General features: G+C 68.5%; 56 protein-coding genes, 1 tRNA gene and 1 pseudogene (1 of these 58 running past the window's edge). 19 read left to right on the forward strand and 39 right to left on the reverse strand.

The genetic code is table 11. The features are described from left to right. The 4 genes and pseudogenes from U4Z64_RS25315 to waaA form a co-directional block, all read left to right on the forward strand. Positions 1 to 757, forward strand: a pseudogene (locus U4Z64_RS25315) (phosphomannomutase/phosphoglucomutase); the annotation flags it as partial. Between the two features lie 177 nt (positions 758 to 934). Beyond that, positions 935 to 1930: a lipopolysaccharide heptosyltransferase I gene (gene waaC / locus U4Z64_RS25320; RefSeq protein WP_415750595.1), complete on the forward strand. Its 996-nt coding sequence runs from the start codon at positions 935 to 937 to the stop codon at positions 1928 to 1930. Between the two features lie 43 nt (positions 1931 to 1973). Then, the gene (locus U4Z64_RS25325; protein WP_321821427.1) at positions 1974 to 2858 is read left to right on the forward strand and encodes a Kdo hydroxylase family protein; all 885 of its coding nucleotides are present in this window, start codon (positions 1974 to 1976) and stop codon (positions 2856 to 2858) included. 37 nt (positions 2859 to 2895) lie between these two features. Next, on the forward strand, positions 2896 to 4260 hold the full coding sequence (waaA, locus tag U4Z64_RS25330; RefSeq protein ID WP_321821428.1) for a lipid IV(A) 3-deoxy-D-manno-octulosonic acid transferase: 1365 nt from the start codon (positions 2896 to 2898) through the stop codon (positions 4258 to 4260). A 61-nt stretch (positions 4261 to 4321) separates the two neighbouring features. On the opposite strand, the gene ureG is transcribed toward waaA, so the two are convergent. The 16 genes from ureG to hemN form a co-directional block, all read right to left on the reverse strand. After that, positions 4322 to 4969: an urease accessory protein UreG gene (gene ureG, locus U4Z64_RS25335; protein ID WP_044846268.1), complete on the reverse strand. Its 648-nt coding sequence runs from the start codon at positions 4967 to 4969 to the stop codon at positions 4322 to 4324. Positions 4970 to 4983: 14 nt separating this feature from the next. Further along, positions 4984 to 5664: an urease accessory protein UreF gene (locus tag U4Z64_RS25340; RefSeq protein WP_321821429.1), complete on the reverse strand. Its 681-nt coding sequence runs from the start codon at positions 5662 to 5664 to the stop codon at positions 4984 to 4986. After that, complete coding sequence (gene ureE / locus U4Z64_RS25345; protein WP_321821430.1) at positions 5651 to 6283, reverse strand: urease accessory protein UreE; 633 nt, start codon at positions 6281 to 6283, stop codon at positions 5651 to 5653. The genes U4Z64_RS25340 and ureE overlap by 14 nt, the downstream gene beginning before the upstream one ends. A gap of 18 nt (positions 6284 to 6301) precedes the next feature. Then, entirely contained in the window at positions 6302 to 8008 is a 1707-nt protein-coding gene (gene ureC, locus U4Z64_RS25350) for an urease subunit alpha (RefSeq protein WP_321821431.1), read from the reverse strand. Between the two features lie 28 nt (positions 8009 to 8036). Next, entirely contained in the window at positions 8037 to 8342 is a 306-nt protein-coding gene (locus U4Z64_RS25355) for an urease subunit beta (RefSeq protein WP_044846264.1), read from the reverse strand. Positions 8343 to 8356: 14 nt separating this feature from the next. Next, on the reverse strand, positions 8357 to 8659 hold the full coding sequence (gene ureA / locus U4Z64_RS25360) for an urease subunit gamma (RefSeq protein WP_006406310.1): 303 nt from the start codon (positions 8657 to 8659) through the stop codon (positions 8357 to 8359). A gap of 236 nt (positions 8660 to 8895) precedes the next feature. Beyond that, the gene (locus tag U4Z64_RS25365; RefSeq protein ID WP_321821432.1) at positions 8896 to 9771 is read right to left on the reverse strand and encodes an urease accessory protein UreD; all 876 of its coding nucleotides are present in this window, start codon (positions 9769 to 9771) and stop codon (positions 8896 to 8898) included. A 173-nt stretch (positions 9772 to 9944) separates the two neighbouring features. Then, positions 9945 to 10637, reverse strand: a complete 693-nt coding sequence (gene urtE, locus U4Z64_RS25370) for an urea ABC transporter ATP-binding subunit UrtE (RefSeq protein ID WP_124521600.1) — start codon at positions 10635 to 10637, stop codon at positions 9945 to 9947. Positions 10638 to 10641: 4 nt separating this feature from the next. Further along, on the reverse strand, positions 10642 to 11499 hold the full coding sequence (gene urtD / locus U4Z64_RS25375; protein ID WP_321821433.1) for an urea ABC transporter ATP-binding protein UrtD: 858 nt from the start codon (positions 11497 to 11499) through the stop codon (positions 10642 to 10644). Then, positions 11496 to 12683: an urea ABC transporter permease subunit UrtC gene (urtC, locus tag U4Z64_RS25380; RefSeq protein WP_044846260.1), complete on the reverse strand. Its 1188-nt coding sequence runs from the start codon at positions 12681 to 12683 to the stop codon at positions 11496 to 11498. The genes urtD and urtC overlap by 4 nt, the downstream gene beginning before the upstream one ends. 1 nt (position 12684) lies before the next feature. Then, on the reverse strand, positions 12685 to 14304 hold the full coding sequence (gene urtB, locus U4Z64_RS25385) for an urea ABC transporter permease subunit UrtB (protein ID WP_321821434.1): 1620 nt from the start codon (positions 14302 to 14304) through the stop codon (positions 12685 to 12687). Positions 14305 to 14438: 134 nt separating this feature from the next. After that, a complete protein-coding gene (urtA, locus tag U4Z64_RS25390) occupies positions 14439 to 15746 on the reverse strand; it encodes an urea ABC transporter substrate-binding protein (protein ID WP_124571046.1) in 1308 nt (435 codons plus the stop codon). A gap of 551 nt (positions 15747 to 16297) precedes the next feature. Further along, positions 16298 to 16621 (reverse strand): rhodanese-like domain-containing protein, encoded by a 324-nt coding sequence (locus U4Z64_RS25395; RefSeq protein WP_006758748.1) that lies wholly within the window; start codon positions 16619 to 16621, stop codon positions 16298 to 16300. 11 nt (positions 16622 to 16632) lie between these two features. After that, a complete protein-coding gene (locus U4Z64_RS25400) occupies positions 16633 to 17289 on the reverse strand; it encodes a protein-L-isoaspartate O-methyltransferase family protein (protein ID WP_124487749.1) in 657 nt (218 codons plus the stop codon). Positions 17290 to 17393: 104 nt separating this feature from the next. Continuing rightward, positions 17394 to 17651, reverse strand: coding sequence for a hypothetical protein (locus tag U4Z64_RS25405; protein WP_057928465.1), 258 nt, complete (start codon positions 17649 to 17651; stop codon positions 17394 to 17396). A 72-nt stretch (positions 17652 to 17723) separates the two neighbouring features. Further along, a complete protein-coding gene (gene hemN / locus U4Z64_RS25410) occupies positions 17724 to 19115 on the reverse strand; it encodes an oxygen-independent coproporphyrinogen III oxidase (protein ID WP_321821435.1) in 1392 nt (463 codons plus the stop codon). A gap of 170 nt (positions 19116 to 19285) precedes the next feature. Here hemN and U4Z64_RS25415 point away from each other — a divergent pair, with 170 nt between their 5' ends. The 3 genes from U4Z64_RS25415 to U4Z64_RS25425 all read left to right on the forward strand — a co-directional run bounded on the left by U4Z64_RS25415 (position 19286) and on the right by U4Z64_RS25425 (position 21238). After that, positions 19286 to 19597, forward strand: a complete 312-nt coding sequence (locus U4Z64_RS25415) for a YkgJ family cysteine cluster protein (protein WP_321821436.1) — start codon at positions 19286 to 19288, stop codon at positions 19595 to 19597. Positions 19598 to 19747: 150 nt separating this feature from the next. After that, positions 19748 to 20329, forward strand: a complete 582-nt coding sequence (locus tag U4Z64_RS25420) for a DUF1439 domain-containing protein (RefSeq protein ID WP_044846254.1) — start codon at positions 19748 to 19750, stop codon at positions 20327 to 20329. A 78-nt stretch (positions 20330 to 20407) separates the two neighbouring features. Continuing rightward, entirely contained in the window at positions 20408 to 21238 is an 831-nt protein-coding gene (locus U4Z64_RS25425) for an undecaprenyl-diphosphate phosphatase (RefSeq protein ID WP_044846253.1), read from the forward strand. A 118-nt stretch (positions 21239 to 21356) separates the two neighbouring features. On the opposite strand, the gene trmB is transcribed toward U4Z64_RS25425, so the two are convergent. Then, positions 21357 to 22124: a tRNA (guanosine(46)-N7)-methyltransferase TrmB gene (trmB, locus tag U4Z64_RS25430; protein WP_059605632.1), complete on the reverse strand. Its 768-nt coding sequence runs from the start codon at positions 22122 to 22124 to the stop codon at positions 21357 to 21359. A gap of 142 nt (positions 22125 to 22266) precedes the next feature. Next, positions 22267 to 22341: transfer RNA gene (locus U4Z64_RS25435), tRNA-Gly, on the reverse strand. Positions 22342 to 22645: 304 nt separating this feature from the next. Here U4Z64_RS25435 and U4Z64_RS25440 point away from each other — a divergent pair. After that, complete coding sequence (locus U4Z64_RS25440; RefSeq protein ID WP_027783759.1) at positions 22646 to 22990, forward strand: cupin domain-containing protein; 345 nt, start codon at positions 22646 to 22648, stop codon at positions 22988 to 22990. Between the two features lie 299 nt (positions 22991 to 23289). Next, entirely contained in the window at positions 23290 to 24450 is a 1161-nt protein-coding gene (locus U4Z64_RS25445) for an enolase C-terminal domain-like protein (RefSeq protein WP_321821437.1), read from the forward strand. A gap of 83 nt (positions 24451 to 24533) precedes the next feature. On the opposite strand, the gene U4Z64_RS25450 is transcribed toward U4Z64_RS25445, so the two are convergent. The 3 genes from U4Z64_RS25450 to U4Z64_RS25460 form a co-directional block, all read right to left on the reverse strand. Continuing rightward, positions 24534 to 25070 carry a chromate transporter gene (locus U4Z64_RS25450; protein WP_321798186.1) on the reverse strand — a complete coding sequence of 179 codons (537 nt, stop codon included), beginning with the start codon at positions 25068 to 25070 and terminating at the stop codon, positions 24534 to 24536. Then, positions 25067 to 25678: a chromate transporter gene (locus tag U4Z64_RS25455; protein ID WP_321821438.1), complete on the reverse strand. Its 612-nt coding sequence runs from the start codon at positions 25676 to 25678 to the stop codon at positions 25067 to 25069. Before U4Z64_RS25455 ends, U4Z64_RS25450 begins: the two co-directional genes overlap by 4 nt. A gap of 129 nt (positions 25679 to 25807) precedes the next feature. Continuing rightward, the gene (locus U4Z64_RS25460; RefSeq protein ID WP_044846306.1) at positions 25808 to 26563 is read right to left on the reverse strand and encodes a DeoR/GlpR family DNA-binding transcription regulator; all 756 of its coding nucleotides are present in this window, start codon (positions 26561 to 26563) and stop codon (positions 25808 to 25810) included. Positions 26564 to 26644: 81 nt separating this feature from the next. On the opposite strand from U4Z64_RS25460, the gene U4Z64_RS25465 reads away from it, so the two are divergent. Next, a complete protein-coding gene (locus tag U4Z64_RS25465; protein WP_044846237.1) occupies positions 26645 to 27250 on the forward strand; it encodes an NUDIX domain-containing protein in 606 nt (201 codons plus the stop codon). 79 nt (positions 27251 to 27329) lie between these two features. Continuing rightward, on the forward strand, positions 27330 to 28214 hold the full coding sequence (locus U4Z64_RS25470; protein WP_321821439.1) for an SIR2 family NAD-dependent protein deacylase: 885 nt from the start codon (positions 27330 to 27332) through the stop codon (positions 28212 to 28214). Positions 28215 to 28342: 128 nt separating this feature from the next. On the opposite strand, the gene U4Z64_RS25475 is transcribed toward U4Z64_RS25470, so the two are convergent. Together U4Z64_RS25475 and U4Z64_RS25480 are read right to left on the reverse strand one after the other, a co-directional pair. Further along, on the reverse strand, positions 28343 to 29554 hold the full coding sequence (locus U4Z64_RS25475; RefSeq protein WP_321821440.1) for a S53 family peptidase: 1212 nt from the start codon (positions 29552 to 29554) through the stop codon (positions 28343 to 28345). A 137-nt stretch (positions 29555 to 29691) separates the two neighbouring features. Continuing rightward, on the reverse strand, positions 29692 to 29910 hold the full coding sequence (locus U4Z64_RS25480) for a hypothetical protein (protein WP_321821441.1): 219 nt from the start codon (positions 29908 to 29910) through the stop codon (positions 29692 to 29694). A gap of 54 nt (positions 29911 to 29964) precedes the next feature. On the opposite strand from U4Z64_RS25480, the gene crcB reads away from it, so the two are divergent. Both crcB and U4Z64_RS25490 read left to right on the forward strand, forming a co-directional pair. Continuing rightward, entirely contained in the window at positions 29965 to 30351 is a 387-nt protein-coding gene (crcB, locus tag U4Z64_RS25485; RefSeq protein ID WP_044846234.1) for a fluoride efflux transporter CrcB, read from the forward strand. 24 nt (positions 30352 to 30375) lie between these two features. Next, positions 30376 to 30726: a DUF190 domain-containing protein gene (locus U4Z64_RS25490; RefSeq protein ID WP_044846233.1), complete on the forward strand. Its 351-nt coding sequence runs from the start codon at positions 30376 to 30378 to the stop codon at positions 30724 to 30726. A gap of 14 nt (positions 30727 to 30740) precedes the next feature. Here the strand turns inward: U4Z64_RS25490 and U4Z64_RS25495 are convergent, their stop codons facing one another. Then, positions 30741 to 31304, reverse strand: coding sequence for a YggT family protein (locus tag U4Z64_RS25495; protein ID WP_044846232.1), 564 nt, complete (start codon positions 31302 to 31304; stop codon positions 30741 to 30743). Between the two features lie 76 nt (positions 31305 to 31380). Further along, positions 31381 to 32310: a Rossmann-like and DUF2520 domain-containing protein gene (locus U4Z64_RS25500; protein ID WP_321821442.1), complete on the reverse strand. Its 930-nt coding sequence runs from the start codon at positions 32308 to 32310 to the stop codon at positions 31381 to 31383. A 511-nt stretch (positions 32311 to 32821) separates the two neighbouring features. On the opposite strand from U4Z64_RS25500, the gene U4Z64_RS25505 reads away from it, so the two are divergent. Next, entirely contained in the window at positions 32822 to 33115 is a 294-nt protein-coding gene (locus U4Z64_RS25505; protein WP_044846230.1) for a hypothetical protein, read from the forward strand. Positions 33116 to 33218: 103 nt separating this feature from the next. Here the strand turns inward: U4Z64_RS25505 and U4Z64_RS25510 are convergent, their stop codons facing one another. Together U4Z64_RS25510 and U4Z64_RS25515 are read right to left on the reverse strand one after the other, a co-directional pair. Further along, positions 33219 to 33893 (reverse strand): LysE family translocator, encoded by a 675-nt coding sequence (locus U4Z64_RS25510; RefSeq protein WP_321821443.1) that lies wholly within the window; start codon positions 33891 to 33893, stop codon positions 33219 to 33221. A gap of 34 nt (positions 33894 to 33927) precedes the next feature. After that, entirely contained in the window at positions 33928 to 35484 is a 1557-nt protein-coding gene (locus U4Z64_RS25515; protein WP_124487762.1) for a UbiD family decarboxylase, read from the reverse strand. A gap of 597 nt (positions 35485 to 36081) precedes the next feature. Between U4Z64_RS25515 and U4Z64_RS25520 the strand changes: the two genes are divergently transcribed. Further along, complete coding sequence (locus tag U4Z64_RS25520) at positions 36082 to 37209, forward strand: lytic transglycosylase domain-containing protein (RefSeq protein ID WP_321821444.1); 1128 nt, start codon at positions 36082 to 36084, stop codon at positions 37207 to 37209. A gap of 120 nt (positions 37210 to 37329) precedes the next feature. Here U4Z64_RS25520 and U4Z64_RS25525 read toward each other — a convergent pair whose 3' ends face one another. The 9 genes from U4Z64_RS25525 to U4Z64_RS25565 all read right to left on the reverse strand — a co-directional run bounded on the left by U4Z64_RS25525 (position 37330) and on the right by U4Z64_RS25565 (position 45323). Further along, positions 37330 to 38526 (reverse strand): pyridoxal phosphate-dependent aminotransferase, encoded by a 1197-nt coding sequence (locus U4Z64_RS25525; protein ID WP_321821445.1) that lies wholly within the window; start codon positions 38524 to 38526, stop codon positions 37330 to 37332. Positions 38527 to 38596: 70 nt separating this feature from the next. Continuing rightward, a complete protein-coding gene (gene nusB / locus U4Z64_RS25530; protein WP_044846225.1) occupies positions 38597 to 39034 on the reverse strand; it encodes a transcription antitermination factor NusB in 438 nt (145 codons plus the stop codon). Next, positions 39031 to 39546, reverse strand: coding sequence for a 6,7-dimethyl-8-ribityllumazine synthase (gene ribH / locus U4Z64_RS25535; protein ID WP_040143614.1), 516 nt, complete (start codon positions 39544 to 39546; stop codon positions 39031 to 39033). The genes nusB and ribH overlap by 4 nt, the downstream gene beginning before the upstream one ends. A gap of 53 nt (positions 39547 to 39599) precedes the next feature. Continuing rightward, positions 39600 to 40742 carry a bifunctional 3,4-dihydroxy-2-butanone-4-phosphate synthase/GTP cyclohydrolase II gene (ribBA, locus tag U4Z64_RS25540; RefSeq protein WP_044846224.1) on the reverse strand — a complete coding sequence of 381 codons (1143 nt, stop codon included), beginning with the start codon at positions 40740 to 40742 and terminating at the stop codon, positions 39600 to 39602. Between the two features lie 187 nt (positions 40743 to 40929). Continuing rightward, positions 40930 to 41448: a DUF1993 domain-containing protein gene (locus tag U4Z64_RS25545; protein ID WP_321821446.1), complete on the reverse strand. Its 519-nt coding sequence runs from the start codon at positions 41446 to 41448 to the stop codon at positions 40930 to 40932. 183 nt (positions 41449 to 41631) lie between these two features. Beyond that, positions 41632 to 42261 carry a riboflavin synthase gene (locus U4Z64_RS25550; protein WP_044846222.1) on the reverse strand — a complete coding sequence of 210 codons (630 nt, stop codon included), beginning with the start codon at positions 42259 to 42261 and terminating at the stop codon, positions 41632 to 41634. Between the two features lie 14 nt (positions 42262 to 42275). Further along, a complete protein-coding gene (gene ribD, locus U4Z64_RS25555; protein ID WP_044846221.1) occupies positions 42276 to 43397 on the reverse strand; it encodes a bifunctional diaminohydroxyphosphoribosylaminopyrimidine deaminase/5-amino-6-(5-phosphoribosylamino)uracil reductase RibD in 1122 nt (373 codons plus the stop codon). Between the two features lie 15 nt (positions 43398 to 43412). Beyond that, positions 43413 to 44696, reverse strand: coding sequence for a glutamate-1-semialdehyde 2,1-aminomutase (gene hemL / locus U4Z64_RS25560; RefSeq protein WP_044846220.1), 1284 nt, complete (start codon positions 44694 to 44696; stop codon positions 43413 to 43415). Positions 44697 to 44870: 174 nt separating this feature from the next. Beyond that, entirely contained in the window at positions 44871 to 45323 is a 453-nt protein-coding gene (locus U4Z64_RS25565; protein WP_257768111.1) for a hypothetical protein, read from the reverse strand. A 246-nt stretch (positions 45324 to 45569) separates the two neighbouring features. On the opposite strand from U4Z64_RS25565, the gene U4Z64_RS25570 reads away from it, so the two are divergent. Further along, entirely contained in the window at positions 45570 to 46787 is a 1218-nt protein-coding gene (locus U4Z64_RS25570; RefSeq protein ID WP_321821447.1) for a Bcr/CflA family multidrug efflux MFS transporter, read from the forward strand. Positions 46788 to 46888: 101 nt separating this feature from the next. On the opposite strand, the gene U4Z64_RS25575 is transcribed toward U4Z64_RS25570, so the two are convergent. From U4Z64_RS25575 to zwf, 3 genes are all read right to left on the reverse strand, one after another. Continuing rightward, a complete protein-coding gene (locus tag U4Z64_RS25575) occupies positions 46889 to 48817 on the reverse strand; it encodes a bifunctional transcriptional regulator/glucokinase (RefSeq protein WP_321821448.1) in 1929 nt (642 codons plus the stop codon). Further along, on the reverse strand, positions 48795 to 49475 hold the full coding sequence (gene pgl, locus U4Z64_RS25580) for a 6-phosphogluconolactonase (protein ID WP_044846214.1): 681 nt from the start codon (positions 49473 to 49475) through the stop codon (positions 48795 to 48797). The genes U4Z64_RS25575 and pgl overlap by 23 nt, the downstream gene beginning before the upstream one ends. An 86-nt stretch (positions 49476 to 49561) precedes the next feature. Further along, positions 49562 to 51031, reverse strand: coding sequence for a glucose-6-phosphate dehydrogenase (gene zwf, locus U4Z64_RS25585; RefSeq protein WP_124487777.1), 1470 nt, complete (start codon positions 51029 to 51031; stop codon positions 49562 to 49564). A gap of 432 nt (positions 51032 to 51463) precedes the next feature. Here zwf and U4Z64_RS25590 point away from each other — a divergent pair, with 432 nt between their 5' ends. The 3 genes from U4Z64_RS25590 to U4Z64_RS25600 all read left to right on the forward strand — a co-directional run. Then, positions 51464 to 52711 carry an ABC transporter substrate-binding protein gene (locus U4Z64_RS25590; protein WP_321821449.1) on the forward strand — a complete coding sequence of 416 codons (1248 nt, stop codon included), beginning with the start codon at positions 51464 to 51466 and terminating at the stop codon, positions 52709 to 52711. Between the two features lie 138 nt (positions 52712 to 52849). Beyond that, a complete protein-coding gene (locus U4Z64_RS25595; protein WP_044846211.1) occupies positions 52850 to 53788 on the forward strand; it encodes a carbohydrate ABC transporter permease in 939 nt (312 codons plus the stop codon). After that, a protein-coding gene (locus tag U4Z64_RS25600; protein WP_044846210.1) for a carbohydrate ABC transporter permease crosses the window boundary here: on the forward strand, positions 53778 to 54563 show its 5' portion. Its footprint extends 72 nt past the window's final position; 786 of the gene's 858 nt are visible here — the first part of the coding sequence; the start codon lies at positions 53778 to 53780; its stop codon lies beyond the right edge, outside the window. Before U4Z64_RS25595 ends, U4Z64_RS25600 begins: the two co-directional genes overlap by 11 nt.

Below are 54563 nucleotides of genomic sequence, written 5' to 3' on the forward strand. Positions count from 1 at the left end.
CCATCACCCCGATCCTGCGCACCCGGAAAATCTGCAGGACGTGATCCAGGCGCTGAAGGACACCGACGCCGAGCTCGGTTTCGCGTTCGACGGCGACGGCGACCGCCTCGGTGTCGTCACGAAGGACGGCCAGATCATCTTCCCGGACCGCCAGCTGATGCTGTTCGCGGAGGAAGTGCTGTCGCGCAACCCGGGCGCGCAGATCATCTACGACGTGAAGTGCACGCGCCATCTCGCGCAGTGGGTGAAGGCGAAGGGCGGCGAGCCGCTGATGTGGAAGACGGGCCATTCGCTCGTGAAGGCGAAGCTGCGCGAGACGGGCGCGCCGCTCGCGGGCGAGATGAGCGGCCACGTGTTCTTCAAGGACCGCTGGTACGGCTTCGACGACGGTCTCTACACGGGCGCGCGCCTGCTCGAGATCCTCGCGAAGACGGCCGATCCGAGCGCGCTGCTCAATGCGCTGCCGGACGCGATGAGCACGCCGGAACTGCAACTCAAGCTCGAGGAGGGCGAGAACTTCCGCCTGATCGAGAAGCTGCAGCAGGAAGCGAAGTTCGACGGCGCCGACGAAGTCGTGACGATCGACGGGCTGCGCGTCGAGTACCCGGACGGCTTCGGCCTCGCGCGTTCGTCGAACACGACGCCGGTGGTCGTGCTGCGCTTCGAAGCGGAGACCAAGGAAGGGCTCGAGCGCATCCAGGCGGACTTCCGCCGCGTGCTGACGGCCGCGAAGCCGGACGTCGAGCTGCCGTTCTGAACCCCGGCGGCCTGCGGGCCGCCGCCGGTGCGACGACGGTAGAAGGATCGTCGCGCCATCCCCGAAAAGCGGCGCACGCTGACGGCGTGCGGCCGCTTTTTGCCTGTGTGCCTCCCCGGGCGCGATAAAATCGCGTCTTTATGCCTGTCGCCGGCTGTCCGCCGGCGTTTTTTCAGCGTGCAAAAGATCCTGATCGTGCGCGTGTCGTCGCTGGGCGACGTCGTGCACAACATGCCGGTGATCGCCGATATCCGGCGCCGCCACCCCGATGCGCAGATCGACTGGCTCGTCGAGGAGAGCTTCGTCGACCTCGTGCGGCTCGTCGACGGCGTGCGCGACGTGCTGCCGTTCTCGTTGCGCCGCTGGCGCAAGAAGCCGTTCTCGGGCGCGACGTGGCGCGAGATCCGCGCGTTCCGCAAGCGCCTCGCGGCCGAGCAGTACGACCTCGTGATCGACTGCCAGGGGCTCATCAAGACGGCCTGGGTCGCGAGCTGGGCGCGCGGCCCGCTCGCCGGCCTCGGCAATCGCACCGACGGCGCCGGCTACGAATGGCCGGTGCGCTTCTTCTATCGCAAGCGCGTGCCGATCGCGCCGCGCACGCACGTCGTCGAGCGCTCGCGGCAACTCGTCGCGGCCGCGCTGGGCGACCCGGCGCCGACGCCGGCCGATCCGGTCGACTTCGGCCTCGATACGCGCGCGGCGGCGCTCGCGGTGGCCGCGCTCGGCCTGAACCTGCCGGTGCCGTACGTGGTGTTCGTCCACGCGACGTCCCGTGCCGACAAGCAGTGGCCGGATGCCGCGTGGATCGAGCTCGGCCAGGCGCTCGTGCGGCGCGGCGCATCGCTCGTGCTGCCGTGGGGCAACGACGCGGAGCGCGCGACCAGCGAGCGGCTCGCGAAGGAATTCGGCGCGGCGGCGATCGTGCCGCCGAAGCTGTCGCTGCCGGCCGTGGTCGGCCTGATCGACGGCGCGGCCGCCACCGTCGGGGTTGACACAGGTCTGGTTCACATCGCGGCCGCGCTGAAGCGTCCGACGGTCGAACTGTACAATTTTGCGACGGCCTGGCGCACCGGCGGATACTGGTCGCCGAACGTCGTCAATCTCGGCACGGCGGGGCAGCCGCCGTCGATCGCGCAGGTGAAGGCGGCGCTCGCGGGCTTCGGCCTGCTGTGATGCCCGTCATGCCTGTCCTGCCTGTCACGCACGCGAACCGATCATGAGCGAATCCCAGATCATCGAAGTCCCGTCCGCCGACTGGAGCGGACACAACCTGTCGACGCCGCGCGAGCAGCTGCTCGCCGCGGTCGAGGAAGGCAAGGTGCTGTATTTCCCGCACCTGCGCTTCGCGATCGAAGGCGGCGAGGAAGCGTTGCTCGATCCGGCGCTCGCCGACCCGAAACGCAAGAACATCAGCCTCGCGCCGAACGGCGGCGCGCTCGTCGGCGTGCTCGGCGACAGCGTCACGCAATCGGCCGTGCGCGCGCTGGTCGCGCGCTTCCAGCAGCAGGCCGGCACGCTCGTCGACGGCCTGTTTCCCGAATACCGCGGCAAGCTGCGCGTCGCGCCGACGAGCCTGCGGCTGATGCAGGTCGAGACGCGCCAGACATCCTGGCGCAAGGACGACAGCCGGCTGCACGTCGATGCGTTCCCGTCGCGGCCGAACTACGGCGAGCGGATCCTGCGCGTGTTCACGAACGTGAACCCGGCCGGCCAGCCGCGCGTGTGGCGTGTCGGCGAGCCGTTCGAGGACGTCGCGAAGCGCTTCCTGCCGAAGATCCGGCCGCAGTTGCCGGGCTCGGCGTGGCTGTTGAACCTGCTGCACGTGACGAAGTCGCGGCGCAGCGCGTACGACCACCTGATGCTGAACCTGCACGACGGGATGAAAGCCGATCTCGACTACCAGAAGACTTGTCCACAGCAGACGATGCCGTTTCCGCCGGGCAGCGTGTGGATATGTTTCTCGGATCAGACTTCGCACGCTGTGATGTCCGGCCAGTTCATGCTCGAGCAGACCTTCTTCCTGCCGGTCGACGCGATGGTGCGTCGCGAATGCGCGCCGCTCGGGATTCTCGAGCGCCTGCAGGGCAGGGCGCTGGTTTGAGCGCGCCTTTTCACCGACGCAATACGAGGGCTGCTGCATGCTGAGGGCGATCTATCGCGCGCTGTGGTGGCTCGTCGCGCCGATCGCGGTGATCCGGCTCCTCGTGCGCTCGCGCAAGGAGCGCGGCTATCGCGAGCACATCGGCGAGCGCTTCGGCCACGTCGCCGGCCGTTCGCCGGACGATCGCGCGCCGCTGATCTGGGTGCATGCGGTGTCGGTCGGCGAGACGCGCGCCGCGCAGCCGCTGATCGACGCGCTGATGCGCGCGCGCCCCGACGCGCGCATCCTGCTCACGCACATGACGCCGAGCGGCCGCGCGACCGGCGAGCAGATCTTCGGCGAGCGCGTGCTGCGCTGCTACCTGCCGTACGACATGCCGGGCGCGGTGCGGCGCTTCCTGCGCGCCTGGCGGCCGACGCTCGGCCTCGTGATGGAAACCGAGGTGTGGCCGACGCTGATCGACGAGTGCCGCCGCGCGGACGTGCCGCTCGTGCTGACCAATGCGCGGATGTCCGCGCGCTCGCATCGGCGCGCGGCGAAGTTCGGCGCGGCGACGCGCGACGTGTTCGGCGGATTCTCGCGCGTGCTCGCGCAGAGCCCGGCCGACGCGGAGCGGCTGACGTCGCTCGGTGCACGCAACGTGGCGGTGCTCGGCAACCTGAAGTTCGACATGACGACACCGCCGGAGCTGGCGGCGCGCGGCCACGCATGGCGCGACGCGATCGGCACGCGGCCGGTGTGGGTCGCGGCCAGCACGCGCGAGAACGAGGAGGCGCTGGTGCTGCAGGCGTTCGCCGCGATGAAGACGGCCGGCGCGCTGCTGATTCTCGTGCCGCGTCATCCGCAGCGCTTCGCCGAAGTCGAAGCGCTGGTCGTGCGCAATGGGTTCAAGTGCGTGCGGCGTTCGGTGTGGGGCGCCGACGCCGCGGCGCTCGCGGCCGGCCGGCCGGCCGCCGAACCGTTGCCGGCCGACGTGACGGTGCTGCTCGGCGATTCGATGGGGGAACTCGGCGCGTACTATGCGGCCGCCGACGTCGCGTTCATCGGCGGCAGCCTGCTGCCGCTCGGCGGGCAGAACCTGATCGAGGCGTGTGCGGTCGGCGTGCCGGTGCTGATCGGCCCGCACGTGTTCAACTTCACGCAGGCGACCGCCGATGCGGTCGCGGCCGGCGCGGCGATGCAGGTCGCGGATCCGCTCGATCTCGCGCACGTGCTCGATGCGCTGTTCGCCGACCACGCGCGGCGCGTCGCGATGGGCGCGGCCGGCGCCGCGTTCGCGTCGCGTCATCGCGGCGCGACCGCGCGCTCGGTCGACGTGCTCGCGGCGCTGCTGCCGCCCGTCGAGCGCGGCGGGCGTGCGATGCACGGCGCGGCCGACGCATCCGACGCATCCGACGACTGAGCGGGCGGCGCAAGGCCGTCCCCCGGGCCGACGTGGCGGCGGCATGTCGCCGCCGCGTCGCTCACACCGTCAGCAATCCTTTCCTTTCGATGAACGCGACGACATCGGCGACGCCCTCGAGCGCCTTCAGGTTCGTCATCACGTAAGGCCGCTCGCCGCGCATCTTCTTCGTGTCGGACGCCATCACGTCGAGGTTCGCGCCGACGAGCGGCGCGAGATCCGTCTTGTTGATCACGAGCAGGTCGGACTTCGTGATGCCGGGCCCGCCCTTGCGCGGAATCTTCTCGCCGCCGGCCACGTCGATCACGTAGATCGTCAGGTCCGACAGCTCGGGGCTGAAGGTCGCCGCGAGATTGTCGCCGCCCGATTCGATGAACACGATGTCGGCGTCGGGGAAGCGCGACAGCATGCGGTCGACGGCCTCGAGGTTGATCGACGCATCCTCGCGGATCGCCGTGTGCGGGCAGCCGCCCGTCTCGACGCCCATGATGCGTTCCTCGGGCAGCGCGCCCGCGACCGTCAGCAGGCGCTGGTCTTCCTTCGTATAGATGTCGTTCGTGATCGCGACGAGGTCGTAGCGCTCGCGCATCGCCTTGCACAGCATTTCGAGCAGCGTGGTCTTGCCGGAGCCGACCGGGCCGCCGATGCCGACGCGCAGCGGCGGCAGTTTCTTGGTGCGGCGGGCGGAGGAGGTTGCGGGTGCGTTCATGGCGTGGATCGGGTTCAGGAGCGGAACAACCGCGAATACTGGGTTTCGTGCCGCGCGGACAGGATGCCGAGCTGCGGCGCGAACGTGTTGATGGCGTCGGGCGGCGTCGCGAGCGCGCGGCGCACGGCCGCGTCGATCGCGCCGCGCAGCGCGACAATGATGCGCTGGCCGGCGAGCTGGCCGAGCGGCACCGCTTTCAGCGCGGCCGACGTCTGGTTCTCGACCCAGCCGAATGCGTACGCGGCGAGCGTGGCGTCGGCGCCGGCACCGTGTGCGGCGGCCGCGTATGCGAATGCGGTCGGCAGCGCGATCGGCGTGAGCGATGCGAGCGTCGCGCGGCGTGCGGCATCGCCCCATTCGAGCGACGCGCACAGTTGCGCGAGCGACCAGCCCATCTGTTCGGTCTCGCGACGCAGTTCGGCCGATTCGCGGCTCGCGATGAACCATGCGTTCTCGCGCGCCAGCGCGTCGGCGTCGTGCGCGTGCCAGCGCGCGAGCTGGTGCGCGAGGAGCGGCAGCTCGCCGTGCGCGAGCACGTCGGTCAGCCCGCTCGCGATCCAGTCGCGCGCGGTGTCGGCGTCGCGGATCAGGTTCGCGTCGAGCGCGGCTTCGAGTCCCTGCGAATAGCTGAACGCGCCGATCGGCAATGCGGGCGACGCGAGATGCAGCAGCGCGACGAGCTCAGTGGTGGTCATGACCGTGGTGGCCGTGCGAGCAGCCGGGACCATGCTGATGATCGTGATCGTGATCGTGATCGTGATCGTGATCGTGATCGTGATCGTGCGAGTGCGAGTGGCCGTGGTGTTCGCCGAAGACCTGCTGCGCGAGCGCGTAGTCCTCGGCGAACGTCGCATCGTGCCCGTGCTTGTGGCCGCCGCCGTACGCGCCGGCTTCCGGCTGGAACGGTGCGCTCGTTTCTTCGACCTGCGTGCCGAGCCGGCGCAGCATGTCAGCGAGCACCGGATCGGCTTCGAGCTTCAGGTAACCGTCGCCGATCTCGACCGGCGTGTGACGGTTGCCGAGGTGATACGCGGCGCGCATCAGCGTGAGCCGGTCGGCCGCGCGCACGAGCAGCACGGTCTCGGAGGCAGCGGCGACGCGCACGAGCGCGCCGTCGTCGGCGACGAGCACGTCGCCGTCGCGCAGCACGGTGCCGCGCGGCAGCAGGACCGCGACGTCCTCGCCGGTGTCGAGCGTGGCCGCGAGGCGGCTCTTGCAGCGGGCGTCATAGGCGAGCGTGAGCGTCGGCGCGCGCGCGACGAGCGACGCGGCGAGCTTCACGTTCGGGGCAATGCGTTTGTCGAGGGTGCGCATGGAACGGAATACCGGAAATCAGAACAGGAAATAGCGCTGCGCCATCGGCAGCACCGTCGCCGGCTCGCAGGTGAGCAGCTGGCCGTCGGCGATCACGTCGTAGGTTTCGGGATCGACGCTGATCGACGGGCGCCATGCGTTGTGGATCATGTCGGCCTTCGTCACGTTGCGACAGTTGCGCACGGGCACGACGCGCTTCGCGAGCCCGTAGCGTTCGGCGATGCCCGCGTCGGCCGCCATTTGCGACACGAAGGTCAGCGACGTGCGCGCGAGCGCACCGCCGCGCGTGGCGAACATCTCGCGGTAGTGGACCGGCTGCGGCGTCGGGATCGACGCGTTCGGGTCGCCCATCTGCGCCATCGCGATCATCCCGCCCTTCAGGATCATCGACGGCTTGATCCCGAAGAATGCGGGCTCCCACAACACGAGGTCGGCCCACTTGCCGGGTTCGATCGAACCGACTTCGTGCGCGATGCCGTGCGTGATCGCCGGGTTGATCGTGTACTTCGCGACGTAGCGTTTCGCGCGGAAGTTGTCGTTGCGCGCGCCGTCCTCGGGCAGCGCGCCGCGCTGCACCTTCATCTTGTGCGCGGTCTGCCAGGTGCGGATGATCACTTCGCCGACGCGGCCCATCGCCTGCGAGTCGGACGACAGCATCGACAGCGCGCCGAGATCGTGCAGGATATCTTCGGCCGCGATCGTCTCGCGGCGGATCCGCGATTCGGCGAACGCGAGATCCTCGGCGATCGACGGATCGAGGTGATGGCACACCATCAGCATGTCGAGATGCTCGTCGAGCGTGTTGATCGTGTACGGGCGCGTCGGGTTGGTCGACGACGGCAGCACGTTCGCTTCGCCGCACACCTTCAGGATGTCGGGCGCATGGCCGCCGCCCGCGCCTTCGGTGTGGTACGTGTGGATCGTGCGGCCCTTGAACGCGGCGACGGTCGATTCGACGAAGCCGCCTTCGTTCAGCGTGTCGGTGTGGATCGCGACCTGCGTGTCGGTGTCGTCGGCGACCGACAGGCAGTTGTCGATCGCGGCGGGCGTCGTGCCCCAGTCTTCATGCAGCTTCAGGCCGATCGCGCCGGCCGCGATCTGCTCGACGAGCGGCTGCGGCAGGCTCGCGTTGCCCTTGCCGAGGAAGCCGAGGTTGATCGGCCAGCCGTCGGCCGCCTGCAGCATGCGCTCCATGTGCCACGGGCCAGGCGTGCAGGTCGTCGCGTTGGTGCCGGTGGCCGGCCCCGTGCCGCCGCCGAGCATCGTCGTGACGCCCGACGCGAGCGCTTCATCGATCTGCTGCGGGCTGATGAAGTGGATGTGCGTGTCGATGCCGCCGGCCGTCACGATCAGCCCTTCGCCGGCGATCACTTCGGTCGCCGCACCGATCGCGATCGTCACGCCGGGCTGGATGTCGGGATTGCCGGCCTTGCCGATCGCGGCGATGCGGCCGTGCTTGATCGCGATGTCGGCCTTCACGATGCCCCAGTGATCGAGGATCACCGCGTTCGTGATGATCGTGTCGGGCACCTCGGCGGCCACGCGCTGCGACTGGCCCATCCCGTCGCGAATCACCTTCCCGCCGCCGAATTTCACCTCCTCGCCGTAGGTCGTGAAGTCGCGTTCGATCTCGATCAGCAGTTCGGTATCGGCGAGCCGCACGCGGTCGCCCGTCGTCGGCCCGAACATTTCCGCGTACGCGCGGCGGCTCAAGCGTAGTGTCATGTGCTGTTCCTGAAGAGCGGGGCGCGGCTTACAGCGGCCCCATCACCTTGCCCTGAAAACCATAGACGGCGCGTTCGCCGGCCAGCTCGACGAGCTCGACGGTGCGCGTCTGGCCCGGCTCGAAGCGCACGGCCGTGCCGGCCGCGATGTTGAGCCGGAAGCCGCGCGCGGCCGCGCGATCGAACGACAGCGCGTCGTTGACTTCGAAGAAGTGGTAGTGCGAGCCGACCTGCACCGGGCGGTCGCCGGTGTTCGCGACGACGAGCGAGATCGTCGCGCGGCCCGCGTTCAGTTCGTGCTCGCCGTCGTCGGTGAGGATTTCGCCGGGGATCATGCGTGCTACCTCGGTCACGGAATCGGGTGGTGGACGGTGACGAGCTTGGTGCCGTCCGGGAAGGTCGCCTCGACCTGGATGTCGGGGATCATCTCCGGCACGCCATCCATCACGTCGTCGCGCGTGAGCAGCGTCGTGCCGTAGTGCATCACCTCGGCGACGGTCTTGCCGTCGCGCGCGGCTTCCATCAGCGCGGCGGTGATGAACGCGACCGCTTCCGGATAGTTGAGCTTCAGCCCGCGCGCGCGGCGGCGCTCGGCCAGCAGCGCTGCCGTGAAGATCAGCAGCTTGTCCTTTTCTCGGGGAGTCAGTTTCATGAAGGCAGTCGTTCAGGAAAACGTAATTTTTATCGGTGCGCGGGATGCCGGCGGGGGCGCGGTTCATCGTAGCACCGCGCCGTTCTTTCTGCGTCGTGTATCCGATATGTAAGCAGCAAGGTGCGTGCCATGTCGGTGCAGCGCGCGGCGATGCGCGATCGTGGTGCGCGATGCATGGATCGTGGGCAGCGAGGGCGGCGCTGCTGCGCCGAAACGGTGCGTGCCGGGCCGCGCGCTCAGGTCTGCCAGAGGCGCAGCGGTCGCGCGTCGGCGCCGTGCACGAGCGGGCGCAGCTGGAGCCAGCAGTCGGTGAAGTGACGCTGCAGCGCTTCCATCGACGTCGACACCGCGCGCACCAGCACGACGCCCGGCGTCACGCAGGTCGCGCCCGCGCGCAGCGTGTCGTCGAACGGCATCCGCGCGGCAAGCGTTTCGGCGAGCGCGGCATCGCACGCGGCGCCGGCCGCCCACAGCGTGCCGTACGCGGGAAAGCCGGCGAGGCCCTGCAGCGAGCCGCGTAGCGGATCGTGCGCGTCGAGCAGCGCGCGCTCGGTCCACAGCGGCCGGCCGTCGGCGTCGACGAGTGCCGAACCCGACACGATGCGGCCCGCCGACCACGTTTCGCCGGCCGCCTGCCGGCCGAGCTGCGTCGCGTCCCAGCCGATCGCGCTCGCGCCCGCGCCGAGCGTCACCGTGAAGTCCAGTGCGGCGTGGGCCGCGTCGAAGAACAGGTTGTTCTGCGGCAGCCAGTCGAGCTTCGCGTGCGCGCCGACCGTGATGCCGATACGTTGCGTCGCGTCGAGGCCGTTCGACTTGTACCACTTGGTCGCGCCGGGCGTCGTCAGCACCGCGTGCGTGCCGTCGCCGAGCGCGATGTCGATGTCGAGCCGGTCGCCGCCCGCGACGCCGCCCGGCGGGTGGACGATGACCGCGTGGCAGATCGCGTCGCCTTCCGGATACAGCGGCCGCTGCACGCGCAGCGGGCCGTCGTGCAGCCGATGGACGAGCGTCGTGCGCGCGCCGTGCCGTTCGAAGCCGAGTTCGAGACGGCCGCGCCATGACTTGGCGACGGCGGGGCGGGACAGCGGGGCGTGGGAATCGAGGGCGGACATCGGCGGGAAGCAGGGAACGGGCGCGGTGATCGAGGATGCTACCGCAACACTATACGCTTGGGTGTTCGGGTTGCCGAACGTGGCGAAGGGGAGCGGCGACGGCGCCGGCCATCGCGTGACATGCGTCGACCGTCGGCGCCACGCGTAGGCGCAATCATGCGCTGCGTGGCGCGCTACACCGCGATCAGCTCGCGCACGCCGTTCGTTTCCATGTCCCGCGCATCGCCGCCGGCGATGACCTCGCCGCGGCTCATCACCCAGTAATGGTCCGCGATCGAGCGCGCGAAGTCGTAATACTGTTCGACGAGCAGCACGGTCATCTTCGATTCGTCGACGAGCTGGCGCAGCGTGCGGCCGATGTCCTGGATGATCGACGGCTGGATGCCCTCGGTCGGCTCGTCGAGGATCAGCAACTGCGGCTCGCTCATCAGCGCGCGGCCGATCGCGAGCTGCTGCTGCTGGCCGCCCGACAGGTCGCCGCCGCGCCGGGCGCGCATGTCCTTCAGCACCGGGAACAGGTCGTAGATGCGGTCGGGCACTTTCGATGGCGCCTTGCGGCTTGCCGCGCCGACGAGCAGGTTCTCCTCGACGGTGAGCCGCGGAAAGATGTCGCGGCCCTGCGGCACGTACGCGAGCCCGGCCGCGACGCGCGCATACGGCGGCAGTGCGCCGAGCGCGGTGCCGCGCCACGACACGCTGCCGCTCTTCGCGGCGACGACGCCCATCAGGCAGCGCAGCAGCGTGCTCTTGCCGACGCCGTTGCGGCCGAGCAGCACGGTGAGCTTGCCGTCGTCGGCGGCCAGCGTCACGTTGCGCAGGATGTGGCTGCCGCCGTAGTACTGGTTCAGTGCATCGATCTTCAGCATTGCGTCACCGTCCGAGATAAGACTCGATCACCGCGTCGTCGCGCTTGACCTGGTCGAGCGTGCCTTGCGCGAGCACCGCGCCTTCGGCCATCACCGTCACGCGGCCCGTGTCGCCCGCGAGCGCCGCGACGAACTCCATGTCGTGCTCGACGACCATCATCGAGCAGGTGCCGCGCAGCGTGTTCAGCAGTTTCGCGAGTTCCATCGTCTCGTGGTCGGTCATCCCGGCCGCCGGCTCGTCGAGCAGCAGCAGGGCGGGGCGCTGCATCAGCAGCATGCCGATCTCGAGCCGCTGCTTCTGCCCGTGCGACAACTCGCCGGCCGCGCGATACGCGTCGCTTTCGAGGCCGATCAGCGCGAGCGTCTCCTCGATCTTCGCCTGCGCCGCGCGGTCGAGCCGCGCGCGCAGCGACGCGAGCCAGCCCTTGTCGGTCTGCATCGCCAGTTCGAGGTTTTCCCACACCGGATGCTGTTCGAACACGGTCGGCTTCTGGAACTTGCGGCCGATCCCCGCGCGCGCAATCGCGGGTTCGTTCATCCGCGCGAGGTCGATGGTCTGGCCGAGAAACACCTTGCCCGCATCGGGCCGCGTCTTGCCGGTGATCACGTCCATCATCGTCGTCTTGCCCGCGCCGTTCGGGCCGATCACGCAGCGCAGCTCGCCCGCGTCGATCGTGAGCGACAGCTTGTTCAGCGCGCGAAAGCCGTCGAAGCTCACCTCGATGTCCTCGAGGTAGAGGATCGTGCCGTGCGACGTGTCGATGCCGGGCGGCGCCACGCGGCCCATCGATGCGCTGCCGCTGACGGCCAGCAGCTCATCCTCGGGCGGCGGCGTGAACTGGTAGAGGGCGGTGCCGTTCATCCGCGTTTCCCCTTTGCGAGCAGCGTGTCGACGAGGCCCATGATGCCGCGCGGCAGCAGGAGCGGCACAAGCACGAAGATCAGGCCGAGAAAGAACAGCCAGTATTCGGCGAAGTACGCGGTAAAGAGGCTTTTCGCGCCGTTCACCGCGAACGCGCCGACGATCGGCCCGATCAGCGTGCCGCGCCCGCCCACCGCGACCCAGATCGCCATTTCGATCGAGTTGCCGGGCGACATCTCGCCGGGGTTGATGATGCCGACCTGCGGCACGTACAACGCGCCCGCGATCCCGCACAGCACGGCCGACAGCGTCCATACGAACAGCTTGTACGCGAGCGGGCTGTAGCCGAGGAACATCAGCCGCGTCTCGCCGTCGCGCACCGCGGTGACCACCCGCCCGAGCTTGCTGGTGACGATTGCGCGCGCAACGATGAACGCGAGCACGAGCGTCGCGAAGGTCAGCAGCAGCAGCACCGTGCGCGTGCCGGGCGACGTGATCGGAAACCCGGCGATGCGCTTGAAGTCGGTGAAGCCGTTGTTGCCGCCGAAGCCCGTCTCGTTGCGAAAGAACAGCAGCATCGCCGCGAACGTCAGCGCCTGCGTGATGATCGACAGGTACACGCCCTTCACGCGCGAGCGGAACGTGAAGAAGCCGAACACCCACGCGAGCACGGCCGGCACGAGCACGACCAGCGCGAGCGCCCACGCGAGATGCTGCGTGCCGCTCCAGTACCACGGCAGTTGATGCCAGTCGAGAAACACCATGAAGTCGGGCAGGTCGCTGCCGTACTTGCCGTCGCGGCCGATCTCGCGCATCAGGTACATGCCGATCGCATAACCGCCGAGCGCGAAGAAGAGGCCGTGGCCGAGGCTGAGAATGCCGCAGTAGCCCCACACGAGATCGAGCGCGAGCGCGGCGATCGCGTAGCACATCAGCTTGCCGGCGAGCGTCATCGCATACGCGGACAGATGGAACGCGCTCGACTCGGGCGCGACCAGCGCGGCGAGCGGCACGCCGATGCCGATCGCGACGCACAGCGCGACGAGCGCGAGCCATGCGCGGCGCGACAGCAGCGCGGGGCGGGGCGGCAGGCCGAGCGCGAACTTTTCCTCCGCACGCGCGGCGGCGGCGGGCTTCGGCGCGTCGGCGATCGGCTTCGACAACGAATCGGTGATTGAAGTCATGTCAGGCCTCCGCGCTGCGTCCCTTCGGGGCGAACATGCCCTGCGGACGTTTCTGGATGAACAGCACGATCATCACGAGCACCGCGATCTTCGCGAGCACGGCGCCCCAGAACGGCTCGATCGCCTTGCTGACGAGGCCGAGCCCGAAGCCGCCGAGCACGGTGCCGGCGATCTGGCCGACGCCGCCGAGCACGACCGCCATGAACGAATCGATGATGTAGTTCTGCCCGAGGTCGGGGCCCACGTTGCCGATCTGCGACAGCGCGCAGCCGCCGAGGCCCGCGATGCCCGCGCCGAACGCGAACGCATACGCGTCGACGCGCGCGGTCTTCACGCCGACGCACGCGGCCATCCGGCGGTTCTGCGTGACCGCGCGCACGAACAGGCCGAGCCGCGTCTTCGTCAGCACGCCCCACGCGACGCACACGACCGCGAGCGCGAACGCGAGGATCGCGAGCCGGTTGTACGGCAGGATCAGGTTCTGCATCACGGTGACGCCGCCGCTCATCCACGACGGGTTCACGACCTGCACGTTCTGCGCGCCGAACAGCATGCGCGTCGCCTGGATCAGGATCAGGCTCACGCCGAAGGTCGCGAGCAGCGTCTCGAGCGGGCGGCCGTACAGGTGCCGCAGCACGAGCCGCTCCAGCACGACGCCGACCAGCGCGGCCGTCGCGAACGAGACGGGCACCGCGACGAGCGGATACCAGTCGAACGCGGCCGGCGCGTAGCGCTGGATCAGCGTCTGCACGACATAGGTTGCGTACGCACCGATCATCAGGAATTCACCGTGCGCCATGTTGATCACGCCGATCAGCCCGTACGTGATCGCGAGGCCGAGCGCCGCGAGCAGCAGCACGCTGCCGAGCGACAGGCCCGCGAACACGGTGCCGGCGATTTCGCCGCGGCGCTGCAGCGCGTGCAATGCGTCGAGGCCTTGCTGCGCGGCGTCGCGCACGCGCGCGTCGGGTTCCGTGTAGCTGCCGTCGGCATTCTTCGCGACGAGCGGGCGCAACTGCTCGATCATGTCGAGGTCGCGGCGCGCGGCCACCACCTGCACGGCTTCCAGACGCTTCGCCGGATCGGCGTCGTGCAGCGCGGCGATGGCCCACAGTGCGTCGAGGCGGCGCTTCAGCGCGGGATCGGTTTCCTTCGCGCGCGCGCGATCGATCATCGGCTTGAGCGCCGGGTCGGGCGACTTCAGCAGCGCATCGATCGCGTCGCGGCGCGCGGCGACGTCGGGCGACGCGAGTGCGAGGCCCGACAGCGCGCCGGCGATCTTCGTGCGCAGCAGGTTGTTCAGCATCACGGGCTGCGCGTCGCCGGCCGGCGTCGCGGCTTGCGTGAGCGCGTCGTGCGCGGTGTCGCCGGTCTGGATCAGCAGGCGGCCGTCGCCGGTCCCGAGCGCGTCGCCGCTCGACAGCGCATTGAGCAACGCGACGGCGCGCGGGTCGGCATCGGCGGCGAGACGGTCGACCGCGGCCGTCTTCGCGTCGAAGTCGTCGCCGGCGAGCGCGGCGGTATCGGCGGCCGTCAGGGCGAACGCGGCGCGCGGCAGTGCGCCCGCCAGCGCGGCACAGGCGACGACCGCGACGGCGGCGCGGCGAAAGCGTGTAGGCATCGGGAGATCCTGTCGGGCGTGGGAAAGCGGATTCGTGCGGCGGTGCGCGTGCGATGCGTTACGGTAAGTACCGGCATTCGCGCACCATCCTGCAAGCGGGAGCGCCACGCCGGTGCGCCGCGCCCCGCATCGCATCAGGCCAGCGCCGCGCGCTGCCGGCGCAGGAACGCCGGGATCGAGCTGACGATGTCCGGCTTGCCCTGGTTGCCTGCGATGAACGGGCTCCACGGCTGCGCGCGCACCGCGGTCTTCGTCTTCCACACGACGTTGAATTGCCCGTCGCCGCGGATCTCGCCGATCATCACCGGCTTGTGCAGGTGATGGTTGCCGTCCATCGAGAGCGTGAAGCCCGAGGGGCCGGCAACGGTCTGGCCGATCATCGCGACGCGCACCTTGTCGACGTCGGTGCTCTTCGCCTTTTCGACGGCCTGCTTCCACATGTGGATGCCCACGTAGGTTGCCTCCATCGGATCGTTCGTCACGCGCTTCGCACCGCCCGGCAGGTTGTTCGCCTTTACCCACGCGGCGAACTGGTCCTTGAACTTCGTGTTGGTCGGGTTCTTCACCGACATGAAGTAGTTCCACGCGGCGAGATGGCCGACGAGCGGCTTCGTGTCGATCCCGCGCAGCTCTTCCTCGCCGACCGAGAACGCGACCACCGGCACGTCGGTCGCCTTGATCCCCTGGTTGCCGAGTTCCTTGTAGAACGGCACGTTCGAATCGCCGTTGATCGTCGAGACCACGGTCGTCTTGCCGCCCTGGGCGAAGTTCTTGATGTTCGCGACGATCGTCTGGTAATCGCTGTGGCCGAACGGCGTGTAGACCTCCTGAATGTCGGCGTCCTTCACGCCCTTCGATTTCAGGAACGCGCGCAGGATCTTGTTGGTCGTGCGCGGATACACGTAGTCGGTGCCGAGCAGGAAGAAGCGCTTCGCGCCGCCGCCTTCCGCGCTCATCAGGTACTCGACGGCGGGGATCGCCTGCTGGTTCGGCGCGGCGCCCGTGTAGAACACGTTGCGCGACATTTCCTCGCCTTCGTATTGCACCGGGTAGTAGAGCAGGCCGTTCAGTTCCTCGAACACCGGCAGCACCGACTTGCGCGACACCGACGTCCAGCAGCCGAACACGCACGCGACCTTGTCCTGCGTGAGCAGCTGGCGCGCCTTCTCCGCGAACAGCGGCCAGTTCGATGCGGGATCGACGACCACCGGCTCGAGCTTGCGGCCCATCACGCCGCCGTTCTTGTTGATCTCGGCGATCGTCATCAGCGCCGTGTCCTTCAGCGACGTTTCGGAGATCGCCATCGTGCCCGACAGCGAATGCAGGATGCCGACCTTGATCGGGCCCGTGCCCGCATCGGCCGCGTGAGCGAACGGACTCTTGCCTGCCAGCGCGAGTGCACCGGCCATCGAACCGAACTTCAACAGACTGCGACGTTTCATCGGGATCCCCTTGTCATGTTGGATGTGCGTGCGCCGTGGCGGCGCCGGCATCGGAGTAACGCAAGGCATGTGCCAGTCGCGCCGATGCACGCCAGGCGTGCCTGTGCGGGGCGGCGCGGGGCGCCGGCGCGGTGCGCATGACGCGTCGTGCAGCATGCGCGATCCGTTGCGGTGCGCTCGCGCGGGCGCAAATGGTGCACGGCGGGGGCCCGGGTTCGAGCGCGTGCGCCGCACGTCGAAGGAGGTGCGGCGCGTGATCGATGCGCACGCATCCGGCCGCGTCGTGTCGGCGTCGTGCGCATCCGGCGGGGTCATGAAGTGCCAGGGGGAAGGACGAGGCGCTCCGCTCGACGCGTGCGTTGCCCGGGTTCTCGCCGCCTCGCGTCATCGAGCGGACGCGGATGGCCGGCGTGCTGAAACAAACGAAAGAGGATGGAACGGTGCGGCAGAAACGCAAACGGGCGCGCGATGCGCGCCCGTTCGGCGGGACTGGAGCGATCGGCTATTACTCGCCGGTCGCCGTGGCGGCGCGCGATGCGCCGCCGGGAAGGTCAGTAACGCGGTACGGACGGATCGACGTCACGCGACCACGCGTCGATGCCGCCCTGCAGGTTGTACAGCTTCGTGAAGCCGCGCGATTCGAGGAACATCGCGACTTGCGCGCTGCGCATCCCGTGATGGCACACGCAGACGATTTCCGCTTCGTCGTCGAGCTCCTCGCTGCGCGCGGGGATCTGCTGCATCGGGATCGACACGCTGCCGGCGATCTGCGCGGTCGAGATTTCCCACGGCTCGCGCACGTCGAGCACGACCGGCGCGGGGCGCGCCGGATCGCGAAGCCATTCCGCGAGCATCGCGGGCGTCAGGATCTGCATGGGGCCGCCGCTCAGAACTTGAAACGCGACGGTTCGATCGCGTTGACGAGGTGGTCGACGTAGGTTTCGAATACGTCGGCGACGCGGTACTGCTTCTCGTCGATGCGCGTGATGACCTGCGCCTTCATCACCGGACGGCCGCCGACGAACGCCGACAGGCGGCCGCCGATCTTCAGCTGTTCGAGCATCTGCTGCGGCACGACCGGCAGGCCGCCCGCGACGCAGATCACGTCGTACGGCGCCTTGTCGGGCCAGCCGAGCGAGCCGTCGCCGAGCGCGACTTCCGCGTTCGTCACGCCGTCGTTGCGCAGGTTGTCTGCCGCGAACTTCGCGATGGCCGGATCGATCTCGACGGCCGTCACGTGCTGCGCGCGATGCGCGAACAGCGCGGCCAGGTAGCCCGAACCCGCACCGATCACGAGCACGTTCTCGTGCTTCTTGACCGCCAGTTCCTGCAGCACGCGCGCTTCGACGCGCGGGAACAGCATCTTGCTGCGGCCGCCGGGCAGCGGCAGCTCGAGGTCGGCGAACGCGAGATCGCGGTGTTCGGGCGACACGTAGTGTTCACGCTTGACGATCGACAGCAGGCCCAGGACGTCCAGATCCAGCACGTCCCACGGCCGGATCTGTTGTTCGATCATGTTGAAACGCGCGTTTTCGATATTCATGGTGTGGTCACGCAGCCAGGTCGGCCATCAGCGGGGATAGAGAAACTTCGTGATTGTACCAAACGGGGCGGCGGCGAAGCCTTCAGACGGCCTGCAACAGACCTTTACCCTTTGCTCTTCTTGATCTGCGCCTCGAACGCGAGGTCGAGCTTGCTCGCCTTGCGCGGCTTTTTGGGGCCGAATTCGTCGACGAACCTGACGAATTCGTCGAGCGGCAGCGGCTCGCTGCGTTTCTCGGCGGTGCCGCCGGAGCGGTCGACCAGGTAGAACAGGCCGCCCGCCATCGCGACGGCGGCGAACTGCGGGTTGCCGGAACGGGTCTTCAGGCGTTCGACCGCGTGGGTTGCTTTGGTGGTGCGCATCGTGCGGGTTCTTGCAGGGGCGTGGAGCCCCTTACTTTATCAAACCGGCCGCCCGCACGCGGCCGCGCGCCGTCAGACGGTGCGCGAGTAGCGTTGCCGCGGCGTCTGGCCGAGGTGCGCGTCGAACGCCATCGCGATGTTGCGCACGACCATCCGGCCGGCCGGATGGATCGTCAGGCGGTCGCCGGCGACGGTCAGCAGGCCGTCCTGCTCGAACCCGCGCAGCGCGTCGAGCTCGCGCGCGAAGTGATCGGCGAAGCGGATCCCGTGCGCCGCCTCGATATGCGAGAACGGCAGTTCGAGGTTGCACATCAGCTGCGTGATCACGTCGCGGCGCAGCCGGTCGTCGGGCGTGAGCCGCACGCCGCGCGCGATCGGCAGCCGGCCCGCGTCGAGCGCGGCGCCATAGGCCGGCAGGTCCTTCGCGTTCTGTGCGTAGACGTCGCCGACCTTGCCGATCGACGACACGCCGAAGCCGATCAGGTCGGTATCCGCGCGCGTGCTGTAGCCCTGGAAATTGCGTTGCAGCGTGCCGTTGCGTTGCGCGCGCACGAGTTCGTCGGACGGCCGCGCGAAGTGGTCCATCCCGATGTACACGTAGCCGGCCTGCGTCAGCATGTCGATCGCGAGGCCGAGCAGTGCGATGCGCGTTGCGGGCGGCGGCAGCGTCGCGTCGTCGATCTGCCGCTGCATCTTGAACAGGTGCGGCATGTGCGCGTAGCCGAATACCGACAGGCGGTCCGGCGCGAGCTCGATGATCGTCTCGAGCGTGCGCGCGAACACGGCGACCGTCTGGTGCGGCAGCCCGTAGATCAGGTCGACGCTGACCGATTGGAAGCCCGTCGTGCGCGCGGCCGACAGCAGGTCGGCCGTCATCGCGAGCGGCTGGATCCGGTTGATCGCCTGCTGCACGACCGGATCGAAATCCTGCACGCCGAGGCTCAACCGGTTGAAGCCGATGTTGCGCAGGTGGACGAGCGTCGCGGGCGTGACCGTGCGCGGGTCGATCTCGATCGAGAACTCGGCATCGGCGTCCGGCGCGAGCGCGAAATGTTCGCGGGTGGCCGCCATCAGCTCGGCCGTTTCGTCGTCGGACAGGAAGGTCGGCGTGCCGCCGCCCCAGTGAAGCTGCGTGACCGGGCGCGCGGGATCGAACAGCGCGGCCTGCAGCGCCAGTTCGCGCTTCAGTTGCTCGAGATACGGGCGCGCGCGGCGGCGGTTGTTGGTCGCGATCTTGTTGCAGCCGCAATAGAAGCAGGCCGTGTTGCAGAACGGGATGTGGAAGTACAGCGACAGGTCGCTCGCCGACGCGCCGGGATCGCCCGCGGCGCGCACGTAGTCGGCCGGGTCGAATTCGTCGCGGAACTGCAGCGCGGTGGGGTAGGACGTATAGCGCGGCCCGTTTGCGCCGTACTTCGCGAGCAAATCGGGACGGAACAGTGTGTCGGCAGAACCGGAACTCATGATGGTCTCGCGCTTTTTGGATGCTCTGGAGTATATGAACGCGCGTTCCGGCTGCATTGTGTAATAACGTCGCAGCCGGCGGTGGCACAATGCGCCGTGGGCTGCCGCACGCTGCGTCCGGTTGCCGCACCGTTTTTTGTTGTTCGTGAGAGAGCCGAGTGTCCGTCGAAATGCCTGTCCGTCCGGCGCCCGCCGAGGTCCCGCCGCCGCATGCGTGCCGCGCGGGGTGCGGCGCATGCTGCATCGCGCCGTCGATTTCCTCGCCGATTCCGGGGATGCCCGACGGCAAGCCGGCCGGCGTGCGCTGCGTGCAGCTCGGCGACGACCTGCGCTGCCGGATCTTCGGCCGGCCCGAGCGGCCCGCGTGCTGTTCCGGGCTGCAGCCGTCCGGCGAGATGTGCGGTGCGTCGCGCGACGACGCGCTCGCGTGGCTGACGCGCCTCGAGATCGCGACGCAGCCGTCGCCCGGCGCGGCCCGCTGACGCGCAGCCCGCGCTGTCCGCGCCGTCGTTTGCCGGCGCGCGCATGGAACCGGCGACGCGCGTCGAAGCACTAACTTCAGTCCCCAGCGCCACATGGGGCGGAGCCGATAGCCAGACTGCCGCTTCGCCCGATACAGGAGATTGTCCAGCATGACCGCATCTTGCACGCCCGGCCGGCGCCGCTTCCTCGCCGCTTGCGCCGGCGCCATCGGCGTGTCGGTATCGCTCGCCGCCTGTGCGTCGACGTTTCCGTTCATTCCCGATCACTACACGTTCTCGCGCGGCGACGTGCAGAAGGCCGTCGCGCGCAAGTTTCCGTACCAGAAGACGGTCGCGCAGGTCGTCGACGTGTCGCTGGCGAATCCGGCCGTCAATCTGCTGCCCGACCAGAACCGCGTCGCCGTGCAGCTCGATGCGCATTTCGCGAGTCCGTTCCTGAGCGAACCGGTGAGCGGCAAGTTCACCGTGTCGGGCCAGCTGGCCTACGACGCGCCGAGCCGCTCGGTCGTGCTGAAGGCGCCGGCCGTCGACAGCCTCGTGCTCGACGGCAACGCGCAGATGTACGCGCAACAGGTCGGCGCGGCCGCCGGCCTGCTCGCGACGCAGGTGCTGACCAATTATCCGATCTATACGTTCAAGCCCGAGCAACTGCAATTTGCCGGCGTGAACTACGAACCCGGTACAATTACGATTCTTACAAACGGCATACGCGTGGCGATCGTCGAAAAGTGACGGCGCACCGCGCGCGGCCGGGCGGGCCGCGGCGGTGACGCGGCCCTTTCTTTCGACTACTTCGGAGTTGGGCCACGGATGGACTGGATCCTGATCTGCAAGGCATTGATCCTCGGCGTCGTCGAGGGGCTGACGGAATTCCTCCCGGTGTCGAGCACCGGCCACCTGATCGTCGCGGGCAGCTTCCTGAATTTCAACGATGCGCACGCGAAGACCTTCGACGTCGTGATCCAGTTCGGCGCGATTCTCGCGGTCTGCTGGGAATACCGGCAGCGGATCGTGTCCATCGTGTCCGGGCTGCCGAGCCGGCCCGACGCGCAGCGCTTCACGCTGAACGTCGTGATCGCGACCATTCCCGCGATCGCGCTCGGCCTGCTGTTCGAGAAGAAGATCAAGGCCGTGCTGTTCTCGCCGGTGCCGGTCGCATTCGCGCTCGTCGTCGGCGGCGCGATCATCCTGTGGGCCGAGGCGCGGCAGCGCGAACGCAGCGAGCCGCCGCGCGTGCAGTCGGTCGATGCGCTCACGCCGCTCGATGCGCTGAAGGTCGGCCTCGCGCAATGCTTCGCGCTGGTGCCGGGCATGTCGCGCTCCGGCTCGACGATCATCGGCGGGATGCTGTTCGGCCTCGACCGGCGCGTCGCGACCGAATTCTCGTTCTTCCTCGCGATTCCGATCATCTTCGGCGCGACGCTCTATGAAACCGTCAAGGACTGGCAGGCGTTCACGGTCGACTCGCTCGGCCTGTTCGCGCTCGGGCTGGTTGCCGCGTTCGTCAGCGCGTTCGTGTGCGTGCGCTGGCTGCTGCGCTTCGTCGCGACGCACGACTTCACCGTGTTCGCGTGGTACCGGATCGCGTTCGGCCTGTTCGTGCTGCTGGTGGGCTACAGCGGGTGGCTGAACTGGGCGTGATGCCGGTGGGGGGGCGAGGGCGCTTCCAATGACAAACGGCCCGATCGGCAGCAGATGCCGGTCGGGCTGTTTGTCATTGCGCGGCGCGCAGCGTGCGTCGTGCCGCTGCGCGTCGTGTTCAGCCGGCGCGCTTGCGGAACACCAGGTCCCACACGCCGTGGCCGAGCCGCAGCCCGCGCCGTTCGAACTTCGTGACGGGGCGGTAGTCGGGGCGCGGCGCGTAGTCGGCGGCAGTGTTTTCGAGCGTCGGTTCGGCGCCGAGCACTTCCAGCATCTGTTCCGCGTAGTTCTGCCAGTCGGTCGCGCAATGCAGGTACGCACCCGGTTTCAGGCGCGATGCGAGGTGCGCGACGAGCGGCGGCTGGATCAGCCGGCGCTTGTGGTGACGCGCCTTGTGCCACGGATCCGGGAAGAAGATGTGCACGCCGTCGAGGCTTTCCGGCGCGAGCATGTGCTCGAGCACTTCGACCGCGTCGTGCTGGATGATGCGGATGTTCGGCAGGTCCTGCTCGCCGATCAGCTTCAGCAGCGCGCCGACGCCCGGCTCGTGCACCTCGACGCCGAGGAAGTCGTCGCCCGGGCGATGCGCGGCGATTTCCGCGGTCGACGCGCCCATCCCGAAGCCGATTTCCAGGATGCGCGGCGCGCGGCGGCCGAACACGGCGTCCCAGTCGGGGATTTCAGCGGCGTACGGCACGACGAAGCGCGGGCCCAGATCGTCGAGCGCGCGGCGCTGGCCGGTCGACACGCGGCCGGCGCGCGTCACGAAGCTGCGGATGCGGCGTCGGTGCAGCGGATTGACTTCGTCGGCGCCGTCGGCGGCTTCGTCGGGAAGGGCGGCGTCGTCCGGCGGCAGGCCGGCTTCGTTCGGATCGTCGTGCATCATCGGTGACAGAGAAAGGCTTGGTTCGGGCGCGGGCCCGTTACGCCCGCTACGCGCAGCGGTGCTGCCGGATGGACAGGCAGATGGTACAAAAAAGCCGCCTTCGACGAGGCGGCTCTTGCGCAGGCTGCCGAGCAGCCGAAGGTGGAGCGGGCGATGGGAATCGAACCCACGTCATCAGCTTGGGAAGCTGAGGTAATGGCCATTATACGACGCCCGCAGAACGCGTAATTCTACAGGGTTTGGCGCGGATGTTGCAAGCAAGGCGTTTTGAGGCGTTTTGGCCGCCGGCCTTGAAACCGGCATGGCCCGGTGGCGGTGCGATTGATCGCCCGTAATGAGCGTCAAGGATCGGTCTGCAGCGGTCCGTCAACGCAAGGCCGTCCGGAAAATGCGCTGGCGGCGCGCCCGCATGCGGGCCCGTGTCGAAAATGGACGAGTCGGTGTCGGACGCATACAAGCTGAGGTGCAGCTTTCGAACTAACGTGACAGACCTCTTACCCGATCGTTAGTCTGGAGCTGACATGTCCGATTTCATCACCGTTCTGCGCAAAACCTGCCCGACCCCGGTCCTCGACGCGACCAAGTGGAAGCGCATCGGCGGCGATCCGCACACCGTGAACCTCAACGCCTACGTCTCCAAGGACGGCAGCAAGATCATGGGCACCTGGATCTGCACGCCGGGCAAGTTCGAGGTGAACTACGAGAAATGGGAGTACTGCCACTTCCTCGACGGCTACTGCATCATCACGCCGGAAGGCGAGGAGCCGGTGCACCTGAAGGCCGGCGACGTGTTCGTGATCGAACCCGGCATGAAAGGAACGTGGGAAGTGGTGGAGACGGTGCGCAAGTACTTCGTCTTCGCGTGAGCGTGTGGATCGGTTCGGGCTGCACCAACGCGCCGGTCGCACCGACGCGTTGAGCCGCACCTTCAGCCGATACCGACGAACAGCGGTTTCAGCCGGGGACCGCCAGCAGCGAACACCGGCCCAATAAAATAAAACGCGTTCCGGTTCGGAAACAGCTCGCCGAGCGTGGTCGCACGCTCGGCCGGTTCCACTATCGCGCGCGATCGCGCAAGCGCCTATGATGCAGCGATCCGCCCGTCACGCCGGCTGCCGCGCGTGCATGGCCCGCGAACGCCGAACGTTTTCCCGGAACCCCGACCATGCGCATCACCGACATCCGCGAGCAGGCGATCCCGGTTTCCCGCTATGCCGATCCGGCGATTCCGTCGGGCGGCCTGACGACGAGCGTCGTCGCGATCGTCACCGATGTGGTGCGCGATGGCCGGCCGGTCACGGGCTATGGCTACGCGTCGGTCGGCCGCCATGCGCAGGGCGGGCTGATTCGCGAACGGTTCGCGCCGCGTCTGCTGGCCGCCGCGCACGCCATCGCCGACGACGCCGGCACGAACCTCGAACCGTTTCGCGCCTGGCGCGCGATGATGGCGGGCGAGAAGCCCGGCGGGCACGGCGAACGCTGTGTCGCGGTCGGCGTGCTCGACATGGCGATCTGGGATGCCGCCGCGAAGATCGCGGGCCTGCCGCTCCATCGCTTCGTCGCCGACCGGCTCGCGCGCGACGCGGCGCCCCGCGTGCGCGTCTACGCGGGCGGCGGCTACCGTTATCCGCACGATGATCTTGTGCACCTGTCGGACGAGATGCGCCGCATCGCCGATCTCGGCTACACGCACGCGAAGATCAAGATCGGCGGCCCGGATATCGACCAGGACATACGCCGCATCGAAGCCGCCGCGGCCTGCCTTGCCGACAGCTCGCATCTCGCGGTCGACGCGATGAACGCGTACGACGCGACGAGCGGCCCCGCTGCCGCCGCGCGGCTGGCCCCGTTCGAACTCTGGTGGTTCGAGGATCTGTGCGACCCGCTCGACCTGCCGCTTCATGCGGACCTGACTGCGCAATACGCGCCGCCGGTCGCGGCCGGCGAGGCGTTGTTCTCGCTCGCGGAAGCGAAGCTGCTCGAGCGCTACGGCGGCCTGCGCCCGGACCGCGACGTCCTCGTGTTCGATCCGGTGCATTGCTATGGCCTGCCGGGCTACCTGCAGATCGTCGACCATTTCGTGTCGAACGGCTGGCGGCGCGATGCGTTCTGGCCGCATGGCGGTCATCTGTTCTCGCTGCACGTCGTGTCGGCGCTCGGGCTTGGCGGCGCGGAAGTCAGCCCGTTCGCGTTCCATCCGTTCAGCGGGCTGGCGGACGGCGCAACGGTCGACGCCGGCTACACGCCCGTGCCGCAGGCGCCGGGCATCGGTTTCGAGCTGCATGCCGATGCCTGTCGCGCGTTTCGCTCGGTCGCGGGCCGCTGACCGGCGCCGCCGGTGTCAGCGCGCGTCGATTGCGAAGCGGGCCGTGCATGCTTTGGCGGGCCGGCTTGGCGTCGATGCCGCCGTCAGCCGATCGCGTGCACGCCGACCAGCAGCAATGCGCCGACGACGATCAGCAGCAACGCATGAATGCGCGTGCCCATCACGCACACGGTCGACCCGACCGCGATCGCCCGCGCGGCCCAGCCGCCGTCGAGCGCGCGCAGCAGCACCCAGACCGACGCGAGGATCATGCCGGCCGCGACCGGGCGCAGGCCGGCTTCGAGTGCGATCTGCCAGCGTGCGCCCTGGTGCCGCCGCCACAGATGCGCGACGCCGTAGATCAGGAACGCGGTCGGCCCGAACAGCGCGAGCGTCGCGATCACCGCGCCCCAGAAGCCCGCCACCTGCCAGCCGATGAGCGTCGCGAGCAGCGAGCCGGGGCCGGGCGCCATCCGCGCGATCGCGAAGTCGTTCACGAACTGCGTGGCCGTCATCCAGTGATGCACGTCGACGACCTGCCGCTGGATGTCGGCGATGATCGCCTGTCCGCCGCCGATCGTCGCGATCGACAGCGGCGCGAACACGCCGAACAGGGCTGCATAGCGCGACGGGGTCGTCATCGTTCGGCGCTCCCGGCCGCGGCGGCGCCCGCACGGCGGTATTCGAGCGCGACGCTCAGCGTGCCGCCGATCAGCACGGTCCAGACGAGCGGCCAGTGCAGCACCGCCACCGACACGAACGTGAGCGTCGTCACCGCGAACGGCAGCGCGCGGCGCGGCAGCCGGCGCACCGCGGTGATCGCCATCGAGATCGACAGCCCGATCGCCGCGGCGGCCGCGCCAGCGAGTGCGACATGCGTGAGCGGAAAACGCGTGAGCGTCGAGAACGCGACGCCGAACAGCACGATCAGCACGGCCGGCGGCGCGATGATGCCGGTGAAGCCGGCCACCGCGCCGCGCCATCCGGCCAGCCGGTAGCCGATCCAGATCGCGAGATTCTTCACGTTGACGCCCGGCAGCGCCTGCGACAGCGCGAGGCCGTTGAGGAACGCCTCTTCGTCGAGCCAGCGCCGCTCGTGCACGAAGTCGCGCATCATGCGCCCGCTCAGCCCGCCGCCGAAGCTGGTGAGGCCGATTTGCGCGAACGCGATGAACAGGGCGAGGACGCCGGGGGGCGGGGCAGCGCCGTCGGGCGGCGCGGGTGCGATCGGGGTGGCGGGCGAAGACATCGGACGGACAAGGCGCGGCGGGTGGGCAGTCGCCCATGGTAGCAAGCGGTGCCTGTCAGCACGCTGACATCGGGCCGGCGAGGATGCTTGCGCAACGACGTCGGCGCGCCCGCCGAAACCGGCGCGCGGCTAGGCCCGCACGACCGTCACGCCCGCGGCCTCGATCGGCTCGGTCAGCGCCGCATCGGTTTCCCGTTCGACCACGATGGCCTGTGCGAGCGCGAGCTCGCCGATCACGAACTGCGACGCCGCACGCAGCTTGGATTGCGACGCCAGCACGATCGTCTCGCCGGCTCGCGCGGCCAGCGCGCGCTTGATTGCCGCTTCCTCGAAGTCGCCGGTGCTGAGCCCCGCGACCGGATGAACGCCCGTGACGCCCATGAAATACAGGTCGGCGTGGATGCGCGCGATGCCTTCCATCGCCGCGGCGCCCACCGCGACGATCGAATGCTTGTACAACCGTCCGCCGATCAGGATCACGTCGATCGACGGATGCGCGGCCAGCGCGACGGCGACGCTCGGGCTGTGCGTGACGATCGTCGCGCGCAGGTCGGGCGGCAACTGGCTGACGAGCAAGGCCGAGGTCGTGCCGCCGTCGACGATCACGACCTGTCCGGGCGCGATCATCTGCGCGGCCCGGCGTGCGATACGCCGCTTTTCCGCCGTGTCGAGCGTCTCGCGCTGCGCGAACGGCGCGACGGCCGGCGACGCCGGCAGCGCGCCGCCGTGCACGCGTTGCAGCAGGCCTTCGGCCGCCAGCTCGCGCAGGTCGCGGCGCACCGTGTCCTCGGACACGCCGAATTGCGCGCTCAGTTCGACAGCCAGCACCTGGCCGTCGCGGGCGAGCGCGTCGAGGATCGCTTTCTTGCGTTGGGTCGTCAGCATCGTGATTGCACGAAATTTCTTGAAAATGCACGAATATGCACGTTACCATGAGCGTCGTCACTTGTCGAATGGGAGGCCGCCATGGCTGCAACGCGGGACCGCGTCCGCATCGTCGATACGACGGTGCTGTCCGATGACTGGTATGTGCTGAAGAAGGTCACGTTCGATTTCCTGCGCCGCGACGGCACGTGGCAGCGCCTGAGCCGCGAAACCTACGATCGCGGCAACGGCGCGACCATCCTGCTGCGCAACGCGGCGACGGGCGACGTGCTGCTCACGCGGCAGTTCCGGATGCCGGCGTTCGTCAACGGACACGACGGGATGCTGCTCGAAGCCGCCGCGGGCCTGCTCGACGACGCGACGCCCGACGCACGCATCCGTGCCGAGGCCGAAGAGGAAACCGGCTATCGCGTGCGCGGCGTGCGCAAGGTGTTCGAGGCGTTCATGAGCCCGGGCTCGGTGACCGAGAAGCTGCATTTCTTCGTCGGCGAATACGATGCGTCGCTGCGCACGGGCGATGGCGGCGGGATCGCGGAGGAGGGCGAGGATCTCGAGGTCGTCGAGATGCCGCTGCACGCGGCGCTGGATGCCGTCGAGCGCGGCGAGATCGTCGACGCGAAGACGATCATGCTGCTGCAGTACGTCGCGCTGCGTGAACCGGCGGGCGGGCGCGCAACGACGGGATGATGCCGCGGCGCGGCACTCGAACGGGCGTATGATCGCGCGACGCCATTCGTACACCGTTCGACGCTACCGCTGCGCCATCATGCCGATTTCCGATTCGCCCGACTCCACCGGTTCCGCCGATTCCAACGCCGCTGCCGCGCCACTGCCGGCGCATCTGGTCGCGTCCGCCGTCGAGGCGCTCGCGCGGGCCGATGCGCTGCTCGTGACGGCCGGCGCCGGCATCGGCGTCGATTCGGGGCTGCCCGATTTCCGCGGCACGGACGGCTTCTGGCGCGCGTATCCGGCGCTGCGCCAAGCGCGTATCGAATTCCACGAGATCGCGTCGCCGCAGGCGTTCCGCGCGCATCCGCAGCTCGCATGGGGCTTCTACGGGCACCGTCTCGAACTCTACCGTCGGACGGTGCCGCACGCGGGCTTCGCGATCCTGCGGCGCTGGATGGACGCGATGCCGAATGGCGGCTTCGTGCTGACGAGCAATGTCGACGGCCAGTTCCAGAAGGCCGGCTTCGATCCGGCGCGTGTCGTCGAGATTCACGGTTCGATTCATTCGATGCAATGCCTGCGACCCTGCTCGGACGACACGTGGGACGCCGCGCCGTTTACGCCCGACGTCGACGCGGCAGCGTGCCGGCTGGTTGGCGAGTTGCCGCGCTGCCCGCGGTGCGGCGGCCTCGCGCGGCCGAACATCCTGATGTTCGGCGACCGCGGCTGGCTCGGTGAACGCTACGACGCGCAGGAGCGGGCGCTGCACGACTGGATCGCGCAGGCAGGATGGGTGAGCGTCGTCGAGATCGGCGCGGGCACCGCGATTCCGACCGTGCGGCTGCTGAGCGAACGGCTCGGCGCCGACGTGATCCGCATCAACGCCCGCGAAGCCCATGCGCGCCGCGCGGACGTGATCGGGCTGAAGGGCGGCGCGCTCGCGACGCTCGCCGCGCTCGACCGCGCGTGGCACGGCGTTTGAACGCCGCACCCCGGCACGGCCTGCGTTCGCCCGTTGCGGTTGGCCGACGAGCGCCTGCACGAGCGCCGGGGCTTGTCGCATGGCTCGGCGATTGAACGCCGCACCCCGGCACGGCCTGCGTTCACCCGTTACGGCTGGCCGACGAGCGCCTGCACGAGTGCCGGTGCTTGCGGCGAACCGAGGCCGGTCACGTAGTCGTAGCCGCCCGCGGCGTTGCAGACGCTGCCGCAGCTGCCGTTGGACCCGGTCGTGACGTCGCGATAGTCGCTGCCGTAGGCGTTTTTCCCGACCGTATAGAGCGTGTTGTAGGTACCGCTCAACGGGCTTTTGCCGGCCGCGGCGCGCAGCGAATTCGCGATTGCGACGAGTGCCGACCATTGCGGCGCGCCCGCGCTGGTGCCGCCGACCTGGAACCAGCCCGCCTGCCCCTGGTAGGTGACCGAGTCGTACACCGCGAAACCGCTGGACGGGTTCGCGTCGTAGCTGACGTCGGGCACGCCGCGCTTGCCGGCGACCGGCACCGGCCAGGCGGTCTGGCCGGCCGGTTCGCCCTCGACGGAACTCACGCCGCCGCCGCTGCCGCTCCACGCGGCCTCGCCGACGTAGGCGCCGGACGCGTCGGTGGACAACGTCGTGCCGCCCACCGCCACCACGTACGGCGACGCCGCCGGGTACTCGGTGCCGGTGCCGCTGTCGCCGGACGACGCGACGAACGTGACACCCGATACGTTGAAGTGGCTGTCGAAGCCGGTTTCGCTGTTGAACTCGTTGCCGCCGAAGCTCATCGACACGACCGACGCGCCGCGCTTGACCGCGACGTCGACCGCGGCCATCAGGTCGTTGAAGCTGGCCGACGCGGCCTCGACGAGCACGATTCTCGCCTTCGGCGCGATCGCATGCACCCATTCGACGTCGAGCGATATCTCGAGCGCCCAGCCCGAATCGGCCCTGGGCCGCGCGCCGCGTGCATATACCTTGGTGAAGCAACCGTTCGCCGTGGTGCAGGCCGGCAACGAGAACGCGTTGCTGAACACGCCGAGATCGGACTCGATCCGCGGGTCGTCGTACGCGTCGACGATCGCAACGACCATCCCGTCGCCCTGGTTGGCGATCGTGTCGAATCCGTACGCGTGCCGGGTGAGCGCCGGCGTGAGGCCGGCCACCGTGGCCGTGCTTGCGCGCGGTTTCGTATGGAACGGCGGACGGGCGAATCCCTTGGGTGCACGGGCGCCCTCGACGTAGGGCAGCGGCCCGTTGTCCGCGGCGAGCGCGACGCTCGACGCGAGCAGCGACGCGCACAGCGCCGGTATCAACATGGAAGACAGGCGGATATTGTTCATTCTTCGAATCTCCATGTCGATGGAGTAGGGGGCGAAACAATTCTACGAAATCGGCTGCGTAAATTGCATCGGATATCGAACGAATACGGGAATATCTGATGAGGGTAAATACGTGAAATACCAATGGAATGCGGCGTTCAAGCGCCGGCGTGCCGCCCGATGAAGCTGATCTTTCCGGTATTAAAAATCTGATAAATAATCGACGCCGGTTTGATTTGTAATGTCCGGCGTAATCGATTGGAAAAAATCGATTGCGGCACGGATGCCGGAATAACGAAATGCGTGATGCCGGTGCGACGCGATCCGGGCCCCGTCCGCCGGTCCTCCGGCATTGCCGCCGCGGCGCGATTGCGCATACAGTTCGGCGTAGGCCGCATCCGGCGATGCGGGCTTGTCAGCGAGGAGTTCCCTTGTTCTATTCGATGGTCGCGATCTTCGTCGGCGCCGGACTCGGCGCATTGCTGCGCTGGTTCCTGAGCCTTGCGCTCAACGCGTTCTTTCCCGCCGTGCCGCTCGGCACGCTCGCCGCGAACCTGATCGGCGGCTACGTGATCGGCGTTGCCGCCGTCGTTTTTACCACCCGCGTCGGGCTGCCGCCCGAGTGGCGGCTGTTCGTGATCACCGGCTTCCTCGGCGGCCTCACGACGTTCTCGACCTATTCGGTCGAAGTGATGACGCACGCGGTGCAGGGCGAATTCGGATGGGCGTTCGCGGTGGCTGCCCTACACTTGACTGGATCGTTCACGCTGACGGCGCTCGGCATGTGGACCGCGCGCGCGTGGTTCGCGGCGGCCTGAGCGCGCCGGCACCGGGAGGACGCGATGGACAGGGTCTTCTTGCGCTTCTACGTGCACGAGCAGCACCGGCTGCACTGGAAGCCGCTGTGGGAGTGGTTGCTGGAGGAGGGAAACCGGATGGGGGTCGCGGGCGGTTCGGCGTTTCGCGCGATGGCCGGCTTCGGCCGGCATCGGGTGCTGCACGAGGACCGCTTTTTCGAACTGCAGGGTTCGCTCGCGGTCGAGGTCGAGTTCATCGTCACCGAAGACGAGGCGCAGCGGCTGCTCGAGCGCGTGTCGCGCGAGAAAGTGCGCGTGTGCTACGCGATGATTCCGGCGAATTTCGGCGTGATCGACACGCTCGAGGCGCCGCCGGCGCAGGGGCCGGCAGCGTAGCGCGACACGCCGGATCAGATGCCGAAGATCGTCAGCGACACGGCGGCGCGCGTGACGATCATCAGCAGCACCTGCACGATCACGAACAGCAGGATCGGCGACAGGTCGATGCCGCCGAGGTTCGGGATCACGCGGCGCAGCGGGTTCAGGAACGGTGCGGTGAGCTGGTAGAGGATCGGCATCGCCGGCGAGCGCGGATTGAGCCACGACAGCAGCGCCATCAGGATCGTCATCCAGATCACGAGATTGAGCGCCCACTTCACGACGGTGAGCAGCGCGACCACGACGAGCGTCGCGATCACCGAGGCCGGGTCGAAGCCGGCCATCACGACCATCAGCACCACATAGACGAGCGCGGTGAGCAGCGCTGCGACGACGCTTGCCCAGTCGATGCCGCGCACGCCCGCGATCACGCGGCGCAGCGGCAGCACGAGCCAGTTGGTCGCCTGCAGCACGGCCTGCGTGACGGGGTTGTACGGCGGCACGCGGACGGCCTGCATCCAGACGCGCAGGATCAGCGCGGCGCCGAACAGCGTGAAGACGGTATTGAGCAGAAAACGGGCGATCTCGCCGAACATCGTTGGCATCCTTTTTATACAGTCGAGTAGCGTGCGGCCGCCAACGCCGGATGGCGGCGCATCGGCCGACACCTTATCACGCCTCGTCCCGCGGCGGGGAGGGGTGCCCGGTCGTGCGCGCGAGCGACGTTTCGACGGCCTGCGCGAGCGCCGGCAGCGCGGCCGGCGGCGCGGCGCGCTTCGCCGCGAGCGCGACCGCGCGGCGGGTCATCAGCGCGTACAGCGTCGCGTGATCGCCGCCGCGCGCCTCGAGCAGCGCGAGCTGACGCTCGACGATGCCGGTGTCGCCGCGCGATACCGGGCCCGCGAGTGCGTTCGCGAGGCCCTTGTCGCGCGCGGTCTCGATCGTGCCGGCGAGCATCGGCAGCAGCGCGCGCAGCGCCGCTTCCTCGTCGAAGCCGAGGCCGCGCCACAGCTCGACCGCCTCCGACAGCCCGCACAGCGCGAAGCTCGCCGCGTAATGGGCGGCCGCGTGATAGAGCATCCGGCCGCCGGCCGGAATCGACAGCGGATGGCAACCGAGTGCGTCAGCAAGCCGCAGCAGCGTCGCGTGCAGCGCGCCGTCGGCTTCGAGCGTGACCGAGCAGCCGTCGATGCGGGCGAGATCGGCGTCGGTGCCGCCGAACAGGTAGAGCGGATGAAAGCCGCCCGTGGCCGCGCCTTGCCGCTTGGCCGGATCGAGCAGCTCGACCGCCGACGCGCCGCTGCAGTGGACGAGCGCCTGGCTCGCCGCGCGCGCCGCGTCGAACTGCAACGCCGCGGCGGTCGACGCGAGATGGTCGTCGGGCACGGTGAGGAAGATCAGGTCGGCGGCGTCGACGACCTGCTGCGGCGTGTCGAGCGCGCGGCAGCCGTCGATGCGCGCGGCGAGTGCCGTGGCCGATTCCGCCGTGCGGCTCGCGATCGCGATGACCGGAAAGCCGGCCGCCGCGAAACGCAGCGCGAGGCAGCGCGCCAGGCGGCCGGCGCCGATGAAGCCGAGGCGGGGCGTGTCGGGAAGGGACATGGTGGGTGACGAAGCGAAAACGGAGCAGCCGCCAGTATCGCAGGAATGACGGGGCGGCCGCGCAAGGGCGGCGCCGGGCGAGAACGACCTGGACGTCGGCGTGCGACACGGGGTAGCGGTAAATTCGCGCGGCCGTTTCGCCGCCCGCGACGATCACGTGATTCGGCCCCGAATCACGCGGGGGCAAGATCCCCGTTGAATTGTCGGCGTCTTGTCTCAAATTTGTAATCGTTCATTACGGAAGCGTGCCCGACGTGCTTGCCGGATCCGGTAAGACTGACCGGACAATGTGTCGCGCTTTCACTGGTCGGACGGAATCACGCGACCGGCAAGCGATGTCGAGGATCCGCAAGGCCACGCCGCACGGTGTTTGCAGCCGGGTGGAATTGCAATTTGCAACAAATGCGCGATACGCGCGCGGCGGGTTTTCGCTACATTGCATCCATGCGACGTGCATGCCCGCCGTTGCCGACAGGGGCGCACAAATTACCGCTCCAGCAGGAGAATCGAAGTGAAAAAGCTCATTCCGTTCATCGCCGCCGCCGCGCTGGGCCTGGGTGCCGCGAGCGCCGCGCAGGCCCACGTGTCGATCGGGGTCGGCATCGGGGTTCCGATCGCACCTGCGTATCCCGTGTATGCGGCGCCGCCGCCCGTGTACTACGCACCGCCGCCCCCGCCCGTGTATTACGCGCCGGCGCCGGCCTACTATGCACCGCCCCCCGTGGTCGTCGGCGGCTACTACGGCCGTCCGTACTGGCGTCACGGTTACGGCGGCTGGGGCCACCACGGCTACTGGCGTCGTTGACGCATTCCGCGCGGCGGCCTGACCGCGCGCGGCAAAACGGCGCAACGTCCCGCGTGGGGCGTTGCGCCGTTTTTCATTGGGCGCGCGATCCGGTGCGTGCCGGTTACGACACGGCGTGCGCGATCAGGTCGCGATAGCCGCCGACGATCACGCTGTACGAGAAATACGCGAACAGCAGCGCCGACGCGACGTGGCACGCGCGCATCAGCCCCGCGCCCGCGCGCTTGCGGCCCTGGCTCGCGAGCGTGCACATGAAGAGCGTCCACGCGAGGCCGCCGAGGAAGAAGCCGGACAGGAACACCGACGCCGTGGCCGGCGTGGTCGCGCCGGCTTTCGCGATCAGCGCGCCGCCGACCGCCGCGAACCACAGGATCGCGCTCGGCGACGACATCGCGAGCAGCATCCCGCGCATGAAGCTGCGCCGCGCACTGGCACGCGGCTGCGGCGTGTCGTCCGCATCGCCGTCGTCGGTGCCGCCGGCCGGCGCGAGCGCTTCACGCGTCATCTTCCACGTGAGGAACAGCAGCACCGCACCGCCGCCGATCCAGACGATCCAGCGCACGGCCTCGAACTGCAGCAGCACGGCCATGCCGGCGAGCGCGAGCGCCGCGTAGACGAGGTCGCCGACGCACGAGCCGACGCCGAGCCAGAAGCCGGGCCGGAAGCCGTGCGACAGCGTCAGCGACAGCATCGCGACGTTGACGAGGCCGATGTCGAGACACAGCGACAGCGACAGGAAGAATCCGTCGGACAGCATCGAGGCGGGAGGAAAGCTCATCGTCGTTCTTGTCGGGTGCGTTCAACGCGCGGACTTACAGTCCGATCTCCTGCCAGAGGCGGTCGACGCGCGCCTTCACGGCGGCGTCCATCTCGATCGGGCGGCCCCATTCGCGGTTCGTCTCGCCGGGCCACTTGTTGGTCGCGTCGAGCCCCATCTTCGAGCCGAGGCCCGCGACGGGCGACGCGAAATCGAGATAGTCGATCGGCGTGCTGTCGACCATCACGGTGTCGCGCACGGGGTCGACGCGCGTCGTGATCGCCCAGATCACCTCGTTCCAGTCGCGGATGTTCACGTCCTCGTCGACGACCACGATGAACTTCGTATACATGAACTGCCGCAGGAAGCTCCACACGCCGAACATCACGCGCTTCGCATGGCCGGCGTAGCTCTTCTTCATCTGGACGATCGCCATCCGGTAGCTGCAGCCTTCCGGCGGCAGGTAGAAGTCGGTGATCTCGGTGAACTGCTTCTGCAGCAGCGGCACGAACACCTCGTTGAGCGCGACGCCGAGCACGGCCGGCTCGTCGGGCGGCTTGCCCGTATAGGTCGAGTGATAGATCGCGTCGCGGCGCATCGTGATGCGCTCGACGGTGAACACCGGGAACCACTCCTGTTCGTTGTAGTAGCCGGTGTGGTCGCCGTACGGGCCTTCGAGCGCATGCTCATAAGCGGCCGACGCGTTGCCGGCCGGCCGCGGCGGTGCGCCGGCCGGGGCCGGTGCGGGCGCGCCTTCCTGCGGATAAATGAAACCTTCGAGCACGATCTCCGCGCGGGCGGGCACCTGCAGCGTGTCGACGCCGGGCGTCAGGCATTTCGCGAGCTCGGTGCGGCTGCCGCGCAGCAGGCCGGCGAACTGATACTCGGACAGCGAATCGGGCACCGGCGTCACCGCGCCGAGCGTCGTGGCCGGATCCGCGCCGAGCACGACCGCGACCGGATACGGCTTGCCGGGGTTCTTCAACGCGAATTCGCGGAAGTCGAGCGCGCCGCCGCGATGCGCGAGCCAGCGCATGATCAGCTTGTTGCGGCCGATCAGCTGCTGGCGATAGATGCCGAGGTTCTGGCGCGGCTTGTTCGGCCCGCGCGTGACCGTGAGGCCCCACGTGACGAGCGGCCCCGCGTCGCCGGGCCAGCAGGTCTGGATCGGCAGCTTGTGCAGGTCGACGTCGGCACCTTCCCAGACGATCTCCTGGCACGGCGGCGACGACACCGATTTCGGCGCCATGTCCCATACGGCCTTCGCGAGCGACAGCAGCTTGCCGGCGTCCTTCAGGCTCTTCGGCGGATCGGGCTCCTTCAGCGCGGACAGCAGCCGCCCGAGGTCGCGCAGCGAGCCGAGCGCGGCGTCGTCGCCCGCATCGACGCCCATCCCGAGCGCGACGCGGCGCGGCGTGCCGAACAGGTTGCCGAGCACCGGGAACGCATTGCCGGGCGGCGCGGCGAACAGCAGCGCCGGGCCGCCGGCGCGCAGCACGCGGTCGCACAGCTCGGTCATTTCGAGCACGGGCGACACGGGTTGCGTGACGCGCCGCAGTTCGCCGAGCGCCTCGAGGCGCTGGATGAAATCGCGTAAGTCTTTGTATTTCATGAACAAGGTCCGGGCCGCCCGCAAGGCGGGCAGCGATGGGCGGGCGCAGCGGCCGGCTGCGGCCCCGAATCGAGCGCAGATTTTACCCGGGCCGCCGCGCGCACGCCCGGGCGGAGAAAAAAGTGGACCGCGCGCAGAGCCCCTACGGCAGCGGGCTCGCGATCTGAAGGGCGGTTCAAAATTACTTTTTGTTATAATTTGGAGGTTTTATAGTGTTGACGATCTATAAAACCCTGCTAGAATCCGCTCACATTGGCTGCAGGGTAAAAGGCTTCGAGCCGCCAATCACCGATCTTTGACGCAGCGCGTCACCGTCCGCCGAAACCTGCACGGCGTATTCGACGGCCTTTGTCGTAGTCCCAGCCAGCGCCACCAGACGCTGGTTTTTTGCGTGGGTGCCACCGCGTATGCCCGCCTCGCCCAATGTGCGAAGGTGCCGGCCGTCTTATACCGTGGCCTCGAACGGTACTTATACCGTTTCCCCGATGCCTGCATGCCCCGACCAAGGCGTGCGGCGTCGTGATTCCGCGGCGCGTTTTCTGTCTCGCCATCGAGCCGAGCGAGCCGCACGAGTCATGTTCATGGGAGATGATCTGAATGAACGCTTGGTTATCGTGGCGTCCCAGTGAGCAGCATGCACAGATCGTGCGCAACATGCTGCGTCGCGGGACGCGTGTCAGTCACCATTTATTCAGCGTCGTCGGCTGTTTCGCCGTCGCGATCGCACTGGCCCTGTGGCTGCTGCCGACCGTGCGCGGGAACCTCGCCGCGAAGCTGATGCCGGTCGTATCCGCGGCCGTGCAGGCCGGTCCGGCCCGTCTGCTGACCGGCCATCCGCTGCCGAACTTCGCGCCCGCCGGCGCGCAGCCGCAGCAGGAAGAGGCCCCCGAGACGGATGCGCTCGCCGTCGGTCTCGACGTGGCACCGGAAACCGCCGCGCAAAGCGATGCGTCCGATCCGGCCCGGAACGGCCCGTCGCCTGTCGCGCTCGCGAAACTGATCCCGTCCCAGCGGGTCCCGGCCGATGCGCGCGACGACCGTGCGCTCGCGTCGAACCGCCAGCAGGCGCTCGTCGCCACCTACCTGTCGCGCCGTTACCGGGTCGCCCAGGAGCCGCTCGGCCAGCTCGTCAAGGCCGCGTTCCAGACCGGCCACGACGTCGGCCTCGATCCGCTGCTGCTGCTGTCCGTGATGGCGATCGAATCGGGCTTCAACCCGTACGCGGAAAGCGGCGTCGGCGCGCAAGGCCTGATGCAGGTCATGTCGAAGGTCCATTCCGACAAGTTCGAATATTTCGGCGGTACCGACACCGCGCTGCAGCCGCTCGCGAACCTGCAGGTCGGCGCGCTCGTGCTGAAGGACTGCATCGCCCGCGGCGGCTCGCTTGCGAACGGCCTGCGTCTGTACAACGGCTCGACCAACCCGGACGACACCGTGTACGGCTCGAAGGTCATGGCCGAGCGCGGCCGCCTGCGCGACGTCGCGCACGGCCGCAGCGTGCCGGTCAATGCGCCGCAGGCGCCGGCCCAGCCGTCGAAGCCGATCGTCACCGCGGCCGTGACGGCATCGGCAGGCAGCACGAAGCGCGTGCACGCGACGCTCGACACCGCGCAGCCGATCGCCGCGAAGGCCGCCGCCGCGCCGAAGGGTGCGCCGCAGCAGGACGACGCAAGCGTCGACACCGCGAAGCAGGCGCACGGCGATCATTCGGAGCTCGGCGCGTAAGTCACGCAACGCCCCGCGGTTCCGGCAGGACTCAAGCAAAAAGGCACCCGATTCGGGTGCCTTTTTGTTTTGGCGCGGACGGTAGCGCCCGGCACGCCGGCCGGGAGGGCCGCTCGGACGTCAGTGCTGGCCGAACAGCGTCGCGAGCCGCTCGACGGCCTCTTCGAGGCGCGAATAGGCGGTCGCATAGGACAGCCGGATATAGTCGCGCGGCGCATGCACGCCGAAATCCATACCCGGCACCAGCACGACGCCCGCGTCGTGCAGCATCGCCTGCGTGAGCGCCGCGCTGTCGCCGGCCGCCGGATGGGCGACGCCGCCGCAGTGCGCATAGACGTAGAACGCGCCGTCCGGCATCACGGGCACCGTGAAGCCGAGCCGTTCGAGCGCCGGCGCGATGAAGTCGCGGCGACGCTTGAATTCGAGGCGGCGCGCCTCGTAGATGTCGAGCGCCGCCGGTTCGAAGCACGCGAGCGCCGCGTGCTGCGCGAGCGTGGACGGGCAGATGAACAGGTTCTGCGACAGCTTTTCGAACGTGCTCACGAGCGCGGGCGGTACGACCAGCCAGCCGAGCCGCCAGCCGGTCATGCTGAAGTACTTCGAGAAGCTGTTGACGGTGACGACATCATCGCCGTATGACAGCGCCGACACGGGCGCCGCGTCATAACTGAGCCCCTGGTAGATCTCGTCGACGATCGTGAAGCCGCCGCGGGCGCGCACGGCTTCGACGATCCGCTTCAGTTCGTCCGGCTCGAGCGACGTGCCGGTCGGGTTCGACGGCGACGCGAGCAGCACGCCGCGCGTGCGGCTGCCCCAGCGCGTGCGGACGTCGTCCGCGGTGAGCTGGAAGCGCGCTTCCGGGCCGCTCGGCACGAGCAGCGGGCGGCCTTCGGCCGCCGCGACGAAGTGCCGGTTGCACGGGTACGACGGGTCGGGCATCAGCACCTCGTCGTCGCGGCCGACGAGCGCGAGGCACGCGAGCAGCAGCGCGGCCGACGCGCCGGCCGTCACGACGATCCGCTCGGGGCTGATCGTGAGGCCGTACGCACGCGCGTAGTGCGCGGCGATCGCTTCGCGCAGCGGCGCGATACCGAGCGCGCTCGTGTACTGCGTGACGCCGCGGCGCAACGCGGCCGCCGCCGCCTCGACGACGGGCTCCGGTGCGGTGAAGTCCGGCTCGCCGATGCCCATGTGGATAACGTCGCGCCCGGAGGACTCGAGCCGCTGTGCCTCCTTCATCAGTTCCATCACGTAGAAGGGCTGGATCGCGTCGACGCGTGCGGCGAGCGTGACGAGCGAATCGGCGGTGGTATTCATCGGTCGGGCGGAGCGGGGAGGGGGAGGGAGAACGAAAAACGGGCGCTCGCGCGCCCGTCTACCTGCGGAATCAGCCGTTGCGGCGCGCCTGCGTTTCGGCGGGGCGCAGCTTCGCGGCGAGCTTGTCGAGCACGCCGTTGACGTACTTGTAGCCGTCGGAGCCGCCGAACGTCTTCGCGAGTTCGACTGCTTCGTTGATGATCACGCGGTACGGCGTTTCGACATGATGCGTGAGCTCGAACGTCGCGATCAGCAGCACGGCGCGTTCGACCGGCGACAGCTGGTCGACCGGACGGTCCAGCGACGGCGTGAGGGCTTCGACGAGCGTCGCATGCTCGCGAATCACGCCGTGCAGGATCGCGTCGAGCAGCTCCTTGTCGGCCTTGTCGTAACCGAGCGCGCCGCGCAGCTGCGCGTCGATCTCGCCGGGGGCCGCGTTCGACAGCAGCCACTGATACAGGCCCTGCGTCGCCAGCTCGCGCGATTGTCGGCGGGCGCTCTTCTTCATGCGCGCTCCTCTTCGTCGTCTTCGTCTTCTTCTTCGTCCTCGTCGTCGCCGAGCTGGTCGAGTGCCATCGTCAGGTTGGCCATCTCGACCGCGACGCGTGCGGCGTCACGACCCTTTTCGGTCATGCGCGCGACGGCCTGCTCGTCGTTTTCGGTCGTCAGGACCGCGTTCGCGATCGGCAGGTTGAAGTCGAGGCCGATGCGGGTGATGCCCGCGCCGCTTTCGTTCGACACGAGTTCGAAATGGTACGTCTCGCCGCGGATCACCGCGCCGAGCGCGATCAGTGCGTCGAACTGGCCGCTTTCCGCGAGCTTCTGCAGCGCGAGCGGGATTTCCAGCGCGCCGGGCACCGACACGAGCAGCACGTCTTCACCGGAGACGCCGAGGCGCTCGAGTTCTTCGACGCACGCATCGGCGAGGCCGTTGCAGACGGGTTCGTTGAAGCGGGATTGCACGATGCCGATACGCAGGCCGTCGCCTTCGAGATTCGGTTGGTATTGTCCGATTTCCATGATCTGGTCCGTGGTGTGGATGAACGGTTATAGGGCGAAAGCGTCGTGGCGGGTTACGCGTGGGACGCCGGGCAGGACTTGGCTTCGCCGCCGGGCATCGGAATGAAGCCCGTGACTTCGAGGCCGTAGCCGGACATGCTGCCCAGCTTGCGCGGATTCGACAGCACCTGCATCCTGGCGACGCCGACATCGCGCAGGATCTGCGCGCCGATGCCGAACGTCTTGAAATCGACCGGCCGGCGCTTCAGCGCAGCGGCCTTTTCTTCCTCGTCGAACGCCTTGAAGACGTCGATCAGATGTTCCTTCGTGTCGCCGCAGTTGAGCAGCACGATCACGCCGAGGTCGCGTTCCGCGATGTCGCGCATCGCCGCGTCGAGCGTCCACGAGTGCGTCGAGACGCCCGTCTCGAGCAGGTCGAGGACCGACAGCGGCTCGTGCACGCGCACGGGCGTATCGACGTCGGGCGACGGCGTGCCGCGCACCAGCGCGATGTGCGGCGAGCCGCTCGGCTGGTCGCGGTACAGCACCGCGCGGAACGTGCCGTGCGCGGTCTGCATCGTGCGCTCGGCGATCCGCTCGATGATCGATTCGGTGCGGCTGCGGTACTGGATCAGGTCGGCGATCGTGCCGATCTTCAGGCCGTGTTCCTTCGCGAACTCGAGCAGGTCGGGCAGGCGCGCCATCGTGCCGTCGTCCTTGATGACCTCGCAGATCACCGCGGCCGGCGTGAGCCCGGCGAGCGCGGTGAAGTCGCAGCCGGCCTCGGTGTGGCCGGCGCGAACGAGCACGCCGCCCGGCTGCGCCATGATCGGGAACACGTGGCCCGGCTGCACGATGTGTTCGGGACGGACGTCGTGCGCGACCGCCGTGGCGATCGTGTGCGCGCGGTCGGCGGCCGAGATGCCGGTCGTCACGCCTTCGGCCGCTTCGATGCTGACCGTGAACGCGGTGCCGTACTGGGTGCCGTTGCGGTAGGTCATCAGCGGCAGGTGCAGCTGCTTGCAGCGTTCCTGCGTCAACGTCAGACAAATCAGGCCGCGGCCGTACTTGGCCATGAAGTTGATCGCTTCCGGCGTGACGAATTCGGCGGCGATCACGAGGTCGCCTTCGTTTTCGCGGTCTTCTTCGTCGACCAGGATCACCATCCGGCCGGCTTTCAACTCCGCGATGATGTCGAGCGTGGAGGCGAGCGTCATAAGGGGGCGAGAAAGAGGAAAGTGCGTATTTTACGCCAGCCAGACCGCGTTTCGGCTGGCACCGGCTGCGCGCGGCCGGCGAGCGCGCCGAAACGCGGTGCGACCGGCCTGCGAGGCGGGCCTGCCCGGGCCGCCGCGGCCCGCCCGATGGCAGGCAGCCGCAGGCTGGCCGGGGCCCCGCCGTGCGTCACGCGTGGTCGTTGCGGCCGCCGAGGTAGTCGAGCTTGCCGAGTTCGACGCCGCTGTGACGCAGGATGTCGTACGCCGTCGTCACGTGGAAGAAGAAGTTGGGCAGCACGAAGTTCAGCAGGTACGACTGCCCGGTGAACTCGATCGGACCGACACGCATCTTGAGCACAACCTGGCGTTCTTCGCTGCCGTCGATCTGCGCGGCGTCGAAGCCTTTCAGATAGTCGATCGTCTTCTGGATGCGCGCATGCAGTTCGTCGAACGTCTGCTCGACGTCGGGGAAGCTCGGGATGTCGGCGCCGGCGAGCCGCGCGGCGCAACCCTTGGCCGTGTCGGTCGCGATGTACACCTGGCGGACGAGCGGCAGCATGTCCGGATAGAGGCGTGCGCCGATGAACACCGACGGGTCGATCTGCTTCTCGGCCGCATGCGCCTGCGCCTTGCCGAGGATGTGCTGCAGGTTGGTCAGGCCGCGGATCAGGACGGGCAGCGAAGCCTGGTACATCGAGATGGACATGGGGACGACTCCTGGAGGAAAAAGGGGCAGCCGGTACGCGGCGCACCGTGCGTCGCGGCGCCGAAAACGCTGCCGTTGCATCTTAGCGCGACGGGATGGCGCGTGCGCGTCGTTGGCCATCAGGCCAGGTGCCGCGCCGAGCCGCCAGCCGCCAATCCCTGCCCAGGGGGCGGAACCGCCGGATCAGTCCTGATGCACGCCCTGCGATGCCGACATCATCCGCTCGACATACCGCGCGATCATGTCGATTTCGAGATTGACCTTGTCGCCGGCCTTCACGTGGCGCAGCGTCGTGACATCGACCGTATGCGGGATCAGGTTGATCGAGAATTCGCAGCCGTCGGCGCGATCGTCGACCGTGTTGACGGTCAGGCTCACGCCGTTGACCGTGATCGAGCCCTTGTACGCCAGATAGCGGCCGAGCTCGCGCGGCGCGACGATGCGCAGCTCGTGCGACTCGCCGACCGGCGCGAAGCGCGTAACGGTACCGAGGCCGTCGACGTGGCCCGACACGATGTGCCCGCCGAGGCGGTCGTGCGCGCGCAGCGCCTTCTCGAGGTTCACTTCGCCGGGTTGCGCGAGCCCGACCGTGCGGTTCAGGCTTTCGCGCGACACGTCGACGTCGAATCCGGTGCCGGTCTTGGCGATCACCGTCATGCACGCACCCTGGATCGCGATGCTGTCGCCGAGCGCGACATCGGCGAGGTCGAGCCCGCCGGCCTGTACGGTCAGCCGCACGCCCGCGTCGGGCGACGCGCCGAGCGGGGTGATCGATTCGATGCGGCCGACGGCCGCGACAATTCCGGTAAACATCGTGACGGCTCCGTTCAATGCGTGGCAGGGGGCGGCGCGACACGCGCCAGGATCCGCAGATCGTCGCCGATCCGCTCGACGCTGTGGAACGCGAGCCGCGTGCGGGCGTCGAGGCTCGCCGGCGCGGCGAGGTCGAACATGCCGGCCGCGTCGCTGCCGAGCAGGCTCGGCGCGAGATAGACCAGCAGCTCGTCGACGCACTGCTCGCGCAGCAGCGAGCCGTTCAGCTTGTGGCCGGCCTCGACGTGCAGCTCGTTGACGCCGCGCGCGCCGAGCGCCGCCAGCATCGCGGGCAGGTCGACCTTGCCGTGCGCATTCGCGAGCGGCACGATTTCCGCGCCGCGCGACTTCAGCACGTTCGCGCGCACTTCGCCGGCGGCATCGAGCCGGCCGCAGAAGATCAGCAACGGCGCGCCCTCGAGCAGGCGCGCATCGAGGGGCAGGTCGAGGCGGCTGTCGACCAGCACGCGCTGCGGCTGGCGCGGCGTGTCGATGCCGCGCACGGTCAGGAGCGGGTTGTCCTCGCGTACGGTGCCGATCCCGGTGAGGATCGCGCACGCGCGCGCGCGCCATGCGTGGCCGTCGAGGCGCGCGGCCTCGCCGGTGATCCACTGGCTTTCGCCGGACGGCAGCGCGGTGCGTGCATCGAGCGACGCGGCCGTCTTCATCCGCACCCACGGGCGGCCGCGCGTCATCCGCGACACGAAGCCGATGTTCAGTTCGCCCGCTTCATGCGCGAGCAGCCCGCAGCGCACGTCGACGCCCGCGTCGCGCAGCATTCCGAGGCCGCGCCCGGACACCTGCGGATTCGGGTCTTCCATCGCCGCGACGACCTTCGCGACGCGCGCGTCGATCAGCGCGTTCGCGCACGGCGGCGTGCGGCCGAAGTGGCTGCACGGCTCGAGCGTCACGTACACGGTGGCGCCGGCGACGTCGTGGCCGCGCGCGCGCGCGTCCTTCAGCGCCTGCACTTCCGCGTGGTCCTGGCCGGCCGGCTGCGTGAAGCCTTCGCCGATCACGTCGCCGTCCTTGACGATCACGCAGCCGACGCGCGGATTCGGCGCGGTCGTATACATGCCGCGCGCCGCGAGCGTCAGCGCGCGCTGCATGTGGGCGAAATCGGTATCCGAGAACATGCGTGCGGACCCGGGTCAGGCGGCCAGCGCCGCGAACGCGCGGCGCGCGGCCGCGAGCGTCGCGTCGATCACCGCGTCGTCGTGCGTGCTCGACACGAAGCCGGCCTCGTACGCGGACGGCGCGAAGTACACGCCTTCGTCCAGCATCAGGTGGAAGAAGCGGTTGAAGCGCTCGGTGTCGCTCTTCGTGACTTCCGCGAAGCTGGTCGGCACGCGCTCGGCGAAGTACAGGCCGAACATCGCGCCGATCGAGTCGGCCGCGAACGGCACGCCGGCCGCGCGCGCTTCGGCCGCGAGGCCGTCGGCGAGGCGCTTCGTCTGCGCGGTGAGCGCGTCGTAGAAGCCGGGCGCCTGGATCAGCTGCAGCGTCTTCAGGCCCGCGGCGACCGCGATCGGGTTGCCCGACAGCGTGCCGGCCTGGTACACGCCGCCGAGCGGCGCGAGGTGGGCCATGATGTCGCGGCGGCCGCCGAACGCGGCAGCCGGCATCCCGCCGCCGATCACCTTGCCGAGGCAGGTGAGGTCGGCCGCGATCCCGTAGTACGCCTGCGCGCCGCCGAGCGCGACGCGGAAGCCGCACATCACCTCGTCGAAGATCAGCACGGCGCCGTGCTTCGTGCACAGCGCGCGCAGCGCGTTCAGGAACTCGGGCGTGCCGCGCACGAGGTTCATGTTGCCCGCGACGGGCTCGACGATCACCGCGGCGATCTCGTCGCCGAACGCGCCGAACGCTTCTTCCAGCGCGGCGACGTTGTTGTATTCGAGGACGGTCGTGTGCTTCGCGATGTCGGCGGGCACGCCGGCCGACGTCGGGTTGCCGAACGTCAGCAGGCCCGAGCCGGCCTTGACCAGCAGGCTGTCCGCGTGGCCGTGGTAGCAGCCCTCGAACTTGACGATGCGGCTGCGGCCCGTGAAGCCGCGCGCGAGACGCAGCGCGCTCATCGTGGCCTCGGTGCCGCTCGACACCATCCGCACCTGCTCGATCGACGGCACCAGCTTGCAGATTTCCTCGGCGATCTCGATTTCCGCTTCGGTCGGCGCGCCGAACGAGAAGCCGTCGGCGAGCACGCTCTGCACGGCCGACAGCACTTCCGGATGGACGTGGCCGACGATCATCGGGCCCCACGAGCCGATGTAGTCGATGTACTGCTTGCCGTCGGCATCCCAAAAGTACGGGCCTTGCGCGCGCGACACGAAGCGCGGCGTGCCGCCGACCGAACGGAAGGCGCGCACCGGCGAGTTGACGCCGCCCGGGATGGTCTTCTGGGCGCGTTCGAAGAGGATCTGATTGTTGGACATGTGCGAAACCTGCGAGAGAAGGGCGCGGGGGCCTGTGCACGGGCCGCGGCGCCTGAGCGGAACGATCGTCTGATTGTACCGGAGACGCGCGCGGCGGGCCGGCGGCCCGGTCTGCGGCCTTTGCGCGCGTGGGAGATTGGCCGGCGCGAACGGCGCGCGGCAGATCCGGCCCGCTTATCGTGGCGACCGACGCTTGCCGGTCAGCTCGGCCCAGCGCTTCTCGAGCGGGCCTTCGACCATCGGCTTGATCGACGTGCCGGAAGACTGCGCGTCCCAGGTCTGCACCGAGTACGGATGCGCGCGCAGCGCGTCGCGCGGGATCACGACGTCCTGGTGGGCGTCGACCAGCCAGTCGTAGACGAAATCGATGCACAGCCGGTAGCCGCGCTTCGTCGCCGGGTCGGGCACCTCGTAGGGCGCGCGCGTCACGTAGCCCGAGCCGAACACGCCCTTCGGCTCCTGCGCGACGCGGTGCAGGAACACACGGTCGCCCGGCAGGATGCCGCGCGCGAAGCCGCAGCCCCACACGTCGTGCACGGCCTCGCCGGCCTTCACGCGCGCGGCGACGTCGGGCAGCTCGGGCCACGGCCATTTCTTGGGGCTCCAGATCAGCAGGAAGGCGGTCATCGGGTCGGTCGTGCGTCGGATTGATCAGACAAGAGAGGCGGAGAGCAGCAAGCTTAATCGAATCCGCGCGCGGTCTGCCGCGACGCCGGTCATGCGCGCGTGTTCCAGCCTGGCGCTGGCAGACCGCGCGGCACGCGAAAAAGTTGCGCGTACAATCATGTGCTTGAACGCGCCGCTTGCGGCGTAGCCTCCCGTCTTCACCGCCACGCGTGCCCCGATGCGCGCGGGCCTCCATTGCGGATACCCATGTCCCACGTCGTCCGGCGCCGGCCCGATGCCCGGCTGATCCTGTTGCTCGGTGCGCTCGCCGCCTGCGGGCCGATCGCCACCGACATGTACCTGCCGAGCCTGCCGTCGATCGCCGACGGCTTCTCGGTGAGCCCCGGCGCCGCGCAGCGCACGCTGACGAGCTTCATGGCCGGCTTCTCGATCGGCATGCTGCTGTACGGTCCGCTGTCCGATACGTGGGGCCGCCGACCCGTGCTGCTCGGCGGCATCGCGCTGTTCACGCTCGCGAGTGTCGGCTGCTTCGTGTCGGGCTCGATCGACATGCTGATCCTCGTGCGCTTCCTGCAGGCGCTCGGCGCGGGCGCCGCGTCGGTGCTCGCCCGTGCGATCGCGCGCGACGCGCACGAGCCGACCGATGCGGCGAAGGTGCTGTCGATGGTCGCGATCGTCACCGCGGTCGGGCCGCTGCTCGCGCCGCTGATCGGCGGCCAGATCCTGCGCTTCGCCGGCTGGCGCGGCGTGTTCGTCGTGCTGGCCGCGTTCGGCGCGCTGTGCGCGGCGACCGCGTACCTGCGCGTGCCCGAAACCTGGCCGAAGGAGCGGCGCAAGAGCACGGCCGTGCTCGCGTCGTTCGCGTCGTACGGGCGCATCCTGTCCGATCCGGTCGCGTGGGGGCACATGCTGTGCGGCGGGATGGCGTTCGCGTCGATGTTCTCGTACATCACCGCGACGCCGTTCGTGTACATCGAGTATTTCCACGTGTCGCCGCAGCATTACGGGCTGCTGTTCGGCCTGAATGTCGTCGGCATCATGATCGGCAACTTCGCCAACACGCGGCTCGTCGGCCGCATCGGCTCGCTGCGCCTCATCGCGGCCGCGTCGCTCGTGAGTTGCGTCGCGTCGCTCGCGGTCGCGCTGGTCGCGCTGACGGGGTGGGGCGGGTTGTGGTCGATCGTCGTGTGCCTGTTCTTCGTCGTCGGCGTGGTCGGGATCCTGTCCGCGAACTGCACGACCGACCTGATGCATCGCTATCCGCACAACGCGGGCGCGTCGGCGGCCGTGTTCGGCGCGATGCAGCTCGCGCTCGGCGCGCTCGCGAGCGTCGCGATCGGCGCACTGGCGGACGGCACGCCGTTCGCGATGGGTGTGACGATCGGCGTCTGCGGCGCGCTGTGTTTCGTCGGGCGTTACCTCGTGCTGCGCTGGCATGGCCGGCCGGTGAAAGCGGGGGCCTGAGCCGGCGCGGTCGCGGCATGAAAAAACGCCACCGCGCGATGCGTCGGTGGCGTTTTTTCTCGGGCGGGCGGAAAGCGGCAGCCGCCGTACCGTGTCGGGCGTCAATCCCGCGCGACGTCCTTCGCCGCCGGCGACGCACCGTGGCTCAGCCAGTCGAGCACGTCGGCCGTTTCGTCGTCGCTCGCCCGCGCGCGCGCCTGCGCGACGGCCTCCGGCAGCTCGCCGTTGGTCGACGCGCGACGGATCGCGACGCCGACCGCGAGGATGTCGATCATCAGCAGATGCAGGATCCGCGAGATCATCGACAGCTGCGATTCGCGCATCTCGATGTGATCGGTCTCGAGCGCGACGGTCGCGCGCTTCGCGAGCGGCGTGTTGCTCGACGTGATCGCGATCACCTTCGCGCCGGCCTGCATTGCGACCTCCAGCACACGCAGCAGCTCCGGCGCGCGTCCCGACTTCGACACCGCGACGATCACGTCGCCCTTGCCGAGCAGCGCGGCCGATGCGGCCTGCATGTACAGGTCGCCGTACGCGATCGTCGGGATTCCGAAGCGGAAGAACTTGTAGTGCGCGTCCTGCGCGACGATGTTCGAGTTGCCGAGCCCGTAGAACTCGATGCGGCGCGCGCCGTTCAGGATCTCGATCGCGTTCTCGACGTGCTCGAAGTTCAGGTGTTCGCGCAGCTGCAGGATCGCGGACACCGTGTTGTCGAGCACCTTCGCGCCGAAGTCGGTGGCCGTGTCGCCGAGATGGACCTGGCTGTGGCTCATCGGAATCGTGCCGGTGAGGCCGGTCGCGAGTTTCAGCTTGAAGTCCGACAGCCCCTGGCAGCCGAGCGAGCGGCAGAAGCGGATCACCGTCGGCTGGCTCACGTCCGCCTTGCGCGCGATGTCGACGATCGGGTCGTTGATGATCGAGCGCGGATGGTTCAGCGCGAGATCGGCGACGCGGCGCTCGGCCGGCGTCAGCGCGTCGCGCATCTGGCGGATCCGCTCGAACACGGCCGACGACGCACCGCCCGAACGGTTCGACAACTGCTCCGCGAGGATCGCCGATACCCCGAGGAACGCCGGATATTCGGCGGTGATCAGGTAGGTCGGGATGTTCTGGAGATACTGCGTGAAGCGGCCCTTCGCCTCGAAGCGTGCGCGGAACGACGAGCGCGTGAACAGTTCGCCGAGCTTCAGCGCGACGCCGCCGCCGATGTACACGCCACCGAGCGCGCCGAGCGTCAGCGCGACGCTGCCCGCGAACGCGCCGAGGATCCCGCAGAAGCATTCGACCGTCTCGAGCGCGAGCGCGTCGCCCGCATGCGCGCGCTCGACGATCTCGGCCGTGTCGACGGTCGCGGCGACGCGCTTCTTGTCGCGCGTGGCGAGCGCACGATAGATGATCTCGATGCCGGGCCCCGCGCACACGCGCTCGAACGACACGTGCGGAAACTTCTTGCGCGCGTACTGCAGCACGAGATCCTCGCGCTCGTCCTGCGGCGCGAACGACGCGTGACCGCCTTCGCTGCCGAGCGCGATCCAGCGGTCGTCCGCCGGAATCAGGCCGGACACGCCGAGCCCGGTGCCGGGCCCGAGCAGCCCGATCACGCTGTTCTGGCGGCGCGCGCCGCCGCCGATCTGCACGCGCTGCGCATCGGTCAGGCCCGGCAGCGCCATCGCGAGCGCGGTGAAGTCGTTGACGACGAGCAGCGTGTCGAAGCCGAGCGCGCGGCGCGTCGCCTCGATCGAGAAGCTCCAGTCGTGATTGGTCATCGTCACCTGGTCGCCGTCGACCGGGTTCGCGATCGCGATCGCCGCGTGGTTCACGCGGCTGATCTTCACGTCCTTCAGATACTTGCGGATCGCGTCGGTGAGCGTCGGGTAGTCAGCGCCGGGATAGACGCGGATCTGCGTGATCTCGCCGGGGCCGGTTTCCAGCGCGAATCGCGCGTTGGTGCCGCCGACGTCCGCGAGCAGGCGCGGGCCGTCGGCATGCTGGCCCGCGACGACAGCCTTACTTTGCGCACCAGTAGACATCGAGCTGGGTCCCCTTGTCGTTGGCCAGTTGGGAAATCGCGTTCTTCTGCAGCGTCGCGGCCGCGGCGTCGAGGACGTCGCGCTTGCGGGTGCCCGCGATCAACAGGAACAGCCGGTCGACGCGCTTCAGCGCATCGAGCGAAAAGCTCACGCGTGCATGCGGCGCGGCGCCGGGATGCACGGCGACGAAGCGCTCGGGCGTCGTGATCGCATGGTCCCATTCGGGCGCGTCCGCGAAGATCGACGCCGTGTGGCCGTCCTCGCCCATGCCGAGCACCGCGACGTTCGGCACGCGGTAGTCGGCGTTGGCGTTGAGCGCGGCGACGTGCGCATCGAGCGATGCGCGCGTGTCGACGAGCGGCAGGAAGCGGGCAGGGGCCGCCGCGTGCTGCAGCAGCGTGTCGCGCACGAGCTGCGCGTTGCTGGCCGCATCGTTCTCCGGCACCCAGCGGTCATCGACCAGCGTGACGTCGACGCCGGCCCAGTCGAGCGCTGCGTGCGACAGCGTGTGCAGGAACGGGCGCGGGCTCGTGCCGCCGGACACCGCGAGCGTCGGGCGCGCGGGGCCGGCGAGCGCGGCGCGCAGCGCATCGCCGACGGCGCGCGCGAGCGCTTCGCTTTGCGCTTCCTGGGTGTCGAAAGCGTGGATCTCGATCACATCTCCTCCGGACTGCTTTGTCTGTTCAATTCGTGCGAATCGTGGGGCACGTTGCCGCGCGCTGGCGCGCACGACAACGGTTTGCATCAGTTTTCTTCTTCGAGCCAGCAGGTGCCGTGCTGCGCGAGCATCGCGCTCGCCGCGGCCGGCCCCCACGTGCCTGCCGCGTACGGCTTCGGCGGCTTCAGCGAGCGTGCCCATTCGTTCAGGATCGGCTCGACCCAGCGCCACGCGGCTTCCTGCTCGTCACGACGCACGAAGAGGGCGAGGCGGCCGTTGATCACGTCGAGCAGCAGGCGCTGGTACGCCTCCATCTGCCCTTCCTTGAAGAACTGGTCGAACGCGAGGTCGAGGTGCACGCTCGCGAGGTTCATTCCTTCGCCGGGCTGCTTCGCGAGGCAGTACAGGCGAATCGTCTCGTTCGGCTGCAGCCGGATCACGAGGCGGTTCGAACCAGGGCGCAGCGCGGTCGGGCCCAGCGCCGAGTGCGGCACCGGCCGGAAGTTCACGACGATCTCCGCGACGCGGTCGGCCAGACGCTTGCCGGTGCGCAGGAAGAACGGCACGCCGGCCCAGCGCCAGTTCTCGATCTCCACCTTCAGCGCGACGAAGGTTTCGGTCGGGCTGTCGGGTTTCACGCCGGGCTCGGTGGCATAGGCCGGCACCTGTGCGCCCTTGATCACGCCCGCATGATACTGGCCGCGCACCGCGACCTTGCCGATGTCGCGCGGATCGATGGGCTTCAGCGCACGCAGCACGCGCAGCTTCTCGTCGCGCACCGCGTCGGAATCCATCGAGTGCGGCGGCTCCATCGCGACGATCGACAGCAGCTGCAGCAGGTGGTTCTGCACCATGTCGCGCAGCGCGCCCGTATTGTCGTAGAAATCGCCGCGCGCCTCGACGCCGAGCTCCTCGGCGATCGTGATCTGGATGCTCTCGACCCATTCGCGGCGCCACAGCGGCTCGAACAGCGCATTGCCGAAGCGCAGCGCCAGCAGGTTCTGTACCGGCTCCTTCCCGAGATAGTGGTCGATCCGGTAGATCTGGTCTTCCGCGAAGATCTCGCCGACCGCGTCGTTGATCGCGTTCGACGATTTCAGGTCGTAGCCGAGCGGCTTCTCGAGCACGATGCGCGCGCCCTCGTTCAGGCCGACCGACGCGAGCGCCTTGCAGATCGGCACGAACAGCGACGGCCCCGTGGCGAGATAGAACACGCGGATGCCGGACAGCTGCGCGACCGCGTCGCGCAGCACGACGTAATCCTCCGCGCGGCCGAGGTCGAGCTTCACGTATTCGATGCGCTCGAGGAAGGATTTCCACACGCTTTCGTCGAATGCCTTGCCGGCCGCCTTCGCCGCATGCGGCTTCACGTGCGTGTCGACCCACTCGAGATAGCCGGCCCGATCCGATTCGTGCCGCGCGACGGCAACGATCCGGCCGCTTTCCGCAAGCATGTTGCCGCGGTGCGCTTCGAACAGCGCGGGCAGGATCTTGCGCATCGACAGGTCGCCGGTGCCGCCGAAAAGTACGAAGGTAAAGCTGGAATCGGTATGCATGTGTCTCCGCCGATTGGGGGTGCTGGGAAGCGATCCGTAGTGCGATAAAAATATTTTTGACACTGAATTGTAGTTTAACTACAATCCGCCGCAAGGGGTAGCACCTGGGCGAAGAAAAAAAGAAGCGCGGTCGATGAACTGCGCGAGCTTCGCCTTCGGGAGCGCCTTGTGCCGAATGTTATCGGACATTGACGGTGCGCATCGTCCGCGCATCGTCGCCCCCGGGCTCGCGCCGCGGCATCGCGGCGGGCCAGAAACACAAAGAGGAGACACGCCGTTGAATCTCGATTCACGCTTTCTGTAAGAGCCCGGCCGGTCATCGGCCCCGTACGCTGCAATGCGTCCCGCGGCTCGATTTCCCCGTCGTTTATCAAGAAGCCGGTTCCCCGTCAGGGAACCTCACGAGTTGATTCAGTCTGGAGGAGATAAGTAATGAAAGTTCGCTCGATCATGGGCGCGCTCTGCGCCGCGGGTCTGATGGCTGGCGCCGTGGTGGCGCAGGCGGCCGAGAACGTAACCGTGCTGCACTGGTGGACCTCGGGCGGCGAGTCGAAGGCCGTCGGCGTGCTGAAGGACGACGTGCAGAAGCAGGGCTACGTGTGGAAGGACTTCGCGGTCGCGGGCGGCGCCGGCGCCGCGGCGATGACCGCGCTGAAGACCAAGGTGATCAGCGGCGACGCACCGTCGGCCGCGCAGATCAAGGGCCCGCTGATCCAGGACTGGGCCGACCAGGGCGTGCTCGTCAACATCGATTCCGCCGCCGGCGACTGGAAGCAGAACCTGCCGCCGGAAATCGACAAGATCATCAAGTACAAGGGCCACACCGTCGCCGCGCCGTTCTCGGTGCACCGCGTGAACTGGCTCTATATCAACAAGGCCGCGCTCGACAAGGTCGGCGCGAAGGTGCCGACCACCTGGCCCGAATTCTTCGCGGTGGCCGACAAGCTGAAGGCTGCCGGCATCCAGCCGGTCGCGATGGGCGGCCAGCCGTGGCAGGACCTGACGCTGTGGGAAGACGTCGTGCTGTCGCAGGGTCCGGCGTTCTACAAGAAGGCGCTCGTCGATCTCGACCAGGCCACGCTGACGTCGCCGCAGATGCTGTCGGTGTTCGACACGGTCCGCAAGATCCAGGGCTACTTCGACACGGGCCGCAACGGCCGCGACTGGAACCTCGCGACCGCGATGGTGATCAACGGCAAGGCCGGCATGCAGTTCATGGGCGACTGGGCGAAGGGCGAGTTCGAGAACGCCGGCAAGAAGGCGGGCAAGGACTACATCTGCGCGGCGGTGCCGGGCACCGCGAATTCGTACACGTTCAACGTCGACTCGTTCGTGTTCTTCCAGCAGAAGGGGCAGAAGGACGCGACGCCGGGCCAGGTCGCACTCGCGAAGACGATCATGACGCCGGACTTCCAGGAGCAGTTCAGCCTGCTGAAGGGCTCGGTGCCGGTGCGCCTCGGCGTGAAGATGGACAAGTTCGACGACTGCGCGAAGAAGTCGTATGCCGACGAGCAGACCGCGATCAAGTCGGGCGGCTTCGTGCCGTCGCTCGCGCACGGGATGGCGCAGGGCGATGCAACGGCCGGCGCGATCACCGACGTCGTGACGAAGTTCATGAACTCGCAGCAGGATTCGAAGAGCGCGGTCGCCGCGCTCGCGAAGGCCGCGAAGGTGAAGTAAAGCGCGACAGGCGCCCGGCCGGAAACGCAGGATCGGCCGGGCGTTCCTGCATGTGCAGCAAACGGGCTCGCGCGCGGGCCCGTGCCGTACCCGGCGCCGGCCCGGCCTGCGTCACCCTCGTTCCAGGAGTCGAATCAAGTGGCTGCCCCTCTTAGCGGAAACGGATCCGGCGCTGCCGCCGCACGGCGCACGTCGCCGATGTCGGCCTTCGCCGATCGCTGGATTCCGAAGCTCGTGCTCGCGCCGAGCCTCGCGATCGCCGTGGTGTTCATCTACGGCTTCATCCTGATTACCGGCTATCTGTCGCTGACCAATTCGCGGCTGTTGCCGAACTACGAATTCGACGGCTTCGGCCGTTACTCGGACCTGTTCCAGAACGATGTGTGGTGGACCTCCGCCGCGAACCTCGGCTGGTTCGGGATTCCGTTCATCGCGATCTGTGTCGCGCTCGGGCTGTTCCTCGCGATCCTGCTCGACCAGCGGATCCGCAACGAAGGCGCGCTGCGCGCGATCTTCCTGTATCCGATGGCGCTGTCGTTCATCGTCACGGGCACCGCATGGCAGTGGATCCTGAACCCGGGCCTCGGCCTGGAGAAGGTGATGCACGACTGGGGCTGGACGAGCTTCTCGTTCGGCTGGCTCGACGACCCGGACAAGGCGATCTTCTGTATCGTGATCGCCGCCGTGTGGCAGTCGACCGGCTTCGTGATGGCGCTGTTCCTCGCCGGGCTGCGCGGCGTCGACGGCGAGATCTTCAAGGCCGCGCAGGTCGACGGCGCGACGCTGCCGACCATCTACCGCAAGATCGTGATCCCGAGCATGCGCCCGGTGTTCTTCTCGGTGCTGCTGATCCTCTGCCACATCACGATCAAGACCTTCGACCTGGTCGTCGCGCTGACGGCGGGCGGCCCCGGCACGTCGTCGTCGCTGCCGGCCATGTTCATGTACACGTTTTCGTTCAACCGCGGCCAGCTCGGGCTCGGCGCGGCGTCGTCGGTGATGATGCTCGCGACCGTGGTCGCGGTGCTGGTGCCGCTGATGTATATGGAATCGAGGAGCACCCGCAATGCAGCCTAAAGTGACGATCAGCCGGGCAGTGATCTATGCGGCGCTGATCCTGTTCGCGCTGTATTTCCTGTTCCCGATCTACGTGATGCTGTCGACCTCCTTCAAGGACCTCGACCAGCTGCGCACCGGCAACCTGTTGACGCCGCCGACGCACTGGACCTTCGATCCGTGGGTGAAGGCGTGGAGCGGCGCGTGTACCGGCGTGCGCTGCGACGGCATGAAGCCGTTCTTCCTGAACTCGCTGCAGATGGTGATTCCGGCCGTGCTGATCTCGTCGCTGATCGGCGCGTTCAACGGCTACGTGCTCACGCACTGGCGCTTTCGCGGCGCGGATGCGCTGTTCACGATGATGCTGGTCGGCTGCTTCATCCCGTTCCAGGTGATCCTGCTGCCGATGGCGCGCCTGCAGGGGATGCTCGGCCTCGCCAACACGATTCCGGGCCTGGTGTTCGTGCACGTCGTGTACGGCATCGCGTTCACGACGATGTTCTTCCGCAACTTCTACGTGAGCGTGCCGGCCGAGCTCGTGAAGGCCGCACGCATCGACGGCGCGGGTTTCTTCACGATCTTCACGAAGATCCTGCTGCCGGTGTCGCTGCCGATCTTCATGGTGTGCCTGATCTGGCAATTCACGCAGATCTGGAACGACTTCCTGTTCGGGATCGTGTTCTCCGGCGTCGACTCGATGCCGATCACGGTTGCGCTGAACAACCTCGTCAACACGTCGACGGGCGTGAAGGAATACAACGTCGACATGGCCGGCGCGATCATCGCCGCGCTGCCG

It is taken from the genome of Burkholderia sp. BCC1996 (genome assembly GCF_905339955.1).
Taxonomy (GTDB): domain Bacteria; phylum Pseudomonadota; class Gammaproteobacteria; order Burkholderiales; family Burkholderiaceae; genus Burkholderia.

Excerpts from the sequence above, each read along its gene's own strand:
- U4Z64_RS25465 (WP_044846237.1), top strand. The coding sequence starts at position 26,645 with ATGGCTGCAACGCGGGACCGCGTCCGCATCGTCGATACGACGGTGCTG.
- U4Z64_RS25450 (WP_321798186.1), bottom strand. The coding sequence starts at position 25,070 with ATGACGACCCCGTCGCGCTATGCAGCCCTGTTCGGCGTGTTCGCGCCG.
- ureE (WP_321821430.1), bottom strand. The coding sequence starts at position 6,283 with ATGCGCACCCTCGACAAACGCATTGCCCCGAACGTGAAGCTCGCCGCG.
- U4Z64_RS25440 (WP_027783759.1), top strand. The coding sequence starts at position 22,646 with ATGTCCGATTTCATCACCGTTCTGCGCAAAACCTGCCCGACCCCGGTC.
- U4Z64_RS25510 (WP_321821443.1), bottom strand. The coding sequence starts at position 33,893 with ATGAGCTTTCCTCCCGCCTCGATGCTGTCCGACGGATTCTTCCTGTCG.
- U4Z64_RS25565 (WP_257768111.1), bottom strand. The coding sequence starts at position 45,323 with ATGACCGCCTTCCTGCTGATCTGGAGCCCCAAGAAATGGCCGTGGCCC.
- U4Z64_RS25590 (WP_321821449.1), top strand. The coding sequence starts at position 51,464 with ATGAAAGTTCGCTCGATCATGGGCGCGCTCTGCGCCGCGGGTCTGATG.
- U4Z64_RS25425 (WP_044846253.1), top strand. The coding sequence starts at position 20,408 with ATGGACTGGATCCTGATCTGCAAGGCATTGATCCTCGGCGTCGTCGAG.
- urtC (WP_044846260.1), bottom strand. The coding sequence starts at position 12,683 with ATGACTTCAATCACCGATTCGTTGTCGAAGCCGATCGCCGACGCGCCG.
- U4Z64_RS25515 (WP_124487762.1), bottom strand. The coding sequence starts at position 35,484 with ATGAAATACAAAGACTTACGCGATTTCATCCAGCGCCTCGAGGCGCTC.
- nusB (WP_044846225.1), bottom strand. The coding sequence starts at position 39,034 with ATGAAGAAGAGCGCCCGCCGACAATCGCGCGAGCTGGCGACGCAGGGC.
- zwf (WP_124487777.1), bottom strand. The coding sequence starts at position 51,031 with ATGCATACCGATTCCAGCTTTACCTTCGTACTTTTCGGCGGCACCGGC.
- U4Z64_RS25455 (WP_321821438.1), bottom strand. The coding sequence starts at position 25,678 with ATGTCTTCGCCCGCCACCCCGATCGCACCCGCGCCGCCCGACGGCGCT.
- urtA (WP_124571046.1), bottom strand. The coding sequence starts at position 15,746 with ATGAAACGTCGCAGTCTGTTGAAGTTCGGTTCGATGGCCGGTGCACTC.
- U4Z64_RS25400 (WP_124487749.1), bottom strand. The coding sequence starts at position 17,289 with ATGAATATCGAAAACGCGCGTTTCAACATGATCGAACAACAGATCCGG.
- U4Z64_RS25520 (WP_321821444.1), top strand. The coding sequence starts at position 36,082 with ATGAACGCTTGGTTATCGTGGCGTCCCAGTGAGCAGCATGCACAGATC.
- U4Z64_RS25545 (WP_321821446.1), bottom strand. The coding sequence starts at position 41,448 with ATGTCCATCTCGATGTACCAGGCTTCGCTGCCCGTCCTGATCCGCGGC.
- U4Z64_RS25325 (WP_321821427.1), top strand. The coding sequence starts at position 1,974 with ATGAGCGAATCCCAGATCATCGAAGTCCCGTCCGCCGACTGGAGCGGA.
- ureG (WP_044846268.1), bottom strand. The coding sequence starts at position 4,969 with ATGAACGCACCCGCAACCTCCTCCGCCCGCCGCACCAAGAAACTGCCG.
- U4Z64_RS25495 (WP_044846232.1), bottom strand. The coding sequence starts at position 31,304 with ATGTTCGGCGAGATCGCCCGTTTTCTGCTCAATACCGTCTTCACGCTG.
- U4Z64_RS25475 (WP_321821440.1), bottom strand. The coding sequence starts at position 29,554 with ATGAACAATATCCGCCTGTCTTCCATGTTGATACCGGCGCTGTGCGCG.
- ribBA (WP_044846224.1), bottom strand. The coding sequence starts at position 40,742 with ATGACGCTCGCCTCCACGCTCGACATCATCGCGGAGTTGAAAGCCGGC.
- U4Z64_RS25525 (WP_321821445.1), bottom strand. The coding sequence starts at position 38,526 with ATGAATACCACCGCCGATTCGCTCGTCACGCTCGCCGCACGCGTCGAC.
- U4Z64_RS25365 (WP_321821432.1), bottom strand. The coding sequence starts at position 9,771 with ATGTCCGCCCTCGATTCCCACGCCCCGCTGTCCCGCCCCGCCGTCGCC.
- U4Z64_RS25500 (WP_321821442.1), bottom strand. The coding sequence starts at position 32,310 with ATGTCCCTTCCCGACACGCCCCGCCTCGGCTTCATCGGCGCCGGCCGC.
- trmB (WP_059605632.1), bottom strand. The coding sequence starts at position 22,124 with ATGATGCACGACGATCCGAACGAAGCCGGCCTGCCGCCGGACGACGCC.
- U4Z64_RS25395 (WP_006758748.1), bottom strand. The coding sequence starts at position 16,621 with ATGCAGATCCTGACGCCCGCGATGCTCGCGGAATGGCTTCGCGATCCG.
- urtD (WP_321821433.1), bottom strand. The coding sequence starts at position 11,499 with ATGAACGGCACCGCCCTCTACCAGTTCACGCCGCCGCCCGAGGATGAG.
- U4Z64_RS25415 (WP_321821436.1), top strand. The coding sequence starts at position 19,286 with ATGCCTGTCCGTCCGGCGCCCGCCGAGGTCCCGCCGCCGCATGCGTGC.
- waaA (WP_321821428.1), top strand. The coding sequence starts at position 2,896 with ATGCTGAGGGCGATCTATCGCGCGCTGTGGTGGCTCGTCGCGCCGATC.
- U4Z64_RS25480 (WP_321821441.1), bottom strand. The coding sequence starts at position 29,910 with ATGCGCAATCGCGCCGCGGCGGCAATGCCGGAGGACCGGCGGACGGGG.
- U4Z64_RS25445 (WP_321821437.1), top strand. The coding sequence starts at position 23,290 with ATGCGCATCACCGACATCCGCGAGCAGGCGATCCCGGTTTCCCGCTAT.
- U4Z64_RS25340 (WP_321821429.1), bottom strand. The coding sequence starts at position 5,664 with ATGACCACCACTGAGCTCGTCGCGCTGCTGCATCTCGCGTCGCCCGCA.
- U4Z64_RS25570 (WP_321821447.1), top strand. The coding sequence starts at position 45,570 with ATGTCCCACGTCGTCCGGCGCCGGCCCGATGCCCGGCTGATCCTGTTG.
- U4Z64_RS25550 (WP_044846222.1), bottom strand. The coding sequence starts at position 42,261 with ATGTTTACCGGAATTGTCGCGGCCGTCGGCCGCATCGAATCGATCACC.
- hemN (WP_321821435.1), bottom strand. The coding sequence starts at position 19,115 with ATGAGTTCCGGTTCTGCCGACACACTGTTCCGTCCCGATTTGCTCGCG.
- U4Z64_RS25460 (WP_044846306.1), bottom strand. The coding sequence starts at position 26,563 with ATGCTGACGACCCAACGCAAGAAAGCGATCCTCGACGCGCTCGCCCGC.
- ribD (WP_044846221.1), bottom strand. The coding sequence starts at position 43,397 with ATGTTCTCGGATACCGATTTCGCCCACATGCAGCGCGCGCTGACGCTC.
- U4Z64_RS25470 (WP_321821439.1), top strand. The coding sequence starts at position 27,330 with ATGCCGATTTCCGATTCGCCCGACTCCACCGGTTCCGCCGATTCCAAC.
- ribH (WP_040143614.1), bottom strand. The coding sequence starts at position 39,546 with ATGGAAATCGGACAATACCAACCGAATCTCGAAGGCGACGGCCTGCGT.
- urtB (WP_321821434.1), bottom strand. The coding sequence starts at position 14,304 with ATGCCTACACGCTTTCGCCGCGCCGCCGTCGCGGTCGTCGCCTGTGCC.
- ureA (WP_006406310.1), bottom strand. The coding sequence starts at position 8,659 with ATGAAACTGACTCCCCGAGAAAAGGACAAGCTGCTGATCTTCACGGCA.
- ureC (WP_321821431.1), bottom strand. The coding sequence starts at position 8,008 with ATGACACTACGCTTGAGCCGCCGCGCGTACGCGGAAATGTTCGGGCCG.
- U4Z64_RS25420 (WP_044846254.1), top strand. The coding sequence starts at position 19,748 with ATGACCGCATCTTGCACGCCCGGCCGGCGCCGCTTCCTCGCCGCTTGC.
- urtE (WP_124521600.1), bottom strand. The coding sequence starts at position 10,637 with ATGCTGAAGATCGATGCACTGAACCAGTACTACGGCGGCAGCCACATC.
- U4Z64_RS25575 (WP_321821448.1), bottom strand. The coding sequence starts at position 48,817 with ATGTCTACTGGTGCGCAAAGTAAGGCTGTCGTCGCGGGCCAGCATGCC.
- U4Z64_RS25490 (WP_044846233.1), top strand. The coding sequence starts at position 30,376 with ATGGACAGGGTCTTCTTGCGCTTCTACGTGCACGAGCAGCACCGGCTG.
- U4Z64_RS25355 (WP_044846264.1), bottom strand. The coding sequence starts at position 8,342 with ATGATCCCCGGCGAAATCCTCACCGACGACGGCGAGCACGAACTGAAC.
- hemL (WP_044846220.1), bottom strand. The coding sequence starts at position 44,696 with ATGTCCAACAATCAGATCCTCTTCGAACGCGCCCAGAAGACCATCCCG.
- U4Z64_RS25405 (WP_057928465.1), bottom strand. The coding sequence starts at position 17,651 with ATGCGCACCACCAAAGCAACCCACGCGGTCGAACGCCTGAAGACCCGT.